Source organism: Mesorhizobium waitakense (genome assembly GCF_056431085.1).
Genome location: NZ_JBWKME010000016.1, coordinates 510,866 through 556,494, shown reverse-complemented (window position 1 = coordinate 556,494; position 45,629 = coordinate 510,866). Strand labels below are relative to the sequence as shown.

Here is a 45,629-nt window from a genome sequence, read left to right as displayed (position 1 = left end):
ACTGAATCACAACCCGCTGAAATCACTCACTTCTTTTTGGAGCAGATACTTAGTAAAGGTTGTTCGGCCCAACACTAAGCCCAGTGCTGGAACTCAGTTACCGACATCGCGCCGCGCGCGGCGGTGGTTTCCGTCAACATGCTTTGTTGTCCTTGTTTGTCACCGGCATACAAGGACAATATGCGACGCCCTCTTCAAGAACCAAGCGGTGGCGAGCTTGTTGCGGCGAAGCTGCGGGGCTGGTTCTTTAAGCATGATGCCTCCCAATTGTGGGGTCGCATCAGGAGAATTTTCGCCGCCTGGATGAACAGGTTCGCAGCTACGTGCTGCCGCGTTTCGAGATGCGGCTCCAAGATCACGTCGCTGCTCGAGCACTATTGGCGTTGCCGAACAGCAACAGAGGCCAAAGTTCCTCGCATCATGATCTCTGTAAGTCCATTTAAGGATTGCCTGTGGGTCAAGCTGAGATCATACACTAGCTGGAGACCATACATTCCTAAATTCTAAGTTAGCTGAGATCATGCATTCCTAGTTTGTTGAGTTGTGGAGATCGGCACCATGGCTGCGCGCGGAAGCGGCGAAGCTGCGGGCGAGCCCCTTCCGGAAGAGAGCGAACCGGCCGGGGCCTCGCCTGATCTCACTTATTCGATGTCGGCCGGGCTGGTGGCGCGGCTGAAGGCGCTGGATGTCGCGCTCGCGGTTACCTCCTACCAGTCCGGCCTGTTCTATCTCATCGGCCGCAACCCGATGACCGGCGGGCTCAACGTTCACCAGACGCCGATTTTACGGCCGATGGGGCTCGCTTACGCCTCCGACGGGACGCTCATGCTTGTGGCAGGCTTCCATCTCGTGCGCTTCGTCAACGCGCTGGAACCACACCAGCGGGCCAATGAGATCTTTGACGCCTGCTATGTACCGCGCACCGTGCACGTTACTGGGGAACTCGACGCTCATGACGTCAGCATCGGCGCGGCCGGCCGGCCCATATTCGTCAACACACGTTTCAACTGCCTCGCCACCGTGTCGGACCGCTACAGCTTCGAGGAAGTGTGGCGGCCGCCCTTCATCTCGGCGCTGGTGGACGAGGACCGCTGCCACCTGAACGGTCTGGCGATGCGCGACGGTGAGGCGGCCTATGCCACGGCTGTCAGCCGCTCCGACACGATCGACGGCTGGCGCGACCGGCGCGCCGACGGCGGCGTTGTGATCGATGTCAGGACCGGCACGGTCGTGTGCGAGGGGCTGTCCATGCCGCATTCGCCGCGTCTCCATCGAGGAGCGCTGTGGCTGCTCAACTCCGGCACAGGCGAGCTCGGCATAGTGGAGATGCCGAAGGACGGCGGCAGGGGCCATTTCGAGCCGGTCGCGTTCTGCCCGGGTTTCGTGCGCGGGCTGGCGTTTTGCGGCCGCTACGCTTTCGTCGGTCTTTCCAAGCCGCGCTACAAGCGCTTCGAGGGGCTGGCGCTCGACGCCCGCCTCGCCGCCGCCGATTCCGAGCCGTGGTGCGGCATCCAGGTCATCGACCTGGAAAAGGGAAGCTGCGTCGACTGGTTCCGCATCGACGGCCAGGTGGCCGAGCTCTACGACCTCGCCGTCATCCCCGGCTTTGCCTGCCCCATGGCGGTGAGCCTTCGCTCGCCCGAAGCGGCAGGATTCGTCAGTCATCCGACGAAAGACGGGCGACCGCAATTGCCATCGAACGATTCTCTTGCCGAAGCTGTTACGGGAGCCACGGCCACGCAATAACCAAGACCGCGAAGCGGAGGCGATCATGAGGCAGGGGACGAAACTGGGAAATGCGGACGGGCCGGCGCTCGGCCTGCGCAATCGCCTGGTGCTCGGCGCCGCGCTCGCGACGAGCGCCTTCCTCGGTGGCTATCGCGGCTATGTGCGACGTGCCTATGCGGACTGCAGCCCCGTCACCTTCACCTGCACTGGCGTGACAACGACCACCCAGACGCTGACCGCACCAACGCTGACGGTAACAACAGTGCCCGTGTTCAACATCGACACCCGCCTAACTGCCGGTGGCGGTGGCGGCGCCGCCTTGAGCCTGACCAGCACCACCGGCGGATTGACCTTCACCGACAGCTACCAATCGACGATCATCACGGGCCAAATTGATGGCATCTTTGCCACGAACAATGGCACGGACGCGCTCTCGATCACCACGGCTGGTACGGTGACGGGGGCCAGCACCACGGTGGTCAGCAGTGAAGTCAGAGGCGGATTCGGCATCTACGCCCAGAACGCTGGCACCGATCTAACGATATATGCGAAGAACTATGTGACCGGCGTGGTGGGTATCGGCGCGCACAACAACGGAGGCGGTACGCTGTCGATCACCACCACGGGTGAGGTGACTGGGACCAGTCCTATCTTATACAACGGCACGCTCTACGGCGGATTCGGCATCTCTGCCTACAACTCTGGGACTGATCTAACGATTTACGCGAAGAACGAAGTGACAGGCGCGTCACAGGGTATCTCCGCGCACAACGACGGAACCGGCGTGTTGTCGATCACCACCACGGGTACGGTGACGGGGACCAGCGCTACGATAGTTAACGGTGAACTCATAGGCGGAATCGGAATCTTCGCCGACAACTCTGGCACCGATCTAACAATCAACGCGAAGAACGATGTGAGCGGTGGGGCCACCGGCATCGATGCCCAAAACCATGGCAGCGGCGTACTGTCGATCACCACCACGGGTAAAGTAAACGGGGCGAGCTCGTTCGGCGGCTACGGTGGACAAGGTATCTTCGGCAACAACTATGGCACCGATCTAACAATCCTCGCGCAGAACGATGTGAGCGGAGCGACCGTCGGCATCCAAGCCCTCAACCATGGCAGTGGCGCACTCTCCATTACCGCTACCGGCTTGGTTGCGGGGACAAGCAATCATGGCATCTACGCCCGCAACTTCAGCGGCACCTATTTGACGATCAACGCCCTCGGCACTGTGACGCAAGGGACGACGGGCATCTTCGCCCGCAACGACGGGAGCGGAGCACTGTCGATTGCCGCTACCGGTGCGGTGACGGGGACGAGTGCCAGCGGCATCTATGCCAACAACTCCGGTGGCACCGATCTGACGATTGAGGCGGTAAATGTGTCCGGCGGGACATCCGGCATACACGCAGAACACTACGGCACAGGCGCACTGTCGATCACCGCAACCGGTACAGTAACGGGAACGGCGGGAGATGGGATTTATGCCCGTACTTTGTCCGATGTTATTTCCAGTACCAATCTAACGATCGAGGCGGCCAATGTGAGCGGCGGGGTCTATGGCATCTCCGCCGAACACCACGGCACCGGCGCCCTCTCCATTACTGCCACCGGTACCGTGACAGGGGGTACCGGCGCATTGACTGGAGGCATCTACGCCCAAAACTACGGCAGCGATCTCACGATCGTCACGTCGGGCGGCGTGAGCGGTGGTCTGGGCATCGGCGCCGACCAGGAGGGCACTGGCGTGCTTTCGATTACCGCCGCCGGCACGGTGACGGGGACGTATGCGAGTGGCATTTTTGCCCTTACGGGGGTCAACTCTACCGGCCTCACGATCAGCGTTGCTGATGTGAGCGGCGTCATCGGCATCGAGGCCGAGCACCACGGCAGTGGCGTGCTCTCCATCACAGCTAGCGGTCCGGTGGCGGGGGAGGGTGACGCTGGGGGGATCTTTGCGCTGGCGTATGACAACGCGACCGGGTTGGCCATTCAAGCGGCAGGCGTAAGCGGTGGGGCCTACGGCATTTTGGCCATACTTCACGGTAATGGCGGCGCGCTCTCGATCACCGCCACGGGTGCAGTCATCGGGACAATCGATGGCGGCATCTTCGCCCAGACATTCGACAACGCCACCGGACTATCAATTGAAGTGGCGGATGTGAGCGGCGGAACCTATGGTATCCGTGCCCTCCACGGAGGCACCGGCGCGCTTAAGATTACCGCCACCAGTACCGTGAAGGGCAATGGCGGCGCGGGCATTTACGCACGCAACGACTCAGCCGCTACTGGTTCGGCTACTACGGTTACGGTGCAAGATAGCGCGACGGTAAGCGGCTCCACGGTCGGCGTCGAGCTTGTGTCCGGCACGGGCCGCGCAGCGGGCGTGGATAATGCCGGTTCAATCACAGGTGCAACGGGTATTCTCGCGAACACGGCGGGCTCGGTCACGATCACGAACGCCGGTTCAATCACCGGCACTGGCGGCACCGCAATCGATCTCACCGGCGCGGGTGCCAGCACAATCAACCAACAGGGGGGCACCATCACCGGCAATGTTGTCGGCGGGGCGGGCAACGATAACGTGACCGTCAGCGGCGGCACCATCGACGGCAACGTGGACGGCGGTTCCGGTGTCGATCACGTCGAGGTCTCCGGAGGGACAATCGGGGGCGGCATAAACGCGGAGTCGGTCAAGCTTACTGGCGGTGAAATCAAAGGCAACATCTCTGGCATATCTGGTAACACCCTAATCATCGACGGCACGGTGGCAGACCCAGTTTTCCGCGATGGCGTCGTCTTCAGCGGGACCAATGCCGTAGCCACTATCAAGAACACGGATCTCTCTGCCGGCGGAACCAAGACCCAGTTGTTTGAGGGCTTCGACAGTGTCACGGTCGACCCGTCGACGATCAAATTCGGCACGGGCTCGAACTCAATCAACTTGCTGAATTTAGTGGATGGCTCCACGCTCATTATCAATGGCAAAGCCGGTCTGAGCGGTACGGCCAACGTGATTGGGTCGACCATCACCATGCTCAATGGCATTGCCGATGACACCCTCACGCTTGGCGGTCTTGCGCTCAACAATGCCAAGCTACTTCTCGACATCAACCAGCAGACGGTGCAGTCGGATCAACTCATTGCCAGCGCGTTTTCGGCGACCGGCGCCAACACCATCATCGTCAATCTGCTGGGCACGCCGCAATTCACCCAGGCAACCGATATCCCGATCATCCAGTCGGCCAGCGGACCGATTGCCGGGACCTTCAGCGTCGAAGGCATTCCCGGCACGCCCGGCTCGCTTTTCACCTATGAGATCGTAACTGGCCCGAATGGCGGCTTGTTCCTGCGTGCCACGCCGGCCAATTTCGGTATTGCCGCGGCGCCCACCAGCGCCACCAACGCCGGCGCGGTCACGGTGGCGATCGACGCCCTCTACGGCATAAACCGTGATGCGCTCGATGCTGACCTCAATCTGTCGCCCGCAACTGGGGGTGCAATGGTGCCGGTTTCGTCCAGCTTCGGCGTCTTCGCCTCCGGCCAGTTCGCCCATACCGAGCATGACGGCTACGACATCAGTGGCGGTGGTTTGAATGGCCCCGGCCCGAGCTTCGATGCCAATGATTTTTCGGCCGCCGTCAGCCTGGATTTCAATGCCGCCAAACACTTCCAGTTCGACAATGAGTATGGCCTGAACCTCGGCGTTTTCGCCGGCTATGCCTCGACCGATGTCAACCTCGGCGCGTTCCGGGGATTTGACGCCATCGGCGAAGGCACCAACAAGGCCGGCATGTTCGGCGGCTACGCGCTGTTTCGCAAGAACTACGACTACGCGCTGGTCTCCGCCTCCGGCTTCATCGGCGGAAGCGATGTGACGAATGGCGTGCTCGGCACCACCGGCAGCTATGACACCGAGGGCTATGCGGTGACGGCATCGCTCGGCCACATCTTCAAGCTGGGCGAGCGTACCCGTTTCGATCTGCGTGGCGGCCTGCTTGGCGTTTCGTTCCGTGGCGATCCTTACACCGACAGCGGCGGCAACGAGTTCGGCAAGAGCCGGCTTTCTTTTGGCGCGATCAAGTTCGAGCCCGGCATCTATGGCGACTACACGCTAAGCAACGGCATGGTGATCAGCCCCTATGCGCGGGGCGAATTGCAGCAACGTTTCGGCTACAAGAACACGACCGAAATCGACACCAGGGAGATCGACTTCGACGATGCGGATTTTTCCGCCGCGCTGTCGACCGGCTTCAACCTGAAGGTGTCGGATTTGACCACCGTCAACGGCGAAGTTCGTGGCAAGGCTTCGTCCGACAGTTCCACCGTCGGCGCCAAGCTCGGGGTGAAAATCGCCTTCTAACCAGTGTGGCGGATCCGAAATTCGTGTCGCCTGGAAATGGCGCACCGCGCAATCAGCAGATGCTCGCCAAGCGAGAGCAAGTGTTCTATGCTCTCCATCGACACCGCATGGTCGTGATGTCGATACGGAAGTCTGTTGTCATAGGCAGGGGGGTTCCATGTTCGAAGTCGTCGGATTCTGGTGGAAAACACGGTCAAGAAGCCGGCTCGCCATAGAGACGCTTGGCTTGATCGTTGCGCTTTCCGTGTTGCTTTTGCCCGGACTGGGAAGCGCGAACGCACAGCCGAACTGGACGCTCGATCCGACCGCTTCGGTACTCACCTATCAATCGGTCAAGAAGAACACGATCGTCGAAACCAACAAGATCAGGAATATTTCCGGCAGCCTCAGTTCGGCGGGTGATGCCAAAGTCAGCTTCGACCTCAATTCGGTCGATACGGGGGTCGACCTTCGCAATGTCCGCATGCGGTTCCTTTTCTTCGAGACATTCAAGTTTCCGACCGCTGAATTGACCGCAAAGGTGGATCCCGCGGCATTTGCCGACTTGGCGACCAAGCGGCGCGTGAAGGCGGTTCTTCCGTTCCGCCTCAACATGCACGGGGTCGACAAGGATCTCGAGGCCAACATCGTGGTGACCATGATCAGCGACAACATGGTGTCGGTCGCGTCGGAGGCTCCTGTTGCCGTGCATGTCGAAGATTTCGGCCTGCTGCCGAACGTCGACAAACTCCAGCAGGCGGCCAATGTGACCAATATTGTTCCGACGGCTTCGGTGTCGTTCGATTTCGTGTTCACCGCTGACGGCAGCAAGCCGGCCGCGGTCCAAACCGTCGCGGCGAGCGCCGCCGACGTCGGCCCTGTCACCACCGATGCAGCGAAGACCAACTTCAGCGACGAGGAATGCCTCAACAGGTTCGCGGTGCTGTCGCGCACCGGAGCGATCTATTTTCGAACGGCGAGCGCGCGGCTCGACAACCAAAGCCGCCCGCTTCTTGCCGAGGTCGTCGGTGTTGTTGGCAAGTGCCCGGGCCTGAAGGTCGAGGTTTCCGGACACACCGATTCCGATGGGTCGCCTGTCGAGAACAAGCTCTTGTCGGAGCGCAGGGCTCAAGCCGTTGCCGACGCCATTGTCGCCGCGGGCATTCCTCGCACGCAGATCACGGCGACAGGCTACGGCGAGGATCATCCGGTTGCCGCCAACGACACGCCGAAGAACAAGGCGCTCAATCGGCGGATCGAGTTTTCCGCCACCAAGCTCGTCAACTGAGGAAGGATCTGTTGTCCCGGTGAGTTTCGATCTGATTGCCCGTTGCGGTGGCCTTATGCGCGGCATCGGGCTTGTCGCGCTGGCACTGCTTTTGACGTTGTCGGCTGCCAGTGCCGAACGCCGTGTTGCGCTGGTCCTTGGCAATTCCCAGTATCAGCATGCCCCGGCGCTGACCAATCCGGTACGCGACGCCCAGGCCATGGCCGAACGCCTGAAGAGCCTGGACTTTGAAGTCGTTTCCGGCTTCGATCTGACCAAATTGCAAACCCAGACAACGATAGCACAGTTCGCAAAGCAGGTTCGCGGCGCCGACATCGCCCTTTTCTTCTATGCCGGCCACGGGTTGCAGGTTTCAGGCAGCAACTACCTTCTTCCGGTCGATGCAGCGCTTGAGGACGAGACCTCGCTCGACTTCGAGGCGGTGCCGGTGGATTTCGTTCTAAGGCAGATGTCGCGCGAGACCAGCATAAGGTTGATTTTCCTCGATGCCTGTCGTGACAACCCGCTTGCCGAGGTGCTGGCAAAGACCGCCGGCGTCAAGGGAGCAAAAAGCGGCCTTGCCGAAATCCCGATCGAGAACGGTGGCGCCGGTACGCTTGTCGCGTTCGCCACCAGTCCCAGTCAAGTGGCCTATGACGGTTCGGGCGACCATTCGCCGTTCGCTTCGGCGCTGCTCGCGCATATGGGCGAAGCCAATGTTTCCATCACCGAAGCGATGAACCGCGTTACCGCCGATGTCTTCAAGGCAACCGCCGGCAAGCAGCGTCCCTGGATCAACGTCTCGCTGACCACCGAGGTCGTCCTGCACAAGATCGATCTCAACGCGCCGCTGATCGTCGGCGAGGCGACCGCTCCGCAACCGGAAGGCGGCTCGGAGGTGCGCAACGCCACGGCAAATCCGTCGGGCTCCGGTGACGACGCCCAGCTGGCACTCAACGTGCTGCGTCAGAAAATCCCGAAGCTTGCCTCGGACGACCCCATCTTTTTCAACCACCCTATCGATTTCGGTGACCCGGAAATCGACGGCAAGAGCATTGCCGAGCTCATCAAGAGCAAACCGCGCTTCAGCCCGGTGGAGGGGCTCGATAAATCGGTGTGGGAAGGCAAACACTGCGACGGCTGCCATCAATGGAACGAGGCACGGCTGTGCGAACAGGCTAAGAATTTCGCCGCCAACGATGTCTCTGTCTTGCGCCTGCAGCATCCGCTAGGAACGCGCTTCAAGGTCGCGCTGGCCAAATGGGCTCAAGGTGGCTGCAAGTAAGGCAGGACGGTGACGGACGCTCTAATATGCATCCGCTGATTGGCGCAGCGCCTCGATCTCGGCCATCTGGATGCCCATTTCGACAAATGCCGAAAGAACGGAAACCCGGTCCGCGAGGGCAACACGTGCCAATCCGGCCAGAATCCCGGCATTGACCGCATGGGCAGCAGGAAATGGTTGCAAGGCCGTCGTCGAGGCCATCGCCGAACTATTGTCGCGCCATGCCGCGGCCAGGACAATCCAGCCGACCGGCGTCGTTGGCGGTGTCGCCGCGGCTGCGCTGACATCTGCCCGATGACGGGGGCTGTCCGGTTCGCTCACCCAGTCGCGAACAAGCGCGAGCAATTTGTGATCGGTCTGATCGAACAGGTCGGTCAGGTGGCTCAGGCATTCATGAGCCCACCAGACCGCGGCCCGCTCGGGAAGCAGGTAGGCACAGAATGTAATCGCTTCCTCGGGAACGCGCCCGACGAAGAGGTCGCGGCAAAACTCGATCGAGCGCTGTTCGGTTGGAGGGGTTCTCATGTCCCGGGCAATAGCTGGACAAGCCGCGAAAAGATCCCGTGCCGTTTTGAATCGGAGCCCATTGGCCATGACCGCCGCGCTTTCATCGAGGAACTCCGGCCACTCAAGCCCCAGGCGCGGCGCGGGTCAAGTCTCAACCCGTGGCGCGGCAACAACTCTCGGCATTGTCGTCCCCCCGGCGTTTGTCGACAGACAATTGCCTGGGAATTTGGTATTATGGCAGCCGCTCGAAATCTGGTGCTCAAACAGGAGGAGCCGCTATGCAGTGGAGCAGTTCAGCCTTTGTGTTGGCGGTCGTGTTTTGCTCGACCCATGCTTCCGCCGACCCCGTTCAGAAATCAGAAGACATTGTGAAGTTTTTTGCCGGTGCGGCCGATCTCGGCAAGTCGCGAGGAATTTGTGTCGGCTCCGAGGAGGAATGCAAAAGCAAGAGCAAGGCAGGTGACGCGCCGGGAGAAAAAACCGGCCTCGACATGATGATTAATTTCGGTCTGGATTCGGCCGAACTCAACCCGACTGCGCGCGCTGAACTCGGCGAGTTCGCCAAGGCCCTGAAGGACAACCGGTTGAGCAAGTTCAACTTCGTCGTCGAAGGCTACACCGACGCCACCGGCACGGTGCACTACAATGAGGGCCTGTCACAACGACGAGCGCAATCGGTGGCAGCCTTCCTGACGGCCAACGGCATCGAGACTGCACGCCTCAACGCGATCGGCATGGGCGAAAAGAATCCGCGCAGCCCCAATCCATACGATCCCGTGAACCGCCGTGTGGAAATGCGGATAAAGACGCAATAGCCGCCCAAAACCATGGCGGTCATTCGAATGTCGGCTGTCAGTTCTTAAGCACGCCGCCCACGACCACACCGGTGCCGAAGATCAGTGCCTTGGTGAGGAAGTCATTGTTGTCCTGGCGCGGCGGAGGATAATCCTGGCGCGCTACGGTCTCACGGTTGCGCCGTATCTGAACAACCTTCTGTTGTTTGCGGGGTTTCTGTGCCACCGGCCTCAGCGTGCGGACCTTCTGCACCACCTGCTTTTTCGGCTGCGCCGCGCGGGCTTGATCGGCAGCGTATCTGGCGCGCACGCCTTCCATCATCGGATCTGTCTGGATCACGAGGAACGCAAGTTGCTCGTGCGTCAGATAGCTGGTCTGCGGGAGACCGTTCTTCGCTTGCCAGATGCCGATCGCCAGACGGGTCTGTGGGCCCATGTTTCCGTCGATGCGCCCAAGTTCATTGCCCAACGCTTCGATCCGCAATTGCAGGTCGATGCGGTCCTCGCGATCGAGGCCGATCGCACTTTCCGTCAACTCGGTGCCCGGTGTTTGCTCCATCTTGTCCGGAACGCCGACCGAGGTGCGCACGGTCGAACCGGAACTGGCGTTCGCCTGGTCCGTGTCGAGTGCCGCGACCTGCCGGTTTTGGGCCGGTGGGTCGTTCAATTCGTTGATGCTCAACCGCGCCACGGTGGCGAAGCGACCGTTCGGAAACTGGTCGAGATAGGCCTCGTAGAACGGGATGGAACTGCGCTTGGAAGCCTCGTCCCAAAGGCGTTGCTCGACTTCCCAAGAAGGAGGATCACTGGCAGCAGGGACAGGAGCGGATGTCGCCGCGGCGTTCGATGCGTCGGCCGCGGGATTTGCAGCGGGCGCCGCTGGCGCGACCGGTTTTCCAAGGAAAACCTCGCGTCCGAGCGATGCGTTGTGCCAGGGTCTCTGGCGACCTTGCGTGGTTTCGGTCACTTCGCCGCGCACGCGCGTCAGTGCGCCCTGGATTTCGACGCCGGGTTCGGTCAGATGCCTGGCGAGCGCCGTTGAGTATGGACTGTCGGCCCCGTTGCCGTCGAAAGCGATGGCGCCGGGATCTGTTGCGTAGGCAATCAGGAGGCCGCCGGTTCCGACGCCGTCCGATTTTGCTTCGACCGGCGCCAGACCGGTACCCAATGAGGTGGAGCGGCTCTTCGGCATCGAGGCGGCCAGCGTTCTTGCCAGCGGATTGTCGCGGCAGGCATCCAGGATGATGACGCCGACCGCCGGGTCGGGCGGCAACGCAGCCATGAAGTCGTCGATCTGAATGGTACGGGTCTTGAGATAGGCCGGCGACGTCAAGTCGGCGTCGACCGGTATCAGGTAGTTCTTGCCGTCGACCTGCATGCCGTGACCGGCATAGAAAATGACCGCGAGGTCCGCGTCATAGGATTGTTCGGTAAACCGGCTGATCAGGCTGTGCATGCCTTGATTGTCCTGGTCGACCCCTTCGATCACCTCGAACCCGGCATTGCGCAGCGTCGATGCGATGAGATGGGCATCGTTGGCGGGGTTGGGCAAGGTAACCGCATGGACATAATTGCTGTTGCCGATCACCAGCGCGACGCGCTTGGCGTTGGGCGCGGGGGCCTCGGCGCCGGCGGCAGCCTGGGCGCCGAATGCGGCAAGGAAAAGCAGGATAATCCCGCTCAGAAAGACGGTGAACGCTTTCATGGACCAGCCCTCCGCCCATCAGGGCGCACTGTTGATGTCTGCGCATGCTAAATTTCGTCAGCGACAGGTTCGCTTGTGTCAGAAATGGCTCTTGGGCGTATGTGGTCTCGACCGCGGTTTTGGTTCACACAGGCCCCGAAAAAAGTCGCCTGTGGCAACACTTGGCAGCGGGAACGATAGTCCGAGAGATTGGATGCCGCGCCGGCGGCTTCAAAGCGTATTCTGTGCCGAGCTTATGAGGGCCGTGATGGCCTGCTTGTATTTTTCGAACTCCGGCGATGTCTGGCGGATCTCGGTGGTCGTTGTCTGCGGGCTGGCGTCGGTTGCCACGCGGCTCAGCTTTTGGCCCATTTTCCTTTCGGCCCAGTCCACCACGTAACTGGCCGTCTTGCCGGTGAGGAACGGGTTGGCCTGGATGACGGCCGACCCGAGCACAGCGCTCAGCTGCGCGGAACCCGTCGCCGACAGCACCTGATGTGCGCCTTCCATGCCCAGGAAATGACAGAGATACAGCCGGCCGGCCGTGATCTGGTGACCGCGCGCCCGAAGATAGGCCTCGCCTTCGCGCGCCAGATTGCGCACCATCTCACGCGAGATCGTGGCGTCGTAGCGCAGAGCGAGCAGGTCGGCGGTCGACAGCGTGCGCGCCAGTTCCGGGCGGTAGGTATTCATCATCCTGATCCAGGTCTTTGTTATGAACTGGCCGGCGCCGGTCGCTGAAGAATTTGGATTCTTGGCGCGAGCGCTGCCTCCGCTTTCGACATGGACGATGCGGTCGGTCAGCGTTTCGACAGCGGAATCGTCCGACGCAATCGCAGTGACCGTGCCCAGGGGGTCGATGGCCTCGCCATTCTGGTAAAGTTCGAAATGCAGGTGAGGCCCGGTCGAGAGGCCGGTGGTGCCGATGTAGCCAATGATGTCGCCGGCTTTCACCTTGGTGCCGACACCGGCCGCTATGGCGAATTTCTGCATATGCGCATAGCGCGTCTCGCGCCCGTTTCCATGCAAGATCTTCACCAGATTGCCATAGCTGCCGCCATCGCCCTGGAAAGTGATCTCGCCATCGAAGGCCGCTTCGATCGGCGTGCCGACGGGCGCCGCCCAGTCGACGCCCTTGTGGATGCGAACGGTCCCGAGGATTGGGTGCTTGCGTGGCCCGAAGGTGGAGGTCATGACCCCGTTGACCGGCGTGACCATGCCGTTGGTGACTGTCAGCGAACGAACCAGATCGTCACCCGTGACGCACGCGAACTGGCCGTCGCTCTGCTGGAAGACGAAACAGTCCAGGCTCTTTTCGGTGCCCTGGACGCCCACATACAGCACTCGCCCGGCACCTTCCTCCTTGCCGCGCGGCGTCTGCGAATAGATCAGCACAAGACGCTGGTCCTCGCTTGCAAAGGCGTCCAGGTCCTGTCCTCTCGAGAGATACATGATCGCTTCGCCGATCACCCCGGTCGGAACACTGTTGCGGGCTGCTGTCGAGTAGATCGCGTCAAGCAGACGGTACTGCCTTTTGTGCGTGCCTTCCGCCTGTGCGCCCGAATAGTTGAACAGATCCTCGCGGACCCAGGGATCGACACCAGACACGAACGCGCCCGCGGCATTGCGCGTCAGCGTGCCGACAAACACGTTCTTGGCATAGATCGAAACCTGCATGAGGGACATCGTGGTCGTCTCGCGCGTCGGCCTGAAACCGCGCATGGCAACGACATAACCCGGTTCCAGACCGTCCCGGTTGAAAAGCGCCTTTAAGGCCTCGCCTGCGAGCTTGGCATCGTCGACGGAGAAATGTGCATCGAGCGCTACGCTGTCCAGGCTGCGGTCGTTGAGGATCTTCACGAACGTGTCCTCGGTCGCCTCGAACCGCTGATACTCATTGGTGACGACTGCCACGCTTGTGTTGTTTTCGATCTGGGTCTTCTGGAATGCGGGAAGGGCGGCGTCGCCCGCATCGATCGTTTCACCCCAGCCGGCTTCGGGATCGTCGGCATCCGCCTTCTGGTCCGAAGCTGGCGCGGGTTCCCCCGCCGCGGGCGATGGCTCAAGATCGTTCTGCAGATCGCCGGTTGGCGCGGCAGTGGTCTTTCGCTGCGCCTGGAAGAAGGCGAAATCCTCCTGCGTCGACGGTATCGTCGTCATGAATTTTTCGCTGGCGCTAAGCATGACGTCGGACAGGATTTCGATCTGGGGCGAAACGTCGGCTTGATCGAGTTCCGCCGGGCGCGGGATCACGCGACCCTTCGTTGCGGCGCCGGCATCGGGCGCGAGCGTGATCCACATCGGGTCCCCGGCCAGGTCGATAATGGCGGGCACGTAGACGGACGCATCGGCCGGCACATCGTCCACGCCTTCGACCGCGTGCAACTCCTCGTCTTCGTCGCCGAATGACCAATAGTCCGCGGTGAGATAGAAACCGCCGGCGATCGAAAGCAGGACAACCACTGCGAGGCCGGCCAGGAGCCTGCGCCAAAGCGTGCGCCTGCGAAGGGCAGCGCGCGCCTGCTTTTTCTGCTTGAAGCTCGTGTCGATATTGTGCGTCACGGATTGCTTCCGGTCAGGAAGAAGGTCCACCGCACCTGTTCAAGCGTGTCGACTTCGAGAAATTGTGCCGCGATGTGGCCGCGCTGCCAGCATTCGTCGATCCCGCGTATCGAGAAACGCCGCCGCTCGATGCACATTTCGGTCGATCCGGTGAGGATCGCATGGCCGAACACGTCCGTTGCATAGATGTAGATGTAGCGGTTCGTCAGTTCCTCGCGGATGACGTTCACGCATTGATTTGCGCCGATGGTCCACCAGCCGTCGGTCTGGTCCGCATTGTCGACCTTCTGGCCGACGGCGAGATTGACGACGTCAAGCGTCTGGTTGCAGACCGTGAATTCGGCGCGCGCCTCGCCGGACGACAGCACGGCCAGCATTGCGGCGCCTGACAAGACCGCAAGCCTCATGCGGCCCGTCAGGGCGAGCAGGGCGGGTCGAATCCGACCACGCTGCTTTATCGGCAGGTCGGCAGACGATTGCGGCGAACACGAGCGGCGGCGTTCCATCGGGCGCCCATGCTATCCGCCGAGCCTGAAATACTTGGCGGTGGCTGAGAACTGAGATCCGTCGGTCTCGATTTCTTCGAGAATCTTGGGGAGTAGCACTGAGGCTGGTGTGGGCGTGGAGAACGCAGCCGCCCGAATATCCTTGGGGCCGGTGATCACCATTATGATCTGCGGCACCGCCTTTCCGGCGGCCTGGTCGGCGGCGCCGAGACCGATCGGGATTCTGAAGGTGACCTTGTCCGGTTTTACGACGACGCGCTCGTCGAGATTGAACACCATGCCTTTGTGATCGATCAGCAGCACGCTGGAAATGAGCCCGCCACGCGTCACCAGCGTGCCGCTGATCGGCGTACCGTTCGGCACCGATGTCCGATCGAGAACAAGCTGCGGCTTGTCGGCCGCGGTCTGCCCCAGAAAGCGCAGAAAGTTGGTGACTTCGCATTGGCCTGGTTCAATGAGGCGGACGCTGATATCCGGCTCGACATGGAATTTTGCCTGGAAATCGCCAAGCATCCGCTCGAATGGCTGAACTTCCGTTCCAAATCCTTCGATCGCGGCGGCCTTGTCGGTTGCCGACGTCATGGTGGCATAGAAACAGTCGCCGCCGCCGAAGTCGCGAACCCAGGATACTCGTTGCGCGATGTCGTCGACGATCGGCGGAACCTCCGGCTTGGGCACGTTCAACGTGATAACAGGCTGGTCAGGCTGCTTGGCTGCCGGTGGCGCAGGTTTTTGGCTCTCGGCGTTCACATCCGGCTGGCTTGCCGTGGGCTTGGGCGCCGGCACGGTCGGCTTGGGTGCTGCCGGCTGGCTGATCTGTGGCTCGGGCTTTTGGCTCTCGACAACCTCTGGCTGGGCCGGCGGCGGCGTCGAGACCTTCTCGGTTGCTGGCGGAGTTGGAGCGGTCGAGACAGGCGGCGGAGCCGACGTTTGACTGTCGCTGGCCATCGTATCGGGCTGGATCGCCGGCGACGCCTTTTCGGGCGGCGGCTGCGCCGCCGTTGCAGATGGCTTCGGGGGTTCTTCGGTTTGCGAGGGGACTTCGACGGGCTTGGCTTGCTGCGGCTTTTGAGCCGCCGCGGCATCTTGCTGATTTTCAGCCGGTGGTGGGCTGGCCTCCGGCTGCGCGGGCGGAACTGGCTCTGCCGGCTCAGGGGCGGTCGCGGCATTGTCCGTGGGGGCCGGCATTGACGTTTCTGGTGCGGGCTTCGATGGCTCTGGTGCGGAAAGCGATGGCTTGCCGGCCGTCGGCATCGCAGGTGTCATGAAGCCGCTGAGATAAAGGCCCGTGCCGGAGGCGACAGCCAGCGTCGCCAAGGCAGCGATCGCGATGGTTCGGGTCTTTGTGGATTTTCCAGGTACATCAGCCGTGGCCGGGCGTGGTGAGCCGGCGAGCGCCGGAGACCGCGGTTGGGACAAATGCGCGGGGCGCACATGCGGGACGAAGGGCTGCCCACCCGAACCGGTTGCCGTTGCGGCGTTGTGCCTCTCGACACTGGATGACCGGCCCTGGGTCTTGGTGTCGGGCGCAAGGGTTTCCCCGGCTCGCGGCAAAGCCGGACGATCGCGGGGTGTGATGGAAGTCGGCGGCGTTGTCTCCTCACTGTCGTCACGCGTCATCCTGGCGATTTCCGCCATGCTGATCGGCCGGTCTTGCGGATCGGGTTGCAGCATGGCTTCGACAATGTCGCGAAAATCATCGTCAATGTCGGAGAGATCAGGCACGGTCCGACGCTTTTCGATGACCTCGAACTGCGATCCGCTCATGTCGATCGGCTTGCCACGCAGGGCGGCCACCAGCACCAGTCCGAGGCTGTAGATGTCGGACTGCTCGCTGACGTCGCCGCTGTAGAGCCCGAGCTGCTCGGGTGAAACGTAGTTGTACTTTCCCGCGAATTTTCCGCCGATCAAGGTCTCGCCGCCCACGGTCGCCGATCGTGCGATACCGAAATCGATGATCTTTGCGCGGTCGACCCGGCCCCCCGGCAGGATGATGTTGTCAGGAGACAGGTCGCGGTGTATCGCGCCCGCCTGGTGCACCGCGCTCAGGCCGGCCGCCAGCCGATGGCAGAGCTTGCGCACCTCATCCGTCGGCATCGCGCCACGTCGCATGATGTCGAACAGCGACTCGCCGTCGACGAATTCCATGGCAAGGTAGGGACGGCCGATCCCGGGATCGGTCGTGAAGACGTGATACCGCACGACCGCATCATGCGACAGGCGATTGAGGATCAATGCCTCCTTCTTGAACAGCGACAGGATCGTCTGGTCACGGGCAAACTCGGGCAGGACGATCTTGATCGCGACGTGGTCGCCGGTCTGGATGTTATGACCACGGTAGACCTCCCCCATGCCACCGAATGCGATCCGCTCGTCAAGTTCGTAGATGCCGCTGAGTTGCGTGCCTACGGCGGTGTTGGCCATGCCCCCCGATATTCGCGTCTTGTCGTCGGCGCTCATCGGCCTCAACCCCCCGCTTTGTAGAGATCTGGACGTGGCGATTGCCCATCGCGCCCGTCGCCGATCTTCACAAGCACGATAGTCACATTGTCTGTTCCGCCACGCGCCAGCACCGTTTCCAGCAGTTTTTCGCAGGCCGCCTGGGGTGTCGCGGACACGGTCGCCGCCTCGATCTCGGCGTCGGTGACATGCGCCGTCAGCCCATCGGTGCTCAACACAAAAATGTCCCCCGGCATGATTTCGCCTTGCTGGAAATCGATGACAATCTCGTCGCTGACGCCGACCGCATGCGTGATGACGTTGCGGCGCGGCCACGTGCGCGCTTCGCTTTCGCTGATCATGCCCCTGTCGACGAGCTCCTGAACTTCGGTGTGGTCCTTCGAGATCTGCGAGATCGAGGCGTTGCGGATCAGATAGACGCGGCTGTCACCCGCCCACAGGCAGGCAAACCGCCCATCCATCGCCAGCAGGGCGGCAACAGTCGAGCCGATGGTTATGCCGCGAGATTCGGATATCCCGCGGATCTCGGCATTGGCCCTGCTCAGCCTGTCCTCGAAGCGCGCCCGAAGATCAGGTGCGGAGCTGGCAATGCCGATCGTTGCCAGATGATCGACGATACTGGCCGAAGCGACCTCTCCCGCGTCATGTCCACCCATTCCGTCGGCTACCACCCAGAGACCAGTTTGTGGCTCGACCAGATAGTTGTCTTCATTGAGCTCACGGACACAGCCTTTGTGGCTTACCCCGAAGCTCTCAAAGGGAAGGGCGACAGTGTTCACTTTGCCACCAAGCGCTTCTCAAGCGTCCTCTGCGGCGCACTTTCAGGCGCTCGCTCGTGTTACTTTGCCACAGGCTCGAACATTAAAGTATCGAAAACTAAGGTCTCTGCGTGGTCTGCGGATCCCCATCTCAAAACGCTTTCGGACAGCTGAACCCGGAAAGCGCGGGGAGCAAGAAGGGGTTGGTGCCGGAGCCTGCCTGGATCGTATAGGTAACGTCGCGGCCGCCGATCACGAAGCGTGCCTGCATATTGCTGTCGCTGCCGATGACGGCAGCCTTGTCCAGAAGCCGCTTCAGCGCCCACGGCCCTTCGAACTTGATGGCGGATTCGCGGCCTGGCATTTCCGGCGTCAGGCTTAGACTGGCGGACGCGGACGATGTACCGATCGGCCAGGTCACGGTGCTTGGCGCGTTACCTGTCTGGTTGCTCTGGACGATCTGACCATCGACATCGAGTATCGCCGTATCGGCGTCGCCATGCAGCGAGAATGGGGTGAAGGTGACGCTGACCAAGGGCACTGAACCGCCCGATGGAAAGAAGGCGCTGCGGATGTCCGCCGCCAGCTGGAAGTCTTTCAGGGTCGATTTCGACAGGTCGCGTCCAAAGCGCGCATCCTGTTTCCAGCTCCAGTCCTGGCCGGTCATGTCGATCAGCGATGCGAGGTTTTGTGCGAAGAACCGGTCCATCAGCCCGCCCGGCGCGAAAAGTTTCGCGAAATCCGCCATGGCAACATCCTCGGTGCCGTCGCCCGCGAAGGGATACCGGCCGTTGATCGCCGCCTCACAGGGAGCCGTCACCGTCTGGTCGAGCATCTGGTTCAAGTTTGCCACCGAGGTTTCGGCGACGTTGCCTTCAAACTCATCCGCCGTTGCGTTGACCATCCGGCCAAGTTGCTTGGGCAGACGCGAGACATTGGCGCGAAGGGTGGCTATCTGCAGCTGCAGGTTCGTATTGACGCGCTCCGTCTGCGAAGGAACTTCGGCCGCCAGTTGCAGGCTCTGATAGATATCGCTGAAGTTCTGGGTCAGGGCATCGATTGGGCGGTGTCCGGCAGGGCCGTTCACCAGGGCCTGGAAGGGTCTGAACTGCGCTTCAATGTTCGCACCTGGATTCGGGTTCTGTGTGTCGGCCGCCCTTGTGCCGGCGCGACTTTGCGATTTGCCGGTCGCGATTTGTATGCCGATGCGGGCCAGACCCTTGCCCAGATCTGCGGCGTGCCCCGGCTGGTTTTGGGCCGTACCTGCTTCTTCGGCGCCAGGACCGTTGCCGTCACCAGGGTCTCGCGTCAGCGCTGTTTCGTTGGCGATCGCCGCAAAGAGCTGGTTTATCGGCGAGGTCGGGGAGGCAGCGGCAGAAAGCGCGATGTAGTGCGGCTTGTCCGTCAGCATCGCTTTGAACTTCAACTGGTCGAGGACGCTGTTCCACGCGGCTGCGAACTCCTTCCCGTAGCGATCGAGAAGTTCGGGGCCGAGCTTGAGCAATTGCTGATCGATGTCGCCTTGCTCACCGCCTCCGCCGAGAACCCATTGCTCGTCGACAAGCATCTGCGCAATGCGCGAAAGTTGCGGGAGATAGAAGGTGTGGAAGCCGGCATAGGTGTAGATACCGGGAACACGAAGGCCTGACAGATCGCTGCCGTTGATGCGCTCGAACAGCACTTGCGCTTCCGGGCCGCCTTTCAGGGAAACAGAAAAGTCGTCCAGTGCTGCCGCGTATATCGCTGACCGGATCAATGCGGACGCTCGATCGGCAAGACTCATGCGCCCGAGAGAACGTTGGGCGGCTTCGACAAGCGGCTGGTTGAGTTCGAAAACCGGATCATAGGCGTCGTCCAATGCCAGCATGGCGCGCAGGTGCTTTTCGAGTTGCTCCCGTCCTGCTCGGTTGTTTTCGCCTGGATATCGGTTCTGCTCCCAATCCTGCTTCATCCAGGAAACGATCAACGCGTCATCGACCTTCGGCGCCTTGCCGCCAAGCATCAGATAGATTTTCAACGGTTCGTAGAGCGCGACGGGATCAGCCATCTTGGTCTGGATCGTCCGCTCGGCCTGGATCAGCAGGCGTGATCGGAACATTCGTTCCAGCCCTTGCCGATAAGCCGTTTTGGATGCCGAAAGAAGTCTCTCCCGCTGACTGAGGCCGAACGTCTCCTCGATCGGAGTCGGCAAGTCACCGGTTTCGAACCCGGCCGGCAGATCGCGCAACTGGTCGAGCGGCCCGATGACGTTTTCGAGGTCGACATCGGTGACCGTCGTGCTTTCGAGCAGGGGGGCTGCCGTTTGGCGGTACTGGCCCATGGCCAGACTTGTGGAGGCGATCAGCGACCGGTTTGCCGCGACGCTCAGGCCGAGCGTACCCAGTGCAGCAGCAGCGACCAAAGCTATTGCGCCGAGGCCGCCAAATCTGGCGATCGCTGCGCGCCTTGCAGCCGCTCTGTCGTACGAAACCCATCCGGATTCGGCAAAAATGACGTTCGTCAGCAGATCATGCAGAAAGAAGCTTTTGCCGGTTCCGGAAAGGTGAGGGCGGGAGTTGCTGCCGAAATCGCGGCCGATTGCGCCCAGCACCTGATCGATCGGCGTTCCCTCTTGCGTGCCTGACGAAAAATAGAGTCCGCGCAGGCTGACATTCACCTGGCTGCGCGCCGGATCGAACAGGCCGGCGACAAAACTGGTAATTCGCCCCCGCAGCGCGCAGAACTGCGCCGGAAAGCCAAAGATGGAGATGCGCGTGAGCGGATCGGCCTCGTCCTGGAGGCGGTCGGCCATCTCGTCTGCCAGCCGGTTGGCCAGCACGTCGAATTCGACAGGGGTTTCGGCAGCCATGTTCCTGTCGCGCTCCGCCGTCTGGAACGTCGCGCCCCACACTTTTCGCCTGCGCGGTTCGTCGAAATCGCCGAAGTAATCCATGAACCCGGAAACAAGATCGGCCTTGGTGAAAAGCAGGTAGACTGGAAACTGGATTTTCAGCGTCTCGTGGATTTCCCTCAGGCGGCTGCGTATCTCGACGATGTGGGTGTCTAGCTGCTGATCGTCGAAGCTCATTAGATCGGCAAGGCTGATGGCCAGGATGACGCCGTTTATCGGTTGTCTGGTGCGGTATTTCTTGAGCAGCGACAAGAAGGCGAGCCAGCTCTTTCTGTCGCTCTCGGCATGGGAGTCCTGCGTCGTGTAGCGTCCGGCGGTGTCGATCAGCACGGCCTGGTCGGTAAACCACCAGTCGCAGGAGCGTGTTCCGCCAACGCCAGCCACCGGCTGGGCCTCCCCCGAACCGGCAAGCGGAAAGTTCAGACCCGAATTGACCAGGGCCGTTGTCTTGCCGGCACCCGGCGGGCCTATGACGACGTACCAGGGGATCTCATAGAGGAAGTTGCGCTTGCCGCTCGACCGTTTGAGCGCCGCCACGGCCTCATTCATCCGAGCTTCGAGCACCCGCGAATCGTCATCGCGGTCGTCATTGTGTGCGACGACGGTCTCGAGTGCCTTTTGCGCCTTTCTCGCTTGCCAGAAGCGCAGCCCGTAGAACAGCGCCAGCGCCGCCACGATCACGCCGATGATGGTTGCGCGCAGCCAGGCGGGCCCCAGTGGCCGGGTATCTGCGAAGCGGATCAATGGCCCGCCAAACCACACTGCCGCCGCGAAGCCGGCCAGCGCGATTACGCTGAACATCCGCAGCAGCCAACGCGTCATGGGCGCTTCCAACAGGCCGTGCTCACAATGTTTCTTCCCTGGGGATCATCACATCGACACGGCGGTTCTTGGCGCGGCCTTCCGGCGTGGCATTGTCGGCGATCGGTTCGTCCTCGCCCTTGCCATCGACCGTCAGTCGCGAGGGATCGCTGAATTTCGGTGCCATCATCGTTTCGACAGCCTTCGCCCGGGCGACGGAAAGATCGAAGTTGGATTTGAACGGGCTCGACTTTCGCGGTTTCACATTATCCGTGTGGCCGACGATCCGGATTTGCCCGGGCTCGGGCTGCAGCGCCGCGGCGATGTCGGCGGCAATGGGCTGGAATTCCGGCTTCGCCTCGGCCCTGCCGGACTGGAACAGCAGGACATTGTTGATTTCCACCACGATGAAGTTGCCCTTCGTGCCGATGGTCAGCCCGCCGCCTTCGACTTCCTTGGCCAGTGCCGAACGGATGCGATCAATTTGCGCGGTGGCTGCAGGTGGGGTGGCTTTCACCGGCTCGGCCAACGGCGCCACGCTGGCGCGCTCGATGGCGACTGGTGTCGATGGGTTAAGTGCCAGCAATTCACCGGCGGTGGCGTCGCCCTCATTGGTGATGAAGACCCGCAATGCGAAGAATGCCGCTGTCAGCAGCGCCGTCGCCGCTGCCGCAACGACCCAGAGCGGCAGGCGGGCCGACGGCTGCGCCATGGTCGCCGCCAGGCCCTGCCAGCGCGGCGAGATGTCCTCGCCTGCACGCGCCCTGAAATAGCGAAGCGTCTCGTAGACGTCGCGTCGAACGCGTTCGAGATTGTTGTCTTCGCGCCTCACGCCTCGGTACTGGCCCTCGAAACCCAGCGACAGGCAGGCATGCATCAGTTCGAGCAGGTCGTAGTGCGTCTCGGGATTGGCCAGTATCGTGTTCAGGGCTTCGTAGAAGCCTGTGCCGGTGATCTCGGTGTGAAAGAACTGCCGCAGCATGGCGTTTTGCGCCCAGTCGTCGCTCTTGGGCCAAGGCAGGTTGCCTATGAGATCGTCGGCGGTTTCGCACAGAGCAAATTTCGCGATCCGAGCATCCTCTTCGGGAACGCCGGTCTTCTCCATCGTTCGGTCGAACTTTTCGATCGCGTCGGCGACATGTTGCGCCAGTGGCTCCGCTTGTCTTTCGACGGGCATCATCCTGAGCTGCCCGAACAGCATCAGCAAAGGTGCCGCCGCTGCGAGAATGGGGTTTGCCGCGGCGTATTTGACCGTGTCCGCGGCGCCGAACAGGATCGCCTGCTCGACCGCCCGGGCCGGCTCGGCGGAAGAGCCAGCACCTGCCGCGGCGCCCAAAGCCGCGCCTTGATAAATCACGGTTCCGGATGCCCAGCCCGGCGGTGTATGCCGCCCGACCCCAGGATCGAACACCGTTGAATCCTTGACCGGAGAGGGTTGGCCTCCGTCAGCGACAGGTAGCTCGGGAACTGGTGGCGATTTTTTCTCGCGCCGTGGACTTGCGCGAATGACGGTCTTGCCCGCCAGGCCGAAGGGATCGTCCTTCGAGGTCATCGCCGACCGTCCGTGCAGGCGGTGTGGCCGCGATCGGGCGAGATGGGCGCAAAACGGTTGCTGGTCGGGGAATGGAAATACGACCCCCGCCGGCCGTGGCAGTGTCCGGAGGACGATTGACTGGAAAACGCTATCCCGCCGTCACATGACATTTGCCGCAGACCCCCAGCTCAATGAGTCTTACCCGCTTGGCGAACTGTCGTATGTGATCGTAATCTCAGAAATCGTCGATTGGAACCGGATGCCGGGCGTCGAAGGGACTTTTCTTCGCCGACTGCTGTACCATGCGTTACTTGGCCATGCGTCTCCTGGCCACACGTTTCTTGGGATCGCCTATTTTTGCTTGTCGGCCTTGGCGTACGCCTCGCTGAAATAGGCCAGGAATATGTCCAGCATGCCGTTCTCGTGTGCTTCCTCCATGGTCCGCCATGTCGCGACATAGGCGTCCCAGGCCTGGCTCTTCTTCGACGTAAACGACGTAGGTGGGAGTTTCCTGCTGATCGCCTCGGGCGACAGGTCGTCAAGCAGCCGGGAGAGCGCGGTTTGCATGGCCGCATAGGTGGCAAATTCGTGCGTCTTGAGATCGCGGAATGCATCTTCGATGCTGCGCCTGGCATCAAGATAGCCGGCCCTGCGACGGGCGAACATGATTTCGAGGATGTCGTCGGTCCCCGGAACGAACTTCAGCGGATTGTTGTCCGCGGCGCTGATCATCGTTCGTTGTGTGCTCTTTGCCAACGTTTTCGCGGCCGCGCGGGCTTTCAGCAGCAAGGTCAGTTCTTCGACCACCGCCCGCAGGACCGCGCCGATTTCGGCGGCAACTTCATGCGGGTCGCGCAATTGAAGCAGTTCCGGCGAAATGCCGGCTCCGATAGCGATCTCCCGCAGCACCTCGTCCCTGGTCGAGGGCAGCGGTGTCGGGGTCGACGAGGACGCCGACGCTGGAATGCGCTGCCCGGCCCGTTGCTGCGCAGGCTCGAAGAAAGCCCCGCCTCCGAATTCCAGCGGCCGGCCCGTCGCGACCGGCATTTCCCGCGGTGTCGAATTTTGGTTGGCTTGAGGATAGCCTGCCGTGGCGCGCTCTTCGTCGATCGACACGACGATGACATAACGGCCGATCAGCATCCTGTCGCCATGGCCCAGCCGATGCGGGCCGGTCATGCGCAGGCTCGATCCGTTGATGAAGGTCCCATTGCGCGAGACATCGTGCAGCCAGAACGCGCCTGCCTCGTATCGAACCTCGCAGTGCCGGCCCGAGATGAACTTGTCGGGATCTGGCAAGGTCCAGTCACAAGCATCGCGTCCGATTTCGAAGCCGCGATCGCGCGCTGCGTAGCCGGTCGGGATGCCGGCGGGCAGGGCGTCGACATTGCTGATTTGCAGACTGATGTACATCCAGGATCGCCGCGGATCGTTGATCGATACTGCACCATTCTAGCAGTTTGCGCGTAGAACAGCACAGCCGCGTTCCGAGCCGTTGCTTCGACAGGGCAAGTTTCAGGCACCATCGGCCCTCTTTGGTCCGCAGGGCAACATGTGGTAGGCTCCGGATGGCCTGGTGCGGCGGGTCGAAAAAGTTCCTGAACAGAGTGCGGGAACTCCAATCCATCGCGCCGGCGGCCGCGTCCAGGAGGGGCACGACCCATGCCGAATGAACGTGCCACGGTTGTGCAGACGCCGGTTGGCGCCGACCTGTTGACCTTCACGCATCTCATCGGGCGCGATGAGATCAGCCGTTGTTTCGCCTATACGGCCGGGTTCGTAAGCACAGACCCCAATATCGATCCGCTCAAGATGCTGGGTGGTCCGGTTTCGGTCGAAGGCGAGTCCGATCCGAAACGCTGGTTCAGCGGCATCGTATCCGAGTTCCGGCTCACCCGCATCGAGGACCGGCTGGCCTATTACGAAGCGGTTGTCAGGCCGTGGCTCTGGTTTCTCGGCAACACCACCGATTGCCGTATTTTCCAGAACAAGAGCGTCGTCGACATCGTCAAGGACATCTTCAAGAAATACAGCGTCGCGGAATTCGATCTGCGCCTGCAGGGATCCTACCCGCCGCGCGAATACTGCGTGCAGTATGACGAGACCGATCTGGATTTCGTGCAGCGACTGCTCGAGCATGAAGGCATCCTGTATTTCTTCGAGCATGACGAGGGCAAGCACACGCTTGTCCTGGTCGACGCGATGAGCAAGCTGAAGCCTGCGCCGGGCTACGAGAAAGTGCCCTATCATTTTGAAGGCCAGGGTTCCCGGCGCGATGTCGAATACATCACCGAATGGATACCGGGCAGTTCGGTGCGCCCGGGCGCCTATGCCCACACTGACTATGATTTCAAGAAGCCCGGCGCCGACCTGATGGCCAAGTCGGCCCAGCCGTTCAGCCACAAGCTGGCCGCGGGCGAGAACTACCGCCAGCCCGGTGCGCATCTCGAAGTGGGCCGGGGTGACAGCCTGGCCGCGATCCGCCGCGAGGAAATCCAGGCCGTGCACCAGCGCATCGCCGCTGTCGGCACCGTGCGCGGCCTCTATTCGGGCTGCAAGTTCACGCTGGACGGTTTTCCACGCGAGGACCAGAACCAGGAATATCTGGTGGTCAGCGCCGAATACAGACTGTTCGACCCGGGCTACAGAGCCCTTGCCGACGTCGACAGCGAGAACTTCCAGGTGATCCTTGGCGTGGCGCCGACCGCCGTGGCTTATCGCCCGCCACGGATCACGCCACGGCCAATCATGCGCGGGCCGCAGACCGCGACGGTGGTCGGTCCATCCGGCGAGGAAATATTCACCGACAAATATGCCCGCGTGAAGGTCCAGTTCCATTGGGATCGTCTGGGCAAGAAGGATGAGAACAGTTCCTGCTTCGTGCGCGTCTCGCAGACCTGGGCCGGCAGCGGCTGGGGGTTCATCCAGATACCGCGCATCGGCCAGGAGGTGATCGTCGATTTCATCGAGGGTGACCCGGATCTGCCGATCATCACCGGCAGGGTCTACAACGCCTCACAGATGCCGCCTTACGGACTGCCGGGCAGCGCCACGCAGTCCGGCTGGAAGTCGGACTCCTCCAAGGGGGGTGGCGGCTACAACGAGCTGATGTTCGAGGACAAGGCTGGCTCCGAACTGGTCAATTTCCAGGCGCAGAAGGACCACAACCTTCTGATCAAGCACGACCGCACCAAGCTGGTCCAGCACGACCAGTCCGACCGCATCGACCATGACGCCAAGCACTCCGTCGGCCACAACCTCGACGAGGACGTCGGCAACAACAAAACGGTCAAGGTCGGCGTCGACCAGACCACGAACATCGGCTCGAACGACACCGAGACGGTGGGCGCCAACCGTTCGTTGACGGTCATGGCCAACGAGACCATCCATGTCGTGTCGAACTCGACGGAGAACATCGACGCCAACCATTCCCAGACGGTGGGGATCGTCCAGACCATCACGGTGGGCGCAGCTCGCATCGACACGGTGGGCGCCGCCGAGACCCGAACAGTCGGCGCGGCACAGATGAACACCATCGGTGCCATACGGTCGGTCACGGTCGGCGCGGCGCAGAGCCACGACATCGGGGCCGCGGATAGCTGGAACATCGCGGCGGCGCAAACCGTCAATGTTGGCGCTGATCAAAGCGTCACCGTCGGCAGCGCCCAGACTTTCAGCGTTGGCGCGGCGCGCAGCGCCACCATCGCGGCCGACGATTCCACAAGCGTCGGAGGGGCACATTCGCTGAGCGTCGCAAAGGATAGTTCGATCAGCATTAGCGAGAATAGCTCGATCAGTGTCGGCAAGAAGCTGGTGATAGACGCAGGCGACGAGATTCTGATCAAGTGCGGCTCCGCCAAGATCATGATGAAGAAAGACGGCACGATCGGGATTGAGGGCAAGGATATCTCCGTCAATGCGTCCGGCAAGATCAGCATTAAGGCATCGAGCGACATCACAATGAAGGGCTCGAAGATCGGCGAGAATTGAGGATGCAGCGATGAATGAAGTTCACGAACGCATTGACGGTGTGGTGATCGGCATCTTTCTCGGTTTCGACGACGCCGCGTCGCCGCTGGTGGTATTCCCCGGCAATCCGGAGGAGACAGCCTTGCCCGCGCGCAGCTTGACTGGACTGACGTCCGATATGGTCGGCTCCGAGGTGGCTTTGCTCTTTCAGGAGGGTGACCCTGCCAAGCCGCTTATCGTCGGCCGCATTGTCGAGCCGGTGCGCAAGACCGCCGCGCCGCAGATCGTACGCGACGGCGAGCGCGTTCGCATCATCGGCGATGAGCGCATCGAAATGCGCTGCGGGAAGGCGACGATCCTCATGGAAAAGGATGGCCGCATCACCATTCGCGGCACCTATGTCACCAGCCAGGCGAGCGCCGCCAACCGTATCCGTGGCGGATCGATCGACCTCAACTGATGTCAGCGGCAGCCCAGAACCCGAAATCGGAAGGCCCACCGGAGCGGCTGATAGTGCCGGATGTCATCAGACAGCACGCCGAGCAGGCCGCATTCTTCTGGGCGCAGCGCGACACGCTTATGGAGGATGATCCGCCGGACCTTCATGTGATCGCCGGCGTTGACCGGCGCCTGGAAGCCAACCTGGATGGCCTGCGTATCGCTGGACCGGCCGCTTGGCCGTATATCGTGGCGGCGTATGAGGATTTCCCTGAGAAAGGCGAATTGTTCCTCTACGGATGGATGGCATTCGAACTGAACGACGGCCGCCGTGTGGCCGAGGCGGTCGAGTTCGGCCTTCAAAGCAAGGACGACGCTCGGGGATTGGTCGGTGCTTTGGCGTGGCACAAGCCTGAAACGATCGCCATGCTGGTACGGGACTGGATCGGGGCGCCGGATGCCTTCAAGCGGTTTCTCGGCGCCTCGGCCTGCCTCGGGCATGGCGTCGATCCGAGGCAGATGCTGGTGCGACTTGTGCACGATCCGGATACGCGCGTTCGCGCCACCGGTTTGCGTCTTGTTGGCAAGTTGAAGCGTGCTGACCTTGTCAACGAATTGAGAGCTGCCTTGAACGATGCCGAAGAGCGCCCGCGGTTCTGGGCGGCCTGGTCGCTGGCTGAACTCGGCTCGGGCGACCTAGCCAGCTCCGAATTGCGGAAGGTGGCGGTCGGCGGCGGTCCCGACGCAATGATGGCCTTGCGTGCGGTGGTCAAGGCCGAGCCAGACCGGGATGTGCGCGCCTGGATGGGCGGATTGCTTAAGTCGCCGGAAACCGCGCCTTTGGCCGTGCGCGGCGTGGGTATGCTTGGCGATCGCACAGTCCTGCACTGGCTTATCCACCAGATGCGCACACCGGGGCTGGCCCAGGCGGCTGGCGGCGCACTGCTAGAACTGTTTCCGGAGGCGAGGGCAGCGGATCTTTTTACCACAGAGCCGAGCCAGGTTGGCAGGGCCTTCGAGGACCACTTCGGCGACGATGTCGCCAAGGTACCATTTGCAGACAAAGTAAAGGAGTGGGGCGTGGCTCTGCGGTTGTTGTCTGGCGCAGCAGATCGATAGGCGCGTTACGGGCCTAGGCTTGCGGATCGAATGGGCGTCACATTTTGATGAACCCATTCCAGCACATTTAACAGGCTGTCGAGAGCGCTCTCGTCGGTGCGCATTATTTCGATGAACCAGGCTATGTAGTCGGCCTCGACATTCATGACGTCCGGCCCAAGAAAGACGACCGATTCCTCGGGTTTGAACATCTCATTCGCAAACCCGCCTCGATGCGTCGCCAGCAGCCAGGCCGAAAGCGCATCCACAACTTGATCCGTCACCGCTTTTGGCTGTGGCGCCGTCAGTTCAATCTCCAAATCGATATCGTCGACCAAATCGCCTATCTCGAGCTCATAGGAATATCGCGGCCATGGGCCGGGAAATTGAGGCTCGTAAGTGCTGACCACACGCTCATTGGCTGGCCACAGGACGCTCACACGCTGTAACGGAATTTTCTTCTCGTGCAGCCAATGCAGCATATTGGTCAGTATGAACAAGCTGGCTGGATCGACGTTTATTTCCCGAAAGGTTACGCTTACCGTTCTCTCCCGCAGGTCAGTCGTCCTGACAAGGGCTCGCGCCTTGCCTGGATTGTGGGTTTCCCCCGCCAACCCTCCACGTTCCGCCAGGCCCTGAAATGCTTTGAATACGTCGACAATTCCAGTTAAGGCCGGATCGTCGGGCGAGCGTGCCAGTGCCAGATGGATCACCAACTCGCGTTCGAGCGTATTCGTTAGAACCGACAAGGCAAAAGGCCTGTTCATTGGCGCTCCGATCAATCCGCTGGCGGGTCAAAGCGGTTCGGCCAGCGCGTCGCCAAATCGAACTCGCTTGGGCCAAGCATCTCCAATTCGATCCGGACAGGCTTGGTGATTTCGGCCAGCTTTCGCAGTCCCGTCACGTCGGCGGCACCACGGTTGACATCCCCAACAATCGGCAAGTCGGCAGCACGGATGAGCAGAGCCTCCCCTACGTCGAATATTGCAAGTTCGCTCGTGCCGCGATGCCGCAGCGTATCCTTTCCGCCTAACTCAGCCAGGATGCCTGGTCCGAGGACGGTCAGCCACGAAACATTGTAGACCCGACCTCGAGCCCAAATCCTTATTGCATCTTCAGGGACATCGAAGCCGGTAAATCTCATTGCCTTGCGTGCGATGAATTCGAGCGCCTCGTTCGTAAATGTCATGAACAGATGCTTGAATGCATAGCCGCAATAGCCCGAATCGGGTGCCCGGATTCTGACGATTCGCGCAAAGAACTCGGCAAGGCGCTCCGCAGCTGGCTTCTCAGCAAACTCCATCGGAAATTCCAGATGGAGTATATTTGCTTCCCTATCGAAGAACTCGTCGTCCAGAGGCCCCGCCTTGAAGTGCGCGCCGTAGTCGCCAACATTGCCGGCAGGCTCCTGGCCAAAATGAAATTCCGAGTAGTTGCCTTCTCCAACGTCCAATAGATTTGCAAAAACCGAATTGAAAGTCCGTTGGGTCGCCTTCTTCCAACTGCCGCTATCAGATAGGTAAGTCTGCAGTGCGCCGCCCGGGATAAAGTTGAGATACTCCTCCAGAATTTTAGCCACATCCGGACCGATCGTATCAGCCGTATCAGCGTAGATGAGGCAGATCGACAAGCCGGGGCGTACAATCAAATAGTCGCCGTCCGTCGTGTCTATGGTAAATGTCAGGTCTATATTTTGCATCTGATGACTCTACTTCTTGCATCGTTTGTTTGTCAAAAGCTCCGGCGGATTCTTGACCTTCGGATTCTGCTTGGCACCTAATTTTACAGTTCTTGTTCTTTGATCTTGTTTGAGAATCTTACCTTTCTTGTTCTTTTTGGCTGGGGTCCAGCTGGTATCCGCTGTCCCCTGCGAAGGCTTCTTCCTCTTTCCGCCCTTGGTCTTTCCCGTCGGTGTTCCTGCAGGGCATCTGAATTTGTATTCCACAAATCTGTTGGTCGAACCGTCCGGATTGAGCATGGCTGCATCCGGAAAGATCTTTCCCGAGATGCCTGCGAAATAATCTTTGGCGGCCATTCCGGAAGGCCACTCCCGAGATGCGCTGGGGTCGTACTTCCCGGTCTTCTCATCGTAGCCCTTCTCGGGATCAAACTTGGGCTCTCCGCCAACCTTCTTTACCGCGTCATCGCAGCATTTATGCTTGGCGTCCCCAAGCTCCTTGCAATTCATCATCTTTTGGTTTGACGCCTTGAGCTGCGCCTGCTTGGCGTCCACCTGGCGGTTACATTCACAAAGGATGTCTTTCAGCTTTTGGATGCCACGCGCGGCGACAGCAGGGTCGAGATCCCCCGCCAAATCGACTGTATTCTTGTCATTGTGGAACTTCTTGTCCGTGTGGCGGCAGGCGTTCTGGCCGTCCATTTTCACGTCGAACGAATAGGTGATCCAGTCTGTCGCCTTCTTGAAGACATTCGACTTGACACCGCCGACCGTGCCAGGCTCGTCGCCGGAACTCATTCCATACTGCGAGCCCTTGATAGCGATCATCTTGCCGCCCTTGGCAAAGACAGTTGTAGTGCCGTCCTTAAGCGTGCTCTGATTGGCGATATTGGGATAGGGCAATGGGATCGGTCCGCCGGGGCTGGGCGTCTTGCAGACGTCTGGTATCGTCGCAATCGACAGACCTATCGTACCCTTGTAGGTCAAGCCGAGGCCGTTGACGACGATGTGTGTTGGCATCAGGCGGCTCTCCTCGGTCCGCCCAGCAGCACGGCGGCGCGAAAGCCATTTTCGGAACCTGCCCAGATCAGCGACAGCGGCTCCTTCTGGTAGTTGCGTGCTTCCGCCTCGGTTATCAAGCTCACGAACAGCGGGCCGGAAGCAGCGCCGACATCGCCCCAACAATCGGCTGGCGTCTCAAAATCCGCCGCATCCTTAAAGCGGCCAGGATTGCGGATGACCGCGAAGCCGTATTCGTTGCCGCGATAACGCTCGCCATTCATGTCGCAAATGATTCGGCCAACCGGATCGATCGGCGCGTCCTCGAACAGGAAGCGGAAGGCCGCGCCCAGCCCTTCGCCGAGCACAACCGTCTCGGTCTTGATCCTGTTCTCTTCACTCGCCGTGGAGACGCTAACGACCTCAAGGAGAGGTTGCAGCCCAAAGGTTCGTGCTGTGGTCAACTTTGTCAGCAGACAAAATGCTGCAGCCTCCCCCGGGCAGAAGCCGTAGATGTTGCCCTCGGAATGAAGCTGTTCGTTTTCGTCCAGCCACTCCAGGGTTTCCGGCTCAAGATAGGTATCGACCCCACCTGCCAGGCAGAATTTGGCCTTTCCATCCCGCAGGGATTTACAGGCATGGTAAATCGCCAGCAGACCGCCGGCGTGACCGCCCGCGGTCGACCCTCCGCCTTCGAGAACGACATGCTGGGCCAGTCGCTTACGCAATTTGACGTTGACCTGCGCGGCGAAACCCTCCGGCTGTCCCGGTCGTGCCTCACCAGTCGAGAGGATGAGCGAAACCTCGGTTGCCTGCATCGAAGCTGTCAATGGCCGCAACGCGTCCAGTGCTGGCGAGACCGCGATTTCCACCGCACGCTCCGGTCCGGTAAGGCTCACGTCGACGCCGATGTCACGGGTGACCTTCATCCGTTCGCCGAACCGGTCGACCATATAAGGATGGTCCTGAATGCCAGAGATGCCGGCACGGACCGCCGCCGCGCTCGATGCCGCGTCAAAACCCAGCGGCGTGCGTGCTCCTACGCCGACAACGACAATCGTCGCTCCTTTTGTCGTCATTTGTTTTCTTCCGCTTGCCACACGCCCGTCGCCGCGACTGTCGGCGAAATTCCGATACGCGGTCTGATGCGCAGATTCGTCGTCTTCAGGCGCTCCTCGTCGTAAGGCACTGCCAGGGTCGACATCCACGTGATCGAGAACTGCCTGAGGTCAGGTTTGATGCGCAGCGTGTGGACAGTGGCTTCGCCGTTTTTGCGATCCGGGCGGTTGTAGAACTCGGTGGTCATGTCGAAGGTGATGCGCGGTAGCAGAAACTGCAGGAAGCCATCCGCAGTGAAATTGCCGAGCCGCACATCCTCATAGCCAATGAGCGGCGTCTTGGTTTGCTGGTCCTCCGGCGCACACTGGTAATACATGCGGCTGAAATCGCGGGGCAAAAGCGGGTCTCGTGTCTGCTCCCATTCGGCGCCATAAGTGCCGGCATACTTCATGCGCGGCTGCCAGTGCCGCGCCACCGGACCGAAACCGGCCGGCTTGCCGGCTCTGTGGTCCCGGTAGGGCGCGTCGGGATACTCAAAGTTGGGCCCGGTCCTGCTGATCAGCCGCTGGGGATCGACAGCAAAGCCGGTGCCGACCGGATTGCGCTGGTCCCAGTTCGGCGTCGATGCTTCCATATCCGTGCCGCCGTAGGTCCGGCGCCAGCTGATAGGCATTTTCGTGAATGGTTCAGCCCGGCTCATCCGCACCGACACCGCGCTCGGCATGAACACACGGTCGCCCACGACATTGACGGTCTTGTCCACGTCGCCGATTTTCATGCGCGCCGCGCTTTCAATGGCTGGACGCCCGCCGGGCGTATAGACGTGTCCTTCGACCAGAACGTCCGTATGCTTCTTCTCCAGATTGAGGTCCGTCTCGTCGAGAAGCTCGTTCGGATCCGCACCGTGAACGGGTGCCAGATTCACCGGCGTCTGATCCTTCAGGAGCCGCTGTTTGCCGTCGGGATCGATCTCGAACGACGCCTTGATCGCGATCAGCCAGACCTCATGTCCGCGCTCGTCACGCGTCCAGCTTTCCTGGGCGGCAAATGGCGTCTCGTTGGACAGTATCCACATTTGAACTCACGCATCCTTACGCGGTGGTGAACAGCGGGCCTTCAACTGTCTTGGCAATATTTGCATCAGCTCGTCTCCCAACTGGCGGCAAAGATCTGTTCGACCGTTTTTTGCGGAGACTGCGGATCGATGTCGAAAAGGTCCGAACGGGCGGTCCACATCACCAGATCGCCTATGACCTCTTCGCCTGACTCGACAGTCGGCACCGGCAGTGCGGCCAGCGCGGCATCCAGTTCGTCGGGGGTCAGCTCGCCATGCTGTGCAGCGATGGCCGCCTCTTCGATGCTGGCAAACCAGGCCTCGGCGTCGGCTAGCTGAACGGGAGCTTCGGTAAGCTGCGCAACTATGGTCAAAGGGAATTGTCTGCCAACTCTGTCGGCACTCTGCACAATGATGCCTGCCGATGCGCCGAAGGAAGCCGGGCCAGCCAGGAAACGCAGCGCGGTTGTGCTTGGCCAAAATTCCGAACCAAACAGCGGGACGAGATGCTGCGCCAGCCAGCGGTCCCAGCCGCGAACAAAGTCGCCCGTCAGCCGCCGCGTCACGAAATCGCCGGTGGCGGGTATTTTGCCGTAGAAGCCAGGCAGGATCATATCTGCGGCGGACATGAGAATTTCTTGAACATTTCCAAATTGTAGGGGTTTTCGACACTCGCGGCCTTGAGTTCGAAATCGGCATACATGCCTTTCGTGCCCAGGCGCAGGCTGTAGACATCGGTCAGCGAAGTGCCGGCGAAGCGGCCGCTGCGCAGCATCCTCAGCCATGCCCAGCTGCCGGTCTCGTTGAGCAGGATTTCCGGCGATCCGTCGATCGGCTGGAAGGCCAGTGAAATGACCCCGGTGCCGTCCTTGCCGGGCCACGTCATCGGTTGCGGCCGCGTCGCGTTGTTGTAGTAGACGAGGCTCTGGCCATCGAGATTGAGCGTGACGCGCGTGACATTGGGAGACAGGTCCTTCGGTTCGAGCGTAAAACTCATCACCGGTCCGGTGCCACCGGGAAAGAGATCGTCGCGGATATGCCTGGCCTGCTCGAACGCCGGCAGCGCCGCAGGATCGAGGCCGAAATCGGCGCGCCACTTCCACGGCTGGCTGGTCGTGTCGACATAGTTGATCAGGTGGTCGTTGATGAAACCGTCGATCAGCCCGGCCGGTCCGAACAGGCGGGCGAAATCACGCACATTGACGTCCACCGCGCTCTCGGCGCTGAACGGATAGCGGTCGGTCAGCGCTGCCTGGCAGAAAGGCAGTATGTCGGCCCGCCAGATGGCGTTGAGTTCCGAGGTGACCGCCTTCTGAGTCAAATTGCTGGTGTCGCCGGCAATCCCGCCCAGCCAGGTGTTGATGGGGTCGGGCAGGATCTGTGCCTGCCTGGCCACCGCACCGGTCAGTTCGGCGAGGCCGCCCTGCTTCTTGATGGCATCCTGCGGATTGGGGTTCGCGGTGACCGTCTGCAGCACGTTCGAAAGTGCGGTCAGCGCGACAACCGCGGCATCCAGCGCCGGCGGTTGGCCGTCGACCTCGGCGATGGTGCTCTTCAGCGGTTTAAAATGTTCGGCCACCAGATTGCCGGTCAGATCCACCTCGCTGGCCGACCCGGCACGGGGAAGCAGTTTCGCGCCTGATGTCGCCAGCTTGCCGAGCTTGCCAAGCTTGCCGAGCAGTTTCGAAGCGCCCTTGGCCGCCGCCTTGTTGTCGGCGGGCGCGTCATCGTCGGAGCGCGTCAACTCGGTCTCCTGAACGACTGCCGTAAGCAGCCGCTTCAGCGCCGAGTCGGCGCTCGAGAGGTCCTTCAGATTTTCGCCGGCGACATTGAGATCGGTCAATGGCGCCAGCCTCATGTCGCGCAGGAAGCTGTCCCATTGCGCGATATAGTCGTCGTAGTAGAGCTTCAGAATATCCTCCGACAGCGCCGAGACGGAGGTTTCGGAGTTTTCCGAGCAGCCGCCGGCGAAAACGGCGCGATCGAGCGCCGCCTGGGCGGCGACATCGTCGATGCGGTCGAGAATGACATCGTGGAAGCCGGAATAGGTGAAGGGTCCGGAAATGCCGACGCGAAGTGTCTTGGCGGAACGCCGCGCAAACACCTTGCCACCGTTGGGGCCGGCGAAATTGGCCGGAATCCACTCCTTCAGCCCGGCCACTGCCGGATCGGCCAGCAACTGCTTGTAGGCACGCGCCGGCAGTGAAATCGTGCACACCGTCTTCAGCGCTTCGGCAACGAGCGCCTGGTCGGGCGCGATATAGCTTTCGTCGACCGTCATACGGCGGATTGCGGCAAGCTGGTGCTCTTCGGCATCGGCGGTCGGAAATGGTGCCGCGGCGGCGAATTCGGGCAGGCTGTTGACCCACCAGTTCTGGGCGAAATCGGGATCCATCTGCGACAGGCCGGTCATCATGCGATAGGTCTTCAGGGCTCCGAGCATGAAATCCGGATCGCGGATCTGCCTCCACATGGTCGCCTCGAGCAGTGCGACCATGCGTGGCTCGAGGACGTTGCGCAGGGCGTGGTCGTAGGTGTCGGTCTGCGCCCGCACCAGTTCCGCCGAGGCCGATGGCCCCAGCAGGTCATGGGCGGCGCCCGGCGGTGCTGTCCGGGCAGTTGCGACCGCGTCCATCGCACCGAGTGCGCCGTCCATGGCAGGCTGCTCCACCGATGCCGGGGTTGCGGCAACAGAGGTCAGCGGCGCTTGCAGCGCTTCGAACTGGCCTGCCTGCGCCGAGATCGCATTACGGTTGTCGTAGTAGGACCAGGTGAACACCGCACTGGCCAGCAAGCCCGCCACGGCACATGCGGCCGCGGCACCCCGCCAGATCCAGGCGCGGCGGCGTTGTGCCAGCGGGTCGAACGTACCAAGGCCCGCTTCCTTGAAGATCACTTCGGTGAGCAGGTTCTTGAGGAAGAAGCTGCGTTTCTCGACCCGTGGTGCGGGCAGGGCCCGCCGTGGCGGAAGGCCGAAGGAAGAAGACAGTGCAGCAGTCAGCCGGTCGATGGGCGCCCCTTCCTGCGTCGCCGATGTCAGATAGAGCCCGCGCAGCCAGGCGACCTCTTCATACCGGCTTTCGCCGAACATCGCCTCGACCAGCACCTGGATCGGTTCGGACAGGCTTGCGAGTTGGGCGGGAAACCGGAAGATCTCGGCACGGGCGGCGAGTTTGTCCTCATCCTCCAGGCGCGGCACCAGCCGCCGCTCGAGTTCCGTCGCCAGCGTCGAAATCTCTCGTTCGATGGTCTTGGCATCCACACGCGCATCCAGCGCGAAGGTCGTTCCCCACACCTGCTCGCGCGAGGCGGTGGACAAGCCGCCGAAGAAAGCCTCGAAACCCTTGATCAGATCGGCCTTGGTCAGCATCAGATAGACCGGAAGGCGGATTTCGAGCCGGTCGTTGAGCTCGGCCAACCGGCGGCGGATCTTGCGGCCGTGCGCCTTGATGGCTTCGTCGCCTTCCGAAAGCACGTCGATCGAAAGCGCGACGATCACGCCGTTGAGCGCGCGGCGGCCCCGGTGCTTCTTCAACAGGTCGAGGAAGCCCAGCCATTCCGCCGCGTCCACATCAGGTTGGCTCTCCTGCTGGACATAGCGGCCGGCGGTGTCGATCAGAACTGCGTTTTCGGAAAAGAACCAGTCGCAGTTGCGCGTGCCGCCGACCCCCTGCAGGTCGTCGGTGAGGTCGATCGGAAAATTCAGTCCCGACTGCCGCAAGGCAGTGGTCTTGCCGGTGGCCGGCGGCCCGACGATCACATACCATGGCATTTCGCGCAGAAACTTGCGTCCGCCCAGCTTGCGGCGCTTCAGTTCGGCCATCACCTCGGCGAACTTGGCGCCCACGGCTGCGACATTCTCTTCGCCGGGGCTGAGCGGCTTTTCCACTGCTGGTGCGGCAATCTCGGCGACGAACATGCGGTTGGCGCGGATCGCCCGGCGCTGGGCGACGATCAGCCAGATCAGCCAGAAGATGACCAGCAGCGCGATGATGACGATGCGCACATTTTCAGAGGCGAACGGTTCGTAGGGACCGACCCTGACGATCGGACCGAACACCCAGATGACCAGGGAAAGCAGCGTGATGCCGATCAGCGTCCACAGCCAGCGCGATGTCAGAACTGCCCACAGGAAGCGCAGGATGAACATCTCACAGCCTCTTTTCGACGAGTACCTCGACGCGGCGGTTCAAGGCCCGCCCCTCGCGCGTGCTGTCGGTGGCCACTGGATCGGTGGCTGCGCGGCCCTCGGAACGGACGCGATCTTGCGGCACTCCGTTCTGGACCAGCATGTCGGCAATCGTCTGGGCGCGAGCCTCGGACAGTCGCTGGTTGGTCGACAGCGGATTGGTCTTCTGTAGCGGAACGCTGTCCGTATGACCGATCACCGTGATCTTTCCGATGAGCTCCTGATTGGCGAGGATCACCTTGGCGATCGACCCGATCAGGGGCTCGAACCCCTCGGTCAGTTGTGGCCGCGACGACTGGAACAGTTCGGGGTTGGAGGCCTGGATGATCAGCTTGGTCAGCGAAACGCTCTCGGTGCCGCTGAGGGCAGATTTCAGCTCGGCCGGCGCCCCGGCCTGAAATTCCGGCAACAGCGCGAAATCCACTTTCTCCGGCGGCGGGGCATCGACCTTCGGCGATGCACGGGTGATGTCGCCGCGTGCGGGCGGCGGCAACGCGCGAACAAGTGCGGAAAGCTCGACCGCCTGGCTGCTCAGTCCCGTCGAGAGCCCGACATGGACTGCCGTGGCAACGACCGCCGCACCGAGCGCCATGACCCAGATCGGAACGATGAAGCGCTGCGGCTCGTCGGATGCGATCACGCCCTTCCAGTTTGGCGACAAGGGCGCGCCTTCGGCGTCGACATCGCGCAGGAACCGTGCCGCCGCCACGCGAACGGCATTGATCGAGCGGTCGCCTGACCGGTTTGCCACACGATATTTGCCACGGAAGCCAAGCGCCAGGCAGTGATACTGCAACTCCAGCAATTCGCGATCCCGGTTCGGATGGCGCTCGAGTTCGTCGAGACGTGTGAAGAACTGCGTTCCGGCATCGACATCGCCGCGCAGCATGACAACGAGCGGCTGCCGCGGCCAGGCGCTGGCCCCGCCCCATGGCGTGTTCAGGGCCAGATCGTCGAGCAGCGCCGCCACGACCCATCCTGCCTGGTCGGCCCGCTCCATTGAGGATCCCGCCGTCATTGCCGTGTCGCGGGCCCGCACCAGTTCTTCGAGCAACCGGGTACGCAATGCTTCCGGATTGTCCGGCGCCAGCGCGCTTTCAAGCTCGGGAGCGAACTCGAGCAAGGGCGCGAATGCGTTGACGAGCGCGTTCGGGTGGGTGCGGGCGCGCTTGACCGCAGCGCCCGGCAAGAGTGGCGCCATGGGCCGCGGCATCGGCGCGCCGGTCAATCGAATGCGAGTGCGTTCGCGATCCTCCGACAGTCCGAAAGGATCATCGCGGCTCATGATCTCACCTGTTCACCGAATAGCAGTCCACCTGCGGCTCGCTTGGCAACACGCCCGAAACGCCGATGACGAAGCCGGGAGCATCGAGCAGCGACGCCCAGTACTCGCTTTTCTGGTCCAGTTCGAGGCACAGCCGATCGCCATCGTAAGGGATTTCGCGCGGCTGCGAATGAAGCGGTTTCAGCGGAATGCCGGGCAAGCGCGACTTCCACAGGCCCTCGAACTGGTCGGCCGAGCCGACGGTCGCCTGGTTGACGAAGATCTTGCGCAGCGCGTCCTCCGACAGCTCCGAACCGACCCGGATGACGATCCGGCTGGCCACCAGCAGCTTCGGGTTGTCGATGCGGATTTTCCAGACATTGGTCGAATGCCGCATGACAGGCAGCGCACGCGATTTCGGCTCGATGTAACGCAGGCTGAGGATGAGCGAGCGCAGCGCATCCGCCAGCGCCGAATAGGCGGGGCCGGGCGCCATGTGATCGTAGGCCGGCAGCTCGCCCAGCCGCCGTGCGCTCGATCCGTAGGTGGCCATCGAACCGGCAAGCCCGGCTAGCTCCAGGTAGAGCTCGGCCGGATGGAAGACATCCTGGGCCAGTATGTGGGCCAGCCGCGGGCGCGCCGCATTGGCGAGATTGAGCATCAGCAGATCTTCGACGCTGCGCCCAGGCCCGCCCATGACCATCTTGCCATGCGCCTCGGCGATCTGGTCGAGACCGGTGACAACCTCCAGCAGCAATTGCCGATACCAGGCCACCGCGCCGGTAATCAGTGTCGGTGGCAGGAAGGTCTCGTCCAGAGAGACGCCGCCATCGGCTCGAACGCCCTTGAGGTCGGCTATCGGCAAGGCCGTGTAGCCACCGACCGACTTGCCGGGTGCAAGCAACAGCGCCTGCGGGCGGGCGATTTCGATTTCTTCAGGGTCTGAACCGCCCTGGACGGCGTCACGCACCGAAACGATCCGCCCATGGTATCGGGCTCCCGAGGCGGCGGCGTGCGCCGGATCGAAGCCGACGCCGCCGGCAGGCTCCAGCGGCAAGGCGACCAGCACCGGTCCGGCGCCCGTGTCCGGGGTCACCGGCAGCGGTCGCGGCGCGTCCATCATGTCTGGAATGGAAAAAGGCGTTCCGTCCGGGAAGATGCCCCGTGCGGACAGGATCGAAATCTGGCCGGCGTCCAGCAATGCCTGGTCCAGCGTCAGCTGTTGAAAGCCGAACGTATGCAGTTGCCCGGCCTGCAACGCGCCGCGCACCGTCGCCTCGAAGAAGCGATCCTGCTGTTGGAAATGCTGTGTCCGCAGGAAAAGCCCCTCGGACCATAGCACCCTGTTTGCATCGCTCATGCCGCTGCTCTCTGCATTGAGCTCCCCTTGCCCTGGCCGCTAGGCGGAAATGCCGCCGCTGCCTAGCGTGACATTGATCGTGAATTTCGATCCCGGCGACACTGACTTGGTTGTCCGCCAGTTCCTGCCGCCAGGCTCGCGGATCAGTGCTACGAAGCCCAGCGCCGTCGCGTCCGGCTCGACGGTGATGGTTTTGGATGCGGATTTCCCCGGCCCGACAGCGATCTGGTCGGACCCGATAAGATCGCCTGCCAGCGCCGTGCCGGCATCCCCCTGCAGCGCAAAATAGTCGGCGGAATTGAATTTGCCGGCGCTTTTCAGCCGCATCACGAGAACCGTCACCGGCCGATCGCCGCCACCTGGTCCTGGGTTCATGCCGGCCCCGCCGGTCACGTTGACGGTGATCACCGATGGTTTTGGCGGACCACTCTGGCAGGCCGCAAGCAGCCCGGTCGCGCCCAGGGCAACGACAAATTCGCGTCGATCGATCATCTCTCACTCCTCCTCATATGCATCCCGAAAATCAGCGCCGATTTCGCCAAGGAAGCTTTTTTCCGCGCTCTCGGCGATTTCACGATGGCGTTTCTGGTAAAGCTCCCACAGCTTGGCGCCGCGCCCGCCTGAAAGCAGGGTGCCGATCGCCGAATTCGATTTCAGCTCTTCCTCGATCTCGGCCGGGTCAAAACGGTCGATCATCCGCCGCAAGGCGGCCTGTATGCCGCGCCAGGCGCGCACGTGATGTTGCGCAAGATCGCGGACCGCGTCGGCGATTGCCGCTTCGCCGGCAAGAAATCCGGGGCTGCGCTCGGCGATAAGCGTGACGATGGCATCGTCAACCGTCGGCAGAAACTTGAGCGGATTGACCTCGGAGGCTCCGACCATGGTCTGGGCGACGCGAGCGTTTCCCTTTTCCTCGGCCCGCTTGCGCAGAAGCTGCATCAGCCCTTCCATCATCAGCCGATATTCGCGGCCAAACTTCTCCATTTCCGCGATGCTGTCGCGTCCGGGGAAATCGGCTTCCTCGACGCCCATGCCGTGCAGGAAAGCCGAGCGAAGCGCCGACTCCCCCGGCTGCGGCGCGGCCGGCGGGCGGGCGGGTTTGGCAGCAGCGACCGCACGTGGTGGGGGAGGGGTATCCGCCGCTTGCACGGGCAAATCCCAGGGATTGGCGGATTGTGGTCGTTGGGCGGCGCGCTCGCGCTGTCCGGTCGGGCCGGCGCCGTTTGCCGAACTGGGCATTGCCGCCGGTCCGAAACCAAAATCATCATTGAAATCGGATGGCTTTCCGGCAGTTGGTTCGGCTCCGCGGCTGGGGGATGGCGCCGGGTCGAGGCTGAATGGGTCCGCCAGGTTCGCCGAACCGCTCGGCTCGAGAAAAGGGGCGGCGTTTCTCGACACAGGCGTTGCAACCGGATCGAGGCTGAACGGGTCATCGAAAGCAGGCGAGTTGCGCTGGGATGCGGCACGCTCGAACGCGCCCGGAACCGGCTGCTCGAACGGGTTCGGCAGATCGGCCGGACGTGGCCGTCGCGGCTCTTCTTCGACCTTGGCGGAAAAGAAGTCATCGCGGCCGATGCTCACCGGTGCCCGAGATGGCTGCGGTACGCGTTCGGGAACCGGCTGGCCGGCTGGGGGTGCTTGAGCGACCGGCGTTTGCAGGTCGACATAGACCATGTAGTCGCCCAGCCTCAGCCGCATGCCGCTTTGCAGGCGCGCCGACTTGCCGGCGCCGAGCGGGCTGTCAGAGCCGTTTATGAACAATCCGCTGCTCGACGTGTCGGTGACGAAATATCCGTCTCGCCCGCCAGAGATCTTGCAGTGAGCGCGCGAAACGAACATGTCTGGATCGTCGATCTGCCAGCCCGCATCGGCGCTGCGGCCGATCACCAGCTCACCCTCGTCCAGCCGGATCTGCCGTACCGCCTGGGTGCGTGGCCCTTGCTCCAGCGTCAGCAGCAGACTCATGCCGCGACCCCCGCGATTTCCGGCCGCCATCCGACGATTGTCCGCAGCCGCATGTCGTCAGCATCGCCCCTTTCGGCGGGCCGCGCAAGCCAGGTGGTTCGGCCGAGCTGTGCCGATCCGAGACGCGGCGGCGGCACTGCTTCGCGCGCAAGCACGATGCGCAGGTCGACGTCGAGCGATTCCCCGATCATGTCGCGAACGGCCTGTTTGAACAGTTTGAGCCGCTGGCCGCCAGGCAGGAAGGCCTTGAAGTCCTCGTACCCCAGCGGGCCGACGCGCAGTTCGATCCTGCTCTGGCGGTTGAAAACCCGCGGGCCGATCGTCGCCCCCCGGCCGAGCCCCGCATAGGCCTTTGCAAGGCGGGTCTGGAGGCCGGTCGGCACGGTTATCCAGGCAGCGATGAACTCCCTGATCTGGACCGGCACCTTGAATGCTTCCGCCAGGAACAGCGTCAGCCGTTCCGGGCCGTCGACCTGGCTGGCGAGCGAAGCCGCCTGGCGAAGCTTTACCGTATCGAGATCGGCGTCCTGGGTGCCGGGAAGTCCGATCCCAGCCATCGCTTCCAGCATAGCTCGAACACGTCCGCCGACCGCGCGTTCGACCTGTACGGCCGGATGCGCGTCCGCCCACGCCCGGTAGTAGAGGGCAATCATGCGGTGCTGCAGAATGTTGACGAAGTCCACGAACGTGGTGTCGCTGGTCAGCTGTGCGTCGGTGCCGGCGAACCAGCGCTGCGACAGGCGGTCGAGCACCCAGCGCGTCAGATGCAGCGGCATGGGTCCCTCGGGTCCCAGCAGGCCGAGATTTGCAACCGTGACCCGGGCCGGCGTCTCGCCATCGGCTTCGCGGAACTGAACCAGGTCCCGCGCCGAAAAGGCGAGGCGCACATGCTGACCGAGCCGAGCCGGCTCACGGTCGGGGCGGCCGGAATGGCCGAACAGACCGCTCCGCTGTTCGAGACGGCGCAGCAGTTCGAAGAAGTCGAACGTCTCGGACAGACCTTCGACCCGGTTCGGGCTGGGCTTGTCTAGATCAGGTAGCGATTGCCGGGCGTCATCGGCCATGGCACATCCTCCTGCTTCTGCAGCAGCCGCGTGCGGGTTCGCACGAAGCCGTTTATTCCGGCGTGGCGGGCAAACAGCCGCGCCAGCAAGGCCGAAAGCAGCAAGGTGCTTTGGCCGGCCAGGACCGATTGATCAACGTGCAACGTCACTTCGGTGCCGCGTCCGAAGCACATCGGCCCATCGATCTGCAGCCGTTCGATGACCGGCTGCGAGTCGATACGCACGATCGAATGCACATTGCGCGCAAGGCTCGGATCGCCGCGATCGGCATAGAGGTCGAGCAGAGCATGCAGAGGGTCGATGCCGCGGCCTTCCTTGGCAAGGCTGAGGAAGTTGAGCGCGAGCTGCGCCACCAGCCGCCAGGCAAGATCGTCGGCGCGCGATTCACCGTCGGCCCCAGCCGGCAGTGCCGCGGGGATGGCCGGCTGTGGCGGACGCAGCGCGCCAAGCAGTCTGACAGTTTCGACCGGGTCGCCGGCCTCCAGCGTCAATGTCGGATTGTCATCGAGGATCGGCAGATCACGATTGGTACAAAGCGCCATGACGTCGAGACGCTTGAGCGGCCGGTTCGCCGGGCTTGCGAGCGGCCGGGATATGGCCAGGAAAACGTCGTCCCCGGTGTATGACGTTCGGGTCAGGCCGTCGCGCCGCTCCTCCTCCGTCGCCCGGCGTGGGCGCCGCTCGGTCGAATAGACCCAGCCACTGCCGCGGTTCTGCCCCAGGCTGAAGAGTTCGGGGATTTCGGCGTCGTTGCCTTCTGTGTCGGCATCCTCGACGCGGATGACCCGATAGATCTCGAAGTCGCGCGCGCGCGTTCGGTCTGCATGCAACACCTGCCGCGTCCTGCGTGCATCGACCTCGACGACGTTGCATTCACGTTCGAACAGATTGATGATCGGCGTCGCAAAAAGTTCGAAGTCCGCCGGTGTCAGGTCGGCCAGTTCGGGCACCGCACGTCTGAACAAGAAGATGATCTCGAGCCCGGCGGCGCATCGGCGCACGACGGGCTGAAGCCCGGAAACCCGCGCATAGTGAAAGCGCTCGGGCATCATGAAATATTCGCGCAGCAGACGGTACCCCTCGAATGTCGGACGGGTACGAGGCATCAGGGCCTCGTCGTCGCTGATGCCGACCATTTCGGGTGCCGGCAGGGGCGACAACGGGTTGGTCTTGCCTTCCGGGCGTGCGCCAACGGCCGAGCAGGCGCCGAAAATCGCATCGAACAGGAGCGGCGCCTTGGCGCGTCCAGCAAAATAGAGGTCGAGCCGGTCGAGCGCCAGTTCGTCGAGCCTGCCTTTTCCGGTTCGGGCCAGCACGATGCGGAGCGCCGCCGCGCCGCCGACGCCGCCGATCGGCCCTATGCCGGCCATCGCCAGCGCACTGCGATCCTGGAAATAGCTGACCGAAGTGACCGCTATCGGCCATAGGGTCATTTCTTGCGCGGTGGAGAACGTGCAGCGCGTCGACAGGCCTGGCTGCAGGCTGGAAACCAGCCGCGTGTTGCGCTTGACGACGTGGCCGGCGAGCATGGTCTGGACCTGCTGGCCGGGTTTCAGCACCGCCATCGCCGTTGCCGGCGCCGGCGTGACCAGATCGGGATAGAGAACCTCGAGCACGCTGCGTGAAAATCGCGAGCGCTCGGCATCGACCTTCAGCCGGGTGCGCGCGGCGAGGAAGGCGACGCCATCCAGCAGTCGCTCGACATACGGGTCCGGACATGGGACCGTATCGAGGGAGAGGTTGCGCGCCACCGCCGGATGCATATCGGCAAATTCCGCCGCGAGGCCACGAATATGGGTCAGTTCCTCCTCGTAATATTCGACGAAGACCCGATCCATCTCAGGCGTCCCTAATTTCGGTCCGCGCCAAGCCGTTATCGAGATTGATCGTGGTGCGCAGGCGCATGCGTTCCGGCGTCGGCGTCATGATCAGCACGGCGTCTATCTCGATCTTGAGGCCAACGGTCTTGTCGCCAAGGGTGACTGTAACCGTTGTCGCGCTCTCCTTGAGGCGAGGCTCGAAGGTGGCGAGCACTGCGCGGATCTCACGCGCCAGCACGTCGCGATCAAAGTCGCGGGACGACCGGCCCGAGAAGGAAGGCACGCCGTAATTGACCACGCTTCGACGCACCTCCGGAAAATCGGCGAGCGAAGGTGGATTGTCCGACACCTGTTCGTTTTCCAGATCGGAAAGCAGCGGTGTGGCCTCGAAGCGCTCGGTGTTGAAGAGCGCCTCGATGTCACGCCGTACCGCTTCCCTGAGCACGCGAGCCGAAACCACCACGCCGCGGCTTTCGATCTCGACGCGGTGCTGGGTCTGAAAGGACAGTCGATGCAGCCGCCGTTTTTGATCGGGTGTCAGCTCCGCA

At 62.1% G+C, this 45,629-nt stretch carries 31 protein-coding genes (1 of these 31 cut by a window edge); 8 read left to right on the top strand and 23 right to left on the bottom strand.

The features are described 5' to 3' along the window. Nucleotides 1-558 precede the first annotated feature (558 nt). The 4 genes from AC07FD_RS05125 to AC07FD_RS05110 all read left to right on the top strand — a co-directional run bounded on the left by AC07FD_RS05125 (nt 559) and on the right by AC07FD_RS05110 (nt 8,628). On the top strand, nt 559-1,746 hold the full coding sequence (locus AC07FD_RS05125) for a TIGR03032 family protein (RefSeq protein WP_478348923.1): 1,188 nt from the start codon (nt 559-561) through the stop codon (nt 1,744-1,746). Between the two features lie 25 nt (nt 1,747-1,771). Next, nucleotides 1,772-6,097: a hypothetical protein gene (locus AC07FD_RS05120; protein ID WP_478348922.1), complete on the top strand. Its 4,326-nt coding sequence runs from the start codon at nt 1,772-1,774 to the stop codon at nt 6,095-6,097. Nucleotides 6,098-6,254: 157 nt separating this feature from the next. After that, entirely contained in the window at nt 6,255-7,364 is a 1,110-nt protein-coding gene (locus AC07FD_RS05115; protein ID WP_478348921.1) for an OmpA family protein, read from the top strand. Nucleotides 7,365-7,383: 19 nt separating this feature from the next. Further along, nucleotides 7,384-8,628, top strand: coding sequence for a caspase family protein (locus AC07FD_RS05110; protein ID WP_478348920.1), 1,245 nt, complete (start codon nt 7,384-7,386; stop codon nt 8,626-8,628). A 21-nt stretch (nt 8,629-8,649) separates the two neighbouring features. On the opposite strand, the gene AC07FD_RS05105 is transcribed toward AC07FD_RS05110, so the two are convergent. Then, a complete protein-coding gene (locus tag AC07FD_RS05105; RefSeq protein ID WP_478348919.1) occupies nt 8,650-9,153 on the bottom strand; it encodes a DUF6931 family protein in 504 nt (167 codons plus the stop codon). Nucleotides 9,154-9,413: 260 nt separating this feature from the next. Here AC07FD_RS05105 and AC07FD_RS05100 point away from each other — a divergent pair, with 260 nt between their 5' ends. After that, on the top strand, nt 9,414-9,950 hold the full coding sequence (locus AC07FD_RS05100) for an OmpA family protein (RefSeq protein ID WP_478348918.1): 537 nt from the start codon (nt 9,414-9,416) through the stop codon (nt 9,948-9,950). A 37-nt stretch (nt 9,951-9,987) separates the two neighbouring features. Here the strand turns inward: AC07FD_RS05100 and AC07FD_RS05095 are convergent, their stop codons facing one another. The 8 genes from AC07FD_RS05095 to tagH (AC07FD_RS05060) all read right to left on the bottom strand — a co-directional run bounded on the left by AC07FD_RS05095 (nt 9,988) and on the right by tagH (AC07FD_RS05060) (nt 24,537). Next, nucleotides 9,988-11,634 (bottom strand): caspase family protein, encoded by a 1,647-nt coding sequence (locus AC07FD_RS05095; protein ID WP_478348917.1) that lies wholly within the window; start codon nt 11,632-11,634, stop codon nt 9,988-9,990. A gap of 210 nt (nt 11,635-11,844) precedes the next feature. Continuing rightward, nucleotides 11,845-14,175, bottom strand: a complete 2,331-nt coding sequence (locus AC07FD_RS05090) for a M23 family metallopeptidase (RefSeq protein ID WP_478348916.1) — start codon at nt 14,173-14,175, stop codon at nt 11,845-11,847. Continuing rightward, nucleotides 14,172-14,582, bottom strand: coding sequence for a DUF1036 domain-containing protein (locus AC07FD_RS05085; RefSeq protein WP_478348915.1), 411 nt, complete (start codon nt 14,580-14,582; stop codon nt 14,172-14,174). Before AC07FD_RS05085 ends, AC07FD_RS05090 begins: the two co-directional genes overlap by 4 nt. A 111-nt stretch (nt 14,583-14,693) precedes the next feature. After that, a complete protein-coding gene (locus tag AC07FD_RS05080; protein ID WP_478348914.1) occupies nt 14,694-17,141 on the bottom strand; it encodes a serine/threonine-protein kinase in 2,448 nt (815 codons plus the stop codon). 5 nt (nt 17,142-17,146) lie between these two features. Then, complete coding sequence (locus AC07FD_RS05075) at nt 17,147-17,920, bottom strand: PP2C family protein-serine/threonine phosphatase (RefSeq protein ID WP_478348913.1); 774 nt, start codon at nt 17,918-17,920, stop codon at nt 17,147-17,149. A 130-nt stretch (nt 17,921-18,050) separates the two neighbouring features. Next, entirely contained in the window at nt 18,051-21,611 is a 3,561-nt protein-coding gene (tssM, locus tag AC07FD_RS05070) for a type VI secretion system membrane subunit TssM (RefSeq protein WP_478348912.1), read from the bottom strand. 22 nt (nt 21,612-21,633) lie between these two features. After that, nucleotides 21,634-23,142 (bottom strand): type VI secretion system protein TssL, long form, encoded by a 1,509-nt coding sequence (gene tssL / locus AC07FD_RS05065; protein ID WP_478348911.1) that lies wholly within the window; start codon nt 23,140-23,142, stop codon nt 21,634-21,636. A 333-nt stretch (nt 23,143-23,475) separates the two neighbouring features. Further along, entirely contained in the window at nt 23,476-24,537 is a 1,062-nt protein-coding gene (tagH, locus tag AC07FD_RS05060) for a type VI secretion system-associated FHA domain protein TagH (RefSeq protein ID WP_478348910.1), read from the bottom strand. Between the two features lie 249 nt (nt 24,538-24,786). On the opposite strand from tagH (AC07FD_RS05060), the gene AC07FD_RS05055 reads away from it, so the two are divergent. The 3 genes from AC07FD_RS05055 to AC07FD_RS05045 are packed head-to-tail and all read left to right on the top strand — an operon-like array spanning nt 24,787 to nt 28,650. Further along, nucleotides 24,787-27,114 (top strand): type VI secretion system Vgr family protein, encoded by a 2,328-nt coding sequence (locus tag AC07FD_RS05055; protein ID WP_478348909.1) that lies wholly within the window; start codon nt 24,787-24,789, stop codon nt 27,112-27,114. Between the two features lie 10 nt (nt 27,115-27,124). Next, entirely contained in the window at nt 27,125-27,553 is a 429-nt protein-coding gene (locus AC07FD_RS05050) for a DUF6484 domain-containing protein (protein WP_478348908.1), read from the top strand. Beyond that, nucleotides 27,553-28,650, top strand: coding sequence for a HEAT repeat domain-containing protein (locus AC07FD_RS05045; RefSeq protein WP_478348907.1), 1,098 nt, complete (start codon nt 27,553-27,555; stop codon nt 28,648-28,650). Before AC07FD_RS05050 ends, AC07FD_RS05045 begins: the two co-directional genes overlap by 1 nt. A gap of 5 nt (nt 28,651-28,655) precedes the next feature. Here AC07FD_RS05045 and AC07FD_RS05040 read toward each other — a convergent pair whose 3' ends face one another. From AC07FD_RS05040 to tssE, 14 genes are all read right to left on the bottom strand, one after another. Further along, nucleotides 28,656-29,396, bottom strand: a complete 741-nt coding sequence (locus tag AC07FD_RS05040) for a hypothetical protein (protein WP_478348906.1) — start codon at nt 29,394-29,396, stop codon at nt 28,656-28,658. An 11-nt stretch (nt 29,397-29,407) separates the two neighbouring features. Then, nucleotides 29,408-30,328, bottom strand: a complete 921-nt coding sequence (locus tag AC07FD_RS05035) for a type VI immunity family protein (RefSeq protein WP_478348905.1) — start codon at nt 30,326-30,328, stop codon at nt 29,408-29,410. Nucleotides 30,329-30,337: 9 nt separating this feature from the next. Next, a complete protein-coding gene (locus tag AC07FD_RS05030; RefSeq protein ID WP_478348904.1) occupies nt 30,338-31,327 on the bottom strand; it encodes a DUF4150 domain-containing protein in 990 nt (329 codons plus the stop codon). Next, entirely contained in the window at nt 31,327-32,385 is a 1,059-nt protein-coding gene (locus AC07FD_RS05025) for a beta-ketoacyl synthase N-terminal-like domain-containing protein (protein WP_478348942.1), read from the bottom strand. Before AC07FD_RS05025 ends, AC07FD_RS05030 begins: the two co-directional genes overlap by 1 nt. Beyond that, nucleotides 32,382-33,440, bottom strand: coding sequence for a DUF2169 family type VI secretion system accessory protein (locus AC07FD_RS05020; RefSeq protein ID WP_478348903.1), 1,059 nt, complete (start codon nt 33,438-33,440; stop codon nt 32,382-32,384). The genes AC07FD_RS05025 and AC07FD_RS05020 overlap by 4 nt, the downstream gene beginning before the upstream one ends. Before the next feature lie 65 nt (nt 33,441-33,505). Next, nucleotides 33,506-34,033 carry a type VI secretion system-associated protein TagF gene (tagF, locus tag AC07FD_RS05015; RefSeq protein ID WP_478348941.1) on the bottom strand — a complete coding sequence of 176 codons (528 nt, stop codon included), beginning with the start codon at nt 34,031-34,033 and terminating at the stop codon, nt 33,506-33,508. Continuing rightward, complete coding sequence (gene tssM, locus AC07FD_RS05010) at nt 34,030-37,569, bottom strand: type VI secretion system membrane subunit TssM (protein ID WP_478348902.1); 3,540 nt, start codon at nt 37,567-37,569, stop codon at nt 34,030-34,032. The genes tagF and tssM (AC07FD_RS05010) overlap by 4 nt, the downstream gene beginning before the upstream one ends. Before the next feature lies 1 nt (nt 37,570). Next, nucleotides 37,571-38,893 carry a type IVB secretion system protein IcmH/DotU gene (gene icmH, locus AC07FD_RS05005; RefSeq protein WP_478348901.1) on the bottom strand — a complete coding sequence of 441 codons (1,323 nt, stop codon included), beginning with the start codon at nt 38,891-38,893 and terminating at the stop codon, nt 37,571-37,573. Between the two features lie 4 nt (nt 38,894-38,897). Then, nucleotides 38,898-40,232 carry a type VI secretion system baseplate subunit TssK gene (tssK, locus tag AC07FD_RS05000; protein ID WP_095080766.1) on the bottom strand — a complete coding sequence of 445 codons (1,335 nt, stop codon included), beginning with the start codon at nt 40,230-40,232 and terminating at the stop codon, nt 38,898-38,900. A 39-nt stretch (nt 40,233-40,271) separates the two neighbouring features. Next, nucleotides 40,272-40,724, bottom strand: a complete 453-nt coding sequence (tssJ, locus tag AC07FD_RS04995; RefSeq protein ID WP_184871654.1) for a type VI secretion system lipoprotein TssJ — start codon at nt 40,722-40,724, stop codon at nt 40,272-40,274. Nucleotides 40,725-40,727: 3 nt separating this feature from the next. Beyond that, nucleotides 40,728-42,197, bottom strand: a complete 1,470-nt coding sequence (gene tagH / locus AC07FD_RS04990; protein WP_478348900.1) for a type VI secretion system-associated FHA domain protein TagH — start codon at nt 42,195-42,197, stop codon at nt 40,728-40,730. Next, nucleotides 42,194-43,261 (bottom strand): type VI secretion system baseplate subunit TssG, encoded by a 1,068-nt coding sequence (gene tssG, locus AC07FD_RS04985; RefSeq protein WP_478348899.1) that lies wholly within the window; start codon nt 43,259-43,261, stop codon nt 42,194-42,196. Before tssG ends, tagH (AC07FD_RS04990) begins: the two co-directional genes overlap by 4 nt. Then, nucleotides 43,225-45,099, bottom strand: a complete 1,875-nt coding sequence (gene tssF, locus AC07FD_RS04980) for a type VI secretion system baseplate subunit TssF (protein ID WP_478348898.1) — start codon at nt 45,097-45,099, stop codon at nt 43,225-43,227. The genes tssG and tssF overlap by 37 nt, the downstream gene beginning before the upstream one ends. 1 nt (nt 45,100) lies before the next feature. Beyond that, a protein-coding gene (gene tssE, locus AC07FD_RS04975; RefSeq protein ID WP_478348940.1) for a type VI secretion system baseplate subunit TssE crosses the window boundary here: on the bottom strand, nt 45,101-45,629 show its 3' portion. The gene runs 227 nt beyond the window's last position; the window shows 529 of its 756 coding nt (coding positions 228-756); its start codon lies beyond the right edge, outside the window — the gene reads right to left on this strand; the stop codon is at nt 45,101-45,103.

Coding starts and splice junctions, on each gene's coding strand:
- AC07FD_RS05115 (WP_478348921.1), top strand. CDS start 6,255: ATGTTCGAAGTCGTCGGATTCTGGTGGAAAACACGGTCAAGAAGCCGG.
- tagH (WP_478348910.1), bottom strand. CDS start 24,537: ATGTACATCAGTCTGCAAATCAGCAATGTCGACGCCCTGCCCGCCGGC.
- tagF (WP_478348941.1), bottom strand. CDS start 34,033: ATGATCCTGCCTGGCTTCTACGGCAAAATACCCGCCACCGGCGATTTC.
- AC07FD_RS05085 (WP_478348915.1), bottom strand. CDS start 14,582: ATGAGGCTTGCGGTCTTGTCAGGCGCCGCAATGCTGGCCGTGCTGTCG.
- tssM (WP_478348902.1), bottom strand. CDS start 37,569: ATGTTCATCCTGCGCTTCCTGTGGGCAGTTCTGACATCGCGCTGGCTG.
- AC07FD_RS05105 (WP_478348919.1), bottom strand. CDS start 9,153: ATGAGAACCCCTCCAACCGAACAGCGCTCGATCGAGTTTTGCCGCGAC.
- AC07FD_RS05030 (WP_478348904.1), bottom strand. CDS start 31,327: ATGCCAACACACATCGTCGTCAACGGCCTCGGCTTGACCTACAAGGGT.
- AC07FD_RS05045 (WP_478348907.1), top strand. CDS start 27,553: ATGTCAGCGGCAGCCCAGAACCCGAAATCGGAAGGCCCACCGGAGCGG.
- tssL (WP_478348911.1), bottom strand. CDS start 23,142: ATGACCTCGAAGGACGATCCCTTCGGCCTGGCGGGCAAGACCGTCATT.
- AC07FD_RS05100 (WP_478348918.1), top strand. CDS start 9,414: ATGCAGTGGAGCAGTTCAGCCTTTGTGTTGGCGGTCGTGTTTTGCTCG.
- tssK (WP_095080766.1), bottom strand. CDS start 40,232: ATGAGCGATGCAAACAGGGTGCTATGGTCCGAGGGGCTTTTCCTGCGG.
- AC07FD_RS05095 (WP_478348917.1), bottom strand. CDS start 11,634: ATGAAAGCGTTCACCGTCTTTCTGAGCGGGATTATCCTGCTTTTCCTT.
- tssM (WP_478348912.1), bottom strand. CDS start 21,611: ATGACGCGTTGGCTGCTGCGGATGTTCAGCGTAATCGCGCTGGCCGGC.
- tssF (WP_478348898.1), bottom strand. CDS start 45,099: ATGGATCGGGTCTTCGTCGAATATTACGAGGAGGAACTGACCCATATT.
- AC07FD_RS05125 (WP_478348923.1), top strand. CDS start 559: ATGGCTGCGCGCGGAAGCGGCGAAGCTGCGGGCGAGCCCCTTCCGGAA.
- AC07FD_RS05025 (WP_478348942.1), bottom strand. CDS start 32,385: ATGACGACAAAAGGAGCGACGATTGTCGTTGTCGGCGTAGGAGCACGC.
- AC07FD_RS05080 (WP_478348914.1), bottom strand. CDS start 17,141: ATGAGCGCCGACGACAAGACGCGAATATCGGGGGGCATGGCCAACACC.
- tssG (WP_478348899.1), bottom strand. CDS start 43,261: ATGGCCGATGACGCCCGGCAATCGCTACCTGATCTAGACAAGCCCAGC.
- AC07FD_RS05020 (WP_478348903.1), bottom strand. CDS start 33,440: ATGTGGATACTGTCCAACGAGACGCCATTTGCCGCCCAGGAAAGCTGG.
- tagH (WP_478348900.1), bottom strand. CDS start 42,197: ATGAGTCTGCTGCTGACGCTGGAGCAAGGGCCACGCACCCAGGCGGTA.
- AC07FD_RS05040 (WP_478348906.1), bottom strand. CDS start 29,396: ATGAACAGGCCTTTTGCCTTGTCGGTTCTAACGAATACGCTCGAACGC.
- tssJ (WP_184871654.1), bottom strand. CDS start 40,724: ATGATCGATCGACGCGAATTTGTCGTTGCCCTGGGCGCGACCGGGCTG.
- AC07FD_RS05120 (WP_478348922.1), top strand. CDS start 1,772: ATGAGGCAGGGGACGAAACTGGGAAATGCGGACGGGCCGGCGCTCGGC.
- AC07FD_RS05035 (WP_478348905.1), bottom strand. CDS start 30,328: ATGCAAAATATAGACCTGACATTTACCATAGACACGACGGACGGCGAC.
- AC07FD_RS05055 (WP_478348909.1), top strand. CDS start 24,787: ATGCCGAATGAACGTGCCACGGTTGTGCAGACGCCGGTTGGCGCCGAC.
- icmH (WP_478348901.1), bottom strand. CDS start 38,893: ATGAGCCGCGATGATCCTTTCGGACTGTCGGAGGATCGCGAACGCACT.
- AC07FD_RS05050 (WP_478348908.1), top strand. CDS start 27,125: ATGAATGAAGTTCACGAACGCATTGACGGTGTGGTGATCGGCATCTTT.